This is a genomic window from Brevundimonas sp. A19_0 (assembly GCF_017744255.1).
Taxonomy (GTDB): domain Bacteria; phylum Pseudomonadota; class Alphaproteobacteria; order Caulobacterales; family Caulobacteraceae; genus Brevundimonas.
This window is the reverse complement of the sequence record NZ_JAGHQP010000001.1, coordinates 222949-280619: the sequence shown is the minus strand read 5'-3', so window position 1 is coordinate 280619 and position 57671 is coordinate 222949. Positions and strand designations below refer to the sequence as shown.

General features: G+C 67.1%; 48 protein-coding genes (2 of these 48 only partly in view). 24 read left to right on the top strand and 24 right to left on the bottom strand.

The window, feature by feature from the left end:
• A protein-coding gene (locus tag J7346_RS01335; RefSeq protein WP_209116987.1) for a YihY/virulence factor BrkB family protein crosses the window boundary here: on the bottom strand, positions 1–781 show its 5' portion. The gene continues 458 nt to the left of window position 1, outside the view; 781 of the gene's 1239 nt are visible here — the first part of the coding sequence; its start codon is at positions 779–781; its stop codon lies beyond the left edge, outside the window.
• A gap of 71 nt (positions 782–852) precedes the next feature.
• On the opposite strand from J7346_RS01335, the gene prmC reads away from it, so the two are divergent.
• The 4 genes from prmC (at position 853) to J7346_RS01315 (ending at position 4157) form a co-directional block, all read left to right on the top strand.
• Entirely contained in the window at positions 853–1746 is an 894-nt protein-coding gene (gene prmC, locus J7346_RS01330; RefSeq protein ID WP_209116985.1) for a peptide chain release factor N(5)-glutamine methyltransferase, read from the top strand.
• Positions 1747–2043: 297 nt separating this feature from the next.
• Complete coding sequence (locus J7346_RS01325) at positions 2044–2934, top strand: DUF4167 domain-containing protein (RefSeq protein WP_245157538.1); 891 nt, start codon at positions 2044–2046, stop codon at positions 2932–2934.
• A gap of 69 nt (positions 2935–3003) precedes the next feature.
• A complete protein-coding gene (locus tag J7346_RS01320; RefSeq protein WP_209116982.1) occupies positions 3004–3690 on the top strand; it encodes a DUF4893 domain-containing protein in 687 nt (228 codons plus the stop codon).
• Between the two features lie 65 nt (positions 3691–3755).
• Positions 3756–4157 carry a hypothetical protein gene (locus J7346_RS01315; protein ID WP_209116980.1) on the top strand — a complete coding sequence of 134 codons (402 nt, stop codon included), beginning with the start codon at positions 3756–3758 and terminating at the stop codon, positions 4155–4157.
• A 9-nt stretch (positions 4158–4166) separates the two neighbouring features.
• Here J7346_RS01315 and J7346_RS01310 read toward each other — a convergent pair whose 3' ends face one another.
• Positions 4167–5456, bottom strand: a complete 1290-nt coding sequence (locus J7346_RS01310) for a dicarboxylate/amino acid:cation symporter (protein WP_209116978.1) — start codon at positions 5454–5456, stop codon at positions 4167–4169.
• 113 nt (positions 5457–5569) lie between these two features.
• Between J7346_RS01310 and J7346_RS01305 the strand changes: the two genes are divergently transcribed.
• On the top strand, positions 5570–6589 hold the full coding sequence (locus J7346_RS01305) for a mechanosensitive ion channel domain-containing protein (RefSeq protein ID WP_209116976.1): 1020 nt from the start codon (positions 5570–5572) through the stop codon (positions 6587–6589).
• On the opposite strand, the gene folP is transcribed toward J7346_RS01305, so the two are convergent.
• The 7 genes from folP to J7346_RS01270 all read right to left on the bottom strand — a co-directional run bounded on the left by folP (position 6576) and on the right by J7346_RS01270 (position 12765).
• The gene (folP, locus tag J7346_RS01300; protein ID WP_245157537.1) at positions 6576–7382 is read right to left on the bottom strand and encodes a dihydropteroate synthase; all 807 of its coding nucleotides are present in this window, start codon (positions 7380–7382) and stop codon (positions 6576–6578) included. The genes J7346_RS01305 and folP overlap by 14 nt on opposite strands.
• Positions 7379–7978: a YdeI/OmpD-associated family protein gene (locus tag J7346_RS01295; RefSeq protein WP_209116974.1), complete on the bottom strand. Its 600-nt coding sequence runs from the start codon at positions 7976–7978 to the stop codon at positions 7379–7381. The genes folP and J7346_RS01295 overlap by 4 nt, the downstream gene beginning before the upstream one ends.
• Positions 7978–8280 carry a transcriptional regulator gene (locus tag J7346_RS01290; RefSeq protein WP_209116972.1) on the bottom strand — a complete coding sequence of 101 codons (303 nt, stop codon included), beginning with the start codon at positions 8278–8280 and terminating at the stop codon, positions 7978–7980. Before J7346_RS01290 ends, J7346_RS01295 begins: the two co-directional genes overlap by 1 nt.
• A gap of 3 nt (positions 8281–8283) precedes the next feature.
• Positions 8284–8928, bottom strand: a complete 645-nt coding sequence (locus J7346_RS01285) for a hypothetical protein (RefSeq protein ID WP_209116970.1) — start codon at positions 8926–8928, stop codon at positions 8284–8286.
• A gap of 54 nt (positions 8929–8982) precedes the next feature.
• On the bottom strand, positions 8983–10203 hold the full coding sequence (locus tag J7346_RS01280; protein WP_209116968.1) for an acyltransferase family protein: 1221 nt from the start codon (positions 10201–10203) through the stop codon (positions 8983–8985).
• A gap of 106 nt (positions 10204–10309) precedes the next feature.
• A complete protein-coding gene (locus J7346_RS01275) occupies positions 10310–11755 on the bottom strand; it encodes a DEAD/DEAH box helicase (protein ID WP_245157536.1) in 1446 nt (481 codons plus the stop codon).
• Between the two features lie 260 nt (positions 11756–12015).
• Positions 12016–12765, bottom strand: a complete 750-nt coding sequence (locus tag J7346_RS01270; RefSeq protein ID WP_209116966.1) for an SDR family NAD(P)-dependent oxidoreductase — start codon at positions 12763–12765, stop codon at positions 12016–12018.
• A gap of 100 nt (positions 12766–12865) precedes the next feature.
• On the opposite strand from J7346_RS01270, the gene J7346_RS01265 reads away from it, so the two are divergent.
• Together J7346_RS01265 and J7346_RS01260 are read left to right on the top strand one after the other, a co-directional pair.
• The gene (locus J7346_RS01265; RefSeq protein ID WP_209116964.1) at positions 12866–13273 is read left to right on the top strand and encodes a helix-turn-helix domain-containing protein; all 408 of its coding nucleotides are present in this window, start codon (positions 12866–12868) and stop codon (positions 13271–13273) included.
• Positions 13274–13358: 85 nt separating this feature from the next.
• On the top strand, positions 13359–15458 hold the full coding sequence (locus J7346_RS01260; RefSeq protein WP_209116962.1) for a malate synthase G: 2100 nt from the start codon (positions 13359–13361) through the stop codon (positions 15456–15458).
• A 3-nt stretch (positions 15459–15461) separates the two neighbouring features.
• Here J7346_RS01260 and J7346_RS01255 read toward each other — a convergent pair whose 3' ends face one another.
• On the bottom strand, positions 15462–16817 hold the full coding sequence (locus J7346_RS01255) for an HlyD family type I secretion periplasmic adaptor subunit (protein ID WP_209116960.1): 1356 nt from the start codon (positions 16815–16817) through the stop codon (positions 15462–15464).
• Positions 16814–18568, bottom strand: coding sequence for a type I secretion system permease/ATPase (locus tag J7346_RS01250; protein WP_209116958.1), 1755 nt, complete (start codon positions 18566–18568; stop codon positions 16814–16816). Before J7346_RS01250 ends, J7346_RS01255 begins: the two co-directional genes overlap by 4 nt.
• Before the next feature lie 117 nt (positions 18569–18685).
• On the opposite strand from J7346_RS01250, the gene J7346_RS01245 reads away from it, so the two are divergent.
• Positions 18686–19123, top strand: a complete 438-nt coding sequence (locus J7346_RS01245; RefSeq protein WP_209116956.1) for an AprI/Inh family metalloprotease inhibitor — start codon at positions 18686–18688, stop codon at positions 19121–19123.
• Positions 19124–19133: 10 nt separating this feature from the next.
• On the opposite strand, the gene J7346_RS01240 is transcribed toward J7346_RS01245, so the two are convergent.
• Positions 19134–20381, bottom strand: coding sequence for an ammonium transporter (locus J7346_RS01240; protein ID WP_209116954.1), 1248 nt, complete (start codon positions 20379–20381; stop codon positions 19134–19136).
• Positions 20382–20699: 318 nt separating this feature from the next.
• On the opposite strand from J7346_RS01240, the gene J7346_RS01235 reads away from it, so the two are divergent.
• Entirely contained in the window at positions 20700–23537 is a 2838-nt protein-coding gene (locus J7346_RS01235; protein WP_209116952.1) for a pitrilysin family protein, read from the top strand.
• A 440-nt stretch (positions 23538–23977) separates the two neighbouring features.
• Here the strand turns inward: J7346_RS01235 and J7346_RS01230 are convergent, their stop codons facing one another.
• The 5 genes from J7346_RS01230 to J7346_RS01210 form a co-directional block, all read right to left on the bottom strand.
• Positions 23978–26629, bottom strand: a complete 2652-nt coding sequence (locus J7346_RS01230; RefSeq protein ID WP_209116950.1) for a TonB-dependent receptor — start codon at positions 26627–26629, stop codon at positions 23978–23980.
• Positions 26630–26712: 83 nt separating this feature from the next.
• Positions 26713–28164: a hypothetical protein gene (locus J7346_RS01225; protein WP_209116948.1), complete on the bottom strand. Its 1452-nt coding sequence runs from the start codon at positions 28162–28164 to the stop codon at positions 26713–26715.
• 195 nt (positions 28165–28359) lie between these two features.
• Positions 28360–29160 (bottom strand): type II secretion system protein N, encoded by an 801-nt coding sequence (locus tag J7346_RS01220; protein ID WP_209116946.1) that lies wholly within the window; start codon positions 29158–29160, stop codon positions 28360–28362.
• 59 nt (positions 29161–29219) lie between these two features.
• Positions 29220–30818 carry an alpha-amylase family glycosyl hydrolase gene (locus tag J7346_RS01215; protein ID WP_209116944.1) on the bottom strand — a complete coding sequence of 533 codons (1599 nt, stop codon included), beginning with the start codon at positions 30816–30818 and terminating at the stop codon, positions 29220–29222.
• An 11-nt stretch (positions 30819–30829) separates the two neighbouring features.
• Positions 30830–31987 (bottom strand): AGE family epimerase/isomerase, encoded by a 1158-nt coding sequence (locus J7346_RS01210; protein WP_209116942.1) that lies wholly within the window; start codon positions 31985–31987, stop codon positions 30830–30832.
• 210 nt (positions 31988–32197) lie between these two features.
• On the opposite strand from J7346_RS01210, the gene J7346_RS01205 reads away from it, so the two are divergent.
• Entirely contained in the window at positions 32198–33208 is a 1011-nt protein-coding gene (locus tag J7346_RS01205; RefSeq protein WP_209116939.1) for an NAD-dependent 4,6-dehydratase LegB, read from the top strand.
• Between the two features lie 4 nt (positions 33209–33212).
• On the opposite strand, the gene J7346_RS01200 is transcribed toward J7346_RS01205, so the two are convergent.
• Complete coding sequence (locus tag J7346_RS01200; RefSeq protein ID WP_209116937.1) at positions 33213–33860, bottom strand: NeuD/PglB/VioB family sugar acetyltransferase; 648 nt, start codon at positions 33858–33860, stop codon at positions 33213–33215.
• A gap of 85 nt (positions 33861–33945) precedes the next feature.
• On the opposite strand from J7346_RS01200, the gene neuC reads away from it, so the two are divergent.
• The 3 genes from neuC to J7346_RS01185 are packed head-to-tail and all read left to right on the top strand — an operon-like array spanning position 33946 to position 37218.
• Positions 33946–35100 (top strand): UDP-N-acetylglucosamine 2-epimerase, encoded by a 1155-nt coding sequence (gene neuC / locus J7346_RS01195; protein ID WP_209116935.1) that lies wholly within the window; start codon positions 33946–33948, stop codon positions 35098–35100.
• Entirely contained in the window at positions 35093–36169 is a 1077-nt protein-coding gene (neuB, locus tag J7346_RS01190; protein WP_209116934.1) for an N-acetylneuraminate synthase, read from the top strand. The genes neuC and neuB overlap by 8 nt, the downstream gene beginning before the upstream one ends.
• Positions 36166–37218 carry a nucleotidyltransferase family protein gene (locus J7346_RS01185; RefSeq protein WP_209116932.1) on the top strand — a complete coding sequence of 351 codons (1053 nt, stop codon included), beginning with the start codon at positions 36166–36168 and terminating at the stop codon, positions 37216–37218. Before neuB ends, J7346_RS01185 begins: the two co-directional genes overlap by 4 nt.
• Positions 37219–37231: 13 nt before the next feature.
• On the opposite strand, the gene J7346_RS15180 is transcribed toward J7346_RS01185, so the two are convergent.
• The 6 genes from J7346_RS15180 to J7346_RS01155 all read right to left on the bottom strand — a co-directional run bounded on the left by J7346_RS15180 (position 37232) and on the right by J7346_RS01155 (position 44411).
• On the bottom strand, positions 37232–38617 hold the full coding sequence (locus J7346_RS15180) for an O-antigen ligase family protein (RefSeq protein ID WP_209116930.1): 1386 nt from the start codon (positions 38615–38617) through the stop codon (positions 37232–37234).
• Positions 38618–38651: 34 nt separating this feature from the next.
• On the bottom strand, positions 38652–38882 hold the full coding sequence (locus J7346_RS01175) for a hypothetical protein (RefSeq protein WP_209116929.1): 231 nt from the start codon (positions 38880–38882) through the stop codon (positions 38652–38654).
• A gap of 149 nt (positions 38883–39031) precedes the next feature.
• Positions 39032–40270, bottom strand: a complete 1239-nt coding sequence (locus J7346_RS01170; RefSeq protein ID WP_209116927.1) for a hypothetical protein — start codon at positions 40268–40270, stop codon at positions 39032–39034.
• Positions 40270–42483 (bottom strand): polysaccharide biosynthesis tyrosine autokinase, encoded by a 2214-nt coding sequence (locus tag J7346_RS01165; protein ID WP_209116925.1) that lies wholly within the window; start codon positions 42481–42483, stop codon positions 40270–40272. Before J7346_RS01165 ends, J7346_RS01170 begins: the two co-directional genes overlap by 1 nt.
• A gap of 191 nt (positions 42484–42674) precedes the next feature.
• Entirely contained in the window at positions 42675–43700 is a 1026-nt protein-coding gene (locus tag J7346_RS01160) for a M48 family metallopeptidase (protein ID WP_209116923.1), read from the bottom strand.
• 6 nt (positions 43701–43706) lie between these two features.
• On the bottom strand, positions 43707–44411 hold the full coding sequence (locus J7346_RS01155) for a polysaccharide biosynthesis/export family protein (protein ID WP_209116921.1): 705 nt from the start codon (positions 44409–44411) through the stop codon (positions 43707–43709).
• Between the two features lie 401 nt (positions 44412–44812).
• Between J7346_RS01155 and J7346_RS01150 the strand changes: the two genes are divergently transcribed.
• The 11 genes from J7346_RS01150 to wecB form a co-directional block, all read left to right on the top strand.
• A complete protein-coding gene (locus J7346_RS01150; protein ID WP_209116919.1) occupies positions 44813–46711 on the top strand; it encodes a nucleoside-diphosphate sugar epimerase/dehydratase in 1899 nt (632 codons plus the stop codon).
• A 40-nt stretch (positions 46712–46751) separates the two neighbouring features.
• The gene (locus J7346_RS15175) at positions 46752–48101 is read left to right on the top strand and encodes an O-antigen ligase family protein (protein WP_209116917.1); all 1350 of its coding nucleotides are present in this window, start codon (positions 46752–46754) and stop codon (positions 48099–48101) included.
• Positions 48094–49287 (top strand): glycosyltransferase, encoded by a 1194-nt coding sequence (locus J7346_RS15170; protein ID WP_209116915.1) that lies wholly within the window; start codon positions 48094–48096, stop codon positions 49285–49287. The genes J7346_RS15175 and J7346_RS15170 overlap by 8 nt, the downstream gene beginning before the upstream one ends.
• On the top strand, positions 49284–50576 hold the full coding sequence (locus J7346_RS01135) for a glycosyltransferase family 4 protein (RefSeq protein WP_209116913.1): 1293 nt from the start codon (positions 49284–49286) through the stop codon (positions 50574–50576). The genes J7346_RS15170 and J7346_RS01135 overlap by 4 nt, the downstream gene beginning before the upstream one ends.
• Positions 50573–51475, top strand: a complete 903-nt coding sequence (locus J7346_RS01130; RefSeq protein ID WP_209116911.1) for a glycosyltransferase — start codon at positions 50573–50575, stop codon at positions 51473–51475. Before J7346_RS01135 ends, J7346_RS01130 begins: the two co-directional genes overlap by 4 nt.
• A gap of 4 nt (positions 51476–51479) precedes the next feature.
• A complete protein-coding gene (locus J7346_RS01125) occupies positions 51480–52655 on the top strand; it encodes a glycosyltransferase (RefSeq protein WP_348521432.1) in 1176 nt (391 codons plus the stop codon).
• The gene (locus J7346_RS01120; protein ID WP_209116908.1) at positions 52652–54169 is read left to right on the top strand and encodes an oligosaccharide flippase family protein; all 1518 of its coding nucleotides are present in this window, start codon (positions 52652–52654) and stop codon (positions 54167–54169) included. Before J7346_RS01125 ends, J7346_RS01120 begins: the two co-directional genes overlap by 4 nt.
• Positions 54166–55383, top strand: a complete 1218-nt coding sequence (locus tag J7346_RS01115; protein ID WP_209116906.1) for a glycosyltransferase — start codon at positions 54166–54168, stop codon at positions 55381–55383. The genes J7346_RS01120 and J7346_RS01115 overlap by 4 nt, the downstream gene beginning before the upstream one ends.
• 81 nt (positions 55384–55464) lie before the next feature.
• On the top strand, positions 55465–56499 hold the full coding sequence (locus J7346_RS01110; protein WP_348521431.1) for a polysaccharide biosynthesis protein: 1035 nt from the start codon (positions 55465–55467) through the stop codon (positions 56497–56499).
• 1 nt (position 56500) lies between these two features.
• A complete protein-coding gene (locus tag J7346_RS01105; RefSeq protein WP_209116905.1) occupies positions 56501–57607 on the top strand; it encodes an NAD-dependent epimerase/dehydratase family protein in 1107 nt (368 codons plus the stop codon).
• Positions 57604–57671, top strand: partial view of a UDP-N-acetylglucosamine 2-epimerase (non-hydrolyzing) gene (wecB, locus tag J7346_RS01100; protein WP_209116903.1) — the beginning only. Its footprint extends 1060 nt past the window's final position; the window shows 68 of its 1128 coding nt (coding positions 1–68); the start codon lies at positions 57604–57606; the stop codon falls past the right edge of the window. The genes J7346_RS01105 and wecB overlap by 4 nt, the downstream gene beginning before the upstream one ends.

The window sequence follows — 57671 nt, the reverse complement described above, 5'->3', positions numbered from 1 at the left end:
CCACCCAGCGGAGGGGCGCCAGATACTGCAGGTCATTCATCAGACCGAGCGGGCCCAGAACGATGGGCACCCCGACCACAAGCCCGGCGGTCAGCAACACCGTACTGAGCCCGGCGATGGTGAAGCCCATGCACAGCAGATTGTACTTGATCAGGTTGCGGCGCTCGACCTCGTGATAGGCGATGTTGAGGCCATAGAAGAGGGTCTTGATACCGTTGTTCGCGACCCACAGCGACAGGGCCAGGGTGCCGATCAGGGTGAGGGTGAGACGGGGGCGTGAGTCCTCGGCCAGACGCTGCATCTCCCCGCCGATGAAGCCCGCCACATTGGACGGCAGGACCGAATACAGGAATTGGAGCCGGCTCCAGACGTCCTCGGGATTGGCGAACAGGCCGTAGACGGTGACGATCATGGCCAGGGTCGGGAACAGCGACAGCAGGACGAAGAAGGTCACGCCGCCCGAGACGAACCCCACCCGGTCGCCGAAATAGCTGGCCCCCGTACGCCACAGGATGTCGGTCCAGCCCTTGCGCGGAATCTGGTGGGGGCGCTGGGCAACGCGTCCGCGGCCGGGCTCTCGGGCCTCATAGTCCTCGGGAGAGGGCGGCTCGGGTTCGGCCGGTTCGGGTCGGTAGCGGCGCATGTCCAGCCCGACCTTGTGGCCGTTCCGGTGCAGCAGGTGGGCCGCGCCGGCTCCGGCGGCCAGTCCCCCGAACAGCGCCGCAGCCAGACCCGCGAGGGGCAGGGACGGGCCGTCGGATTTCCGGGGAGGTCTGGACATTCCGTGCAAACGGCCAAGCCTGTCGCGCCGTTCCGCTTGAATTTCGCCGCGCCGCCCCCCAATCACACCCCATGTCCGACACCTCCACGCTGCTGAAAACCTGGAAGACCGCCCAGGCCCGTCTCAAGGCCGGTCACATCGACAGCCCGTCGATCGATTCCCGCCTGCTGCTGGAGGCGGCCTGCAACGTCAGCCGTCTCGACATCCTGACGGACCCCTACCGGACGGTCACGCCCGATCAGGCCGCTGCCTATGAGGCCATGATCGACCGGCGCCTGAAGCGCGAGCCGGTGTCGCGGATCCTTGGCCGCAAGGGCTTCTGGAAGATCATGCTGAGCGTCACCCCCGACGTTCTCAGCCCGCGACCGGACACCGAGACCCTGCTGGATGTGGCGCTGGCCGCCTTCGGTCCGCATCAGGCCTTCCAGGTCGCTGATCTGGGTACGGGGTCGGGGGCCATCCTGCTGGCGGTGCTGGCCGAGCGGGCGGGCGCCACCGGCGTGGGCACCGACATCTCGACCGAGGCCCTCGCCGTGGCCCGGGACAATGCGGCGAACCTCGACCTCGAGGGGCGGGCTGCCTTCCTGCGCACCGAGTGGGCCACCGGGTTTGAGGACCACAGTTTCGATCTGGTCGTGTCGAACCCCCCCTACATCCCCACGGCCGACATCGCCGGTCTGGATCCCGAGGTGCGCGACCATGACCCGCATCTGGCGCTGGATGGCGGTCCGGACGGGCTGGAAGCCTATCGGCAGCTGGCGCCGGAAATCCGCCGTGTGCTGAAGCCCGGCGGCATCTTCGCGGTCGAGATCGGCTGGGATCAGGGCGAGCCGGTCAAGGCGCTGTTCGACGAGGCGGGCTTTGAGGATGTGAAGGTCGTGCTCGATCTCGGCAACCGCAATCGCGTCGTCACCAACGGCCCGGACCCGCGAACCCAGGCCCCGGACCGGTCCCTGCTGTCCTGAACACCCGACGGGCGTCACAAAAAGACCCCTTGGAATGCGGGGCGAGGCGCGCTAAGTCTTGGCTGTCTCCCACCAATCGCATCTCCGTACGCCCTCGCGGGCCAACTGACAGGCGAGCGGGATGCGTGACGACCCGATCCCCCTCCGGGCCCGGGTGGACCGCGGGGAGACAACGGCTTCCGATGACATTGATGGCGGGCACGTCCCGAGCCACGGACAGACGAAACACAACACGGCCTGAAACCTGTAGTCGGCCAACCTCCCGGAACGGTAGAGTCTATGAGAGATTTCAAGGGCATGAAGCGCCAGCGCGGTCGCAACAGGAAGCCCGGTGGGAATTCGGCGAACAGCGCCAACCCGAACCGGTCCTGGGATTCGCAAGGGCCCGAGAACATCAAGGTCCGGGGCAACGCCCAGACGGTCTATGAGCGTTATATGCAGCTGGCGCGCGATGCGTCCTCGGCCGGTGACCGCGTTCTGGCCGAAAACTACATGCAGCACGCCGAGCACTATTTCCGCGTGCTGAGGGCGCTCCAGCCGCAACGGCCCGTCTCGGAGATCGCCCAGCGCGAACTGTCCAACCAGGGTTTCGACATCGACTTCGAGGACGAGAGTGGCGCCCAGGCGGCCGCCTTCCTCGCCGCCCAGCAGGCACAACAGAACGCCCAGCAGAACGGGCAACAGAACAACGGCCAGAACAACGGTCAGAACACCGCCCAGGGCGGCCAGAACCCGCAGCAGGGCCGCGAGGGCCAGCCCTCCAGTGACCGCGACGGCGGTCAGGATTCCGAGGCTCGCGGCGACGGCGACAGCGGAAACCGCCGGGAATCGCGTCGTGAACGCTGGGAGCGCCGCAAGGACGAACAACGCAATCGGCGCGGCAGCCCGGAAGCGGAAGGCGAAGGCTCTTCGTCCGACGCGGACACCTCGTCGTCGGAAAGCACACCGGAGTCGGTGGCTGACGCCGGTGAAGCGCCGGAGCGTCCGGCCCGCCGTCCGCGTCGCCCGCGCGAAGAGGCTCCGGCCGTCGAGAGCTCGACCGCCGACGCCCTGCCGGGCTTCCTGACCCGTCCGACGCCGCGCGCCGTAGAGGCCGCCGAGGCTGCAGGTGATGCAGAGGCGCCGGCCCCCCGTCGTCGTGCCCCGCGCCGCAAGGTGCAGGCCGAGACCGCCGACAGCGGCGAATAGTCCGCCCGGCCAAACCCTTGACCTCTGCGCTCCGGGCGGGCCCACTGTCGGCCTGACAAAGGAGCCGCCATGTCGATGTCTCGACTTGCCCGCACGCTGGGCCTGACCGCCCTTGCGACCCTTATGCTCTCGGCCTGCGCCTCTGCAGGAGGCGGCTATGGGCCGGGTGCGGGTGGACCTCCGCCGCCGCCTCCGCCGCCGGACGGCTCGGGACCGGTCCTGCGCGACTGGCGCAGCATCATCACCTCCTATGACCGGGACCGGTACGGCCGCGTCGACGCCGCCTGGCGCCTCGCGCTGGAACAGGCGCGCCGGCAGGAAGGCTCGGGTGATCTCGGCTCGCTGGGCGCCCTGATTGACCCGGGTGCCGCTGTGGGCGGCGTCACGCCCCCCGAGGGCGACTATCGCTGTCGTACGGTCAAACTGGGCTCGCAGGGGGGAGAGAGCGGTCTGGGCTATGTCGTTTACGGCTGGTTCGACTGCCGGATCGAGCGCACCCCAGCCGGCCTGAAATTCTCCAAGCTGACCGGGTCGCAGCGGCCGTCCGGCCTGCTGTTCCCCGAATCGAACCGCGAGATGGTGATGTTGGGCTCGATGTCACTGGGCTCCGAGCCGGCGGCCAACTCCTACGGCCAGAATCCGGATCGCGACATGGTGGCTGTGCTGGAGCGGATCGGCTCGCGCCGCTGGCGGCTGGTGATCCCGTGGCCCCAGTACGAGTCCAATCTCGATATCATCGAACTGGTGCCGAACTGACGCCTGCGCCTTGACCTGATCGCCTCAGCCGCCCAGCCTCTGACCTCCATTGAGAGAGGTATGTCATGCGCGGTACGGGCTTCACCATCACGATCGCAGCGCTCATCGCACTGGTAGCGGGGGCGTTCCTGATCGGGATGCCCGCCTACAACGTCTACGCCAAGCGCATGGCGGGCAAGGCGGCCTATCAGGAAGCCCTCCAGAACCGGCAGATCCGCGTGCTGGAGGCCCAGGCCCTGCTGGACGCCGCCGAACTGACGGCCCAGGCCGAGGTGGCCCGCGCAAAGGGCACGAACGAGGCCAACCGCATCATGGCCGAGAGCCTCGGCGGGCCGGATAACTATCTGCGCTGGGCCTATATCAATATGCTGCAGGAGACGGCCGGGCAGGGTGACCGCCAGATCATCTATCTGCCGACCGAGGCCGGCATGCCGATCCTCGAGGCCGGGCGCCGACCGGGCAACTGACGGGCGACGTCAGCCGGCTTCCGGCAGCGCGCCCGCTTCATCCTCGACGATGCGGGCCACCGCCATGTCGGCGGTGACATTGCCGACCGTGCGGAAGATGTCGGGGATCACTTCGACCGCCAGCAGCAGCGGCAGGATCTGCAATGGCACGCCCATGGCGATACAGATGGGCGCGATCGAGACGAAGAAGCTGATCTGACCCGGCAGGCCGACCGAGCCGACGCTGACCAGAACGGCCGTGAGCCCCGCTGCAAACAGCTGCCCCATACTGGGCTCGATGCCGAACAGGTGGGCGCAATAAATGACGACGCCCAGATTGGCGACCGGGCTGGTGATGCGGAAGACGGCGACCGCCAGCGGAAGCACCAGACCCGCCGTGGGCCGGGACACGCCGAGGGCATCCACCGCCCGCTCGACCATGACGGGCAGACTGGCCAGCGACGACTGGGTTGAAAAGGCCACCACCTGGGCCGGGGCCACGGCGCGTGCGAACCCGGCCAGGCTGACCTTGGCGAACACCATGGCCAGCGGATAGCAGAGCAGTGTGATGCCGATAGTCGCCAGCGAGACCAGGGCGATGTAGTGGGCCAGGGTGCCCGCCGCGCCCACGCCGGCGGTCAGACCGACGCCCAGCGCCAGCGCAAACACGCCGATCGGCGCGGCCAGCAGCACCCAGCGGACGATCACGATCATCGTCTCGGACACCGCTTCGAAGAAGGTCACCAGCGGCAGACGCAAGCGGTCCGGCAGGCGGGTGGCGGCAAAGCCGAAGAAGACGGCAAACACCACGAGGCCGAGAATGGCGTCCTCGGCGGCGGCGCGGATCGGGTTGGCCGGGGCTAGGGTCTTCAGGAACTCTCCGAACGGCGCGCCGGGGCCGACGCCCTCGGGCGTGGCGGGGGCACCTGCGATCAGGCGCGCGCCGCCCTCAGGGTCGATGGGCCAGAGGGCGTGAAGACCGTACGAGGCCGCAATGGCATAGACGGTGGCCACGACGATCAGGATGCCGAACACCAGCAGCGCCCGCCCGGCCAGCAGGCCCGCCCGTCCGGGGCCATGCGCAGCTCCGGCAATCGAGGCGATCCCCGTCACGAGCAGGGAGAAGACCAGCGGCACAATGGTCATCTTGAGGGCGTTCAGCCACAGCTGACCCAGCGAGCCGATGAAGCCGGCCGTCTCGGCCCCGCCCGGCAGGCCCCGGGTCTGGGCGATCGCGCCCACTCCGAGGCCCAGTGCCAGCGCAGCCAGCACCTGCAGACTGAGGGAAGGAAGGAAACGGCGTCCCCGGGTGGTGGTCATGCTATCGGCCCCTTGTCGCGCCCCGGATGGGCCGATCCGACGATATAGGGGCGGGGCGGGCGTTTCGCCAAGCATGACGGGAACGTCACGGCCAAGCTGGGCATTAGCATTCCATGTTCCAGGAAATCGAAACCCTGCAGGAGGCTGCGGTCCTGCGGCTGGGCGGCATATCCCTGACGCTGGGGGGTCTGGTCAGCGGGGCCATCGTGATCGGCCTTGCCGTGGTGCTGTCCTGGGGGGCGACCCGAGGCATACGACGGCTGCGGCAGAAAGCGTCCCGTACGACCCAGGCGCTCTATCTGCTGGAGAAGCTGGTTGGCTACGGAATCCTGGTCGCCGGGGTGATCATGGGGCTGTCCGCGGCGGGGCTGAACCTCTCATCGCTGGCCGTGTTCGCCGGCGCCATCGGCATCGGTGTGGGTCTGGGTCTTCAGGGCGTGGTCAAGGAGTTCGTCTCCGGCCTGTTCCTGATCTTCGACCGCATGGTGTCGGTGGGCGATTATGTCGAGCTGGATGACGCCCGCGGGGCCATCGTCGAGATCGGGCCGCGCGCCACCCGCATCCGCACCAATGACAACATCAACATCATCGTGCCCAACTCGAACCTGATCGAGGGGAAGGTCACCAACTGGACGCTGAAGGGCGATACCCGCCGTATCCACGTACCCTTCTCGGTGGCCTATGGTGCCAACCGGGGCGAAGTCCGCGATGTGGTGCTGAAGGCGGCGCGCGCGATTCCCTTCACCCTGCCCGAGACGGACGCCCGCAAATGCCAGGTCTGGCTGGTCGGCTTCGGCGAGTCCGGTCTCGACTTCGAACTGCTGGTCTGGCCCACCCAGGAGGCCGTGAAGCGCCCGGCGGCGATGCATGCCGCCTACACCTGGGCCATCGCCGAGGCGCTGGACGAGGCCGGGATCGAGATTCCCTTTCCGCAGACCGACCTGCGGATCCGCAGCATCTTCGGCCGGGAGGGCGACGACGCGCTCGACGTTCTGGGCAAGTCGCCCAGGGGCCGCACCCCGCCGCAGCCCGAGCCCAGGGAGCCCGCCCCCAAGGCCTCGGCCAACGACGCCGCCGAGGATCTGCTTCGACCCAGCCCCGAGCCGGTCGACCGGGAGGTCAGGGACCGCTGATCGCCGCCTGTACGGCCAGGGCCTGAACCGTCTCGCGCACATCATGGACGCGGATGAGTTCGGCGCCGCGCCGCGCGGCCTCCAGCGCCAGGGCCAGCGAACCCCCCAGCCGGTCGAGGGGATCGTGGGCTGAGGGATCCACCGCCTGGATCATCCGCTTCCGGCTGGCCCCGAAGAGGACCGGAAAGCCGGTGGCCGTGAGCACGTCGAGATGTCGTGTGAGCGCCAGATTGTGATCCAGCGTCTTGCCGAAGCCGATGCCCGGGTCCAGCCAGATGCGTTCACGGGCGACACCTGCCGCCATGGCCGCTGCGGCACGCTCCACCAGCCTGTCGCGGACCTCGACCACCACATCGTCATAGCGGGGCGCGGCTTGCATGGTGCGCGGCTCGCCCTGCATGTGCATCAGCACGACGTCGCACCCGAGTTCGGCCGCCACTGCGGGGCTGGCGGATCTTCCTCCGAGGGCGGTGACATCGTTCCACATCGTGGCGCCGGCCTTCACCGCCGCGCGGGCCACGGCGGGCTTGAGCGTGTCGATGCTGATCGGCCCGTCCCATTGCCGGCGGAGCGCCTCGATGACGGGGAGGACGCGCGCCAGTTCGTCGCCTTCGCTGACCGGATCGGCGCCGGGCCGCGTGCTCTCGCCGCCGATGTCCAGAATGTCCGCGCCCTGCGTGACCAGTGCCAGGCCATGCGTCACCGCAGCCTCGAGCGTCGACAGCCGCCCGCCGTCGGAAAAGCTGTCCGGAGTCACATTGACGATGCCCATGACGCGGGGGCGTCTGATCATGTCTTTCGCCCCTGCGGATAGATCGTCTCGCCGCGTGCGAGCATGTCGACGAACTGCGCGATCCGGTTCTTCCGCCCCGCCTCGGTCTTCAACGACTCCGTTCGGTGGATCAGGGCGAAGCGATTATTGGCGGTGAGCGTGCCGAACATCGCCAGCGCTTGCGAGTTGGCCTGTATGGCGGCCATCAGATCTTCCGGAACCTCGGCGTTCTTGACGCGATAGGCCTTCGCCCAGCGCCCGTCCGCCCGGGCCGCCTCGACCTGCCTCAGCCCCGACGGCTGCATGGCGCCCTCGGCAATCAGCCGCTCGGCGTGGGCGACATTGATCTCGCTCCACACGCTTTTCGGGCCGCGCGGCGTGAAGCGCTGCAGAAAGCTGGCGTCGTCGAGGCTTTTCCGGATGCCGTCGATCCAGCCCCACGCCAGGGCCACCGGCACCGCCTCGGCCCAGGTTACACTGGTGTATCCCGAGCGCACCTTGAATATCCGGATCCAGACCTCGGGCTCCTGGGCGTGGTGCCCGTCCAGCCATGCGTTGAACGCCCCGGCGTCCTCGAAGGCATGGACGCGATCCGGATCAACAACCACGGGCGCCATCAGTCGCGTCCTCCGATCAGTCCGCTCAGGGCATCCAGATAGGCCGCAAAGGCGCGTCGCCCGGTCTCGGTGATCGCAACTTCGGTCAGGGGCTTGTTGTCCTTGAACCGCTTGGTGATGGCCACATAATCCGCCTCGGCCAGCTTCTTCAGGTGGACCGACAGATTGCCCTGGGTGGCCTCCAGCACGGTCTTCAGCTCGGTGAAATCGGCGCTCTCGACATCGGCCAGATAGACCATGATCCCCAGCCGCATGCGGCCGTGAATCACCTCATCGATCCGTCCGAGGTCGCCCAGTGCCATGGATCAGGTCGCGGTCCGGACCTGCATCGCGCCGCGCACCATGATCCAGCCGGGCAGGGCGAACAGCAGGAACAGGGCCGCGGTGCAGACATAGAGGTAGATGTCGCCATGGCGGACCAGCAGGCCGAGGCCCACCGCCGTCACCCACCCCCCGGCTGCGGTGGCCAGCATCCAGGCGCGTCGCTTCAGGCTCCAGGCGACGTACCAGGCCGCGGCCTGGGCGGCGAACACGATGGCCGGGTAGTAGAGCCAGGTGGCAAAGTCGTGATCCCGCGCAGAGCCCACACCGAAGATCAGGATGACCGCCAGATTGACCATGCCCGTGGCGCTGAAGGCCGCGTTCATGGTGCGTGTGGCGAGCGGGCCCTGTGACACTTTGAGTTTTCGATCCTCGCGCACGGCCCAGCCCAGGACGAGGCAGAAGGCAGCTGTGAAGCCAATCAGCACGAGAAGAGTCGGCAGGGGCGCCAGGACCACCCACCCCTTCATCTGGGCGATGTGGAACAGGCACTGCAGGCCATAGAGGATGCCGCCCGCCATATAGGCGACGCCCATGGTCAGCATGCCCCGGCCGCTCATACCGCCCTCGATGACGGAGCGCAGGAAGGCCAGATCCGCTTCCGGTGTGCTGCGGGAATGATCGGTCATGTGAGTCTCCGGAGCCGGTATCCTGAGGTGAACGACCGGGCAGGGCTTGGCAAGCTATTCGGCGGGAACGGGGATGGCATCGACAGGACGTTTCCAGGGAATGCGACGCCCGTTCAGCCAGCGGCCCATGAAGGTGTGGCGGACCAGCAGCTCATAGGTGACCAGGCAAATGGCCAGCACGCCCAGAGAGACGCCGCCCAGCTTGATCCACCACGGGGTGGGCCAGTCCTGGATCCACACCTGGGCCAGCATGACCAGCGGCAGGTGAAGGATGTAGACCCAGTAGGACGAGTCAGACAGGTAACGGCGCCACGTCGCGGCCGACGACAGGAATTTCAGGCACAGGCCCATGGCTGCCAGCGCGGAGGCATGCACTGCGATTGCCATGACGACGGCAAGCACCGCCTTGTCACTCGTCTGCTCGGCCATCGGTACGAGCACGGGCCCTCCGGCCAGCATGTAGCCGGTGATCCCGGTCCCGACCGCGAGGCCGAGGAAGACCGGCGACCAGCCGGCGATCCGCTGCAGCAGGTCGCGGCGACGATCCAGCAGGAAGCCCATCCCAAAGGCTGTACCAAAGCCGACCAGCGCTGCGGTATTGGGGATCAGGCCCGCGTCCGGCGTGGGCACGGCGAAGAAGGCAATCCAGGTCGGGTCGCTCCAGAGGGCCCAGGCCAATGGCAGGGCCAGGACGACTGGTGTCCAGGGCCCGATCAATGCGCCCGTCAGGCGGTCCATCGTCCGTCCCCAGCCGCTGTTCCGGTCCAGCAGGGCGAACGGCGCCCTCAGCACCAACATGGCGACGTAAAAGATCAGCAGCACCCACAGGAACCATAGATGGGTCAGGGGGAAGTTGGTCCAGTCATAGGTGGGGTTGGGTGCCGGTTCGGCACCGGGCGTGATCAGGCCGGTAGCATAGGCATTCCAGACCAGGGCGGTGATGATCCCCGCCATGACCGGCAGCCAGAAGACCGCGAAAGGGCCTGCGATGCGGATCAGCCGATCCTTTGCAAACCCGATCCAGCCCCGCCTGCCCAGCATCATATGGGCGAACAGGCCGGCGATCAGGAAGAAGGCCGTCATACGGAACAGGTGGATCGCGAAGAACAGCCAGGCCGCCCCGATCGAGGTGCTGGAGTCGTGAACGATCCAGGTCTGCTCCGGGAAGAAGGACAGGCTGGCGTGAAGCACCACGCCGAGCAGCAGCGCGAATCCGCGCAGGGCATCCAGTCCATGCAGGCGCTGGTCGGCGGGCGGGGAAGGGGTCAGGGACATAGGGCGGCCTCCAGTGAAGTCGGCTGGATACCATAGACCAGTTTAAAATGCAAACAGGTCCATATGAACAATACCCCCTCCGTTGCCGAAGGGGGTCTGTCGAGGCCTAGCTGGTGGCGGTCGCGGGCTTGCGGGCCGGACGCCGCCGGCGCTTCAGCTTTGCCACCGGAGGCGGCGAGCCGGCGCCACCCTGTTCCGTGGCCATGGGGTTGTAGGACGACCGCTCGGGGCGGGGGCCACGCTGACCTTCGCCCTTCGGCCCGTTTCCACGCGGAGCATTGCCGCGCGGCGCGCGCCGGTTGCGACGACGGCCTTCGCCGTCTCCGTCGCGGCCCGGGCGATCCTCACGATCGGGCAGGGTCGGCTTCTTGGCGACACCGGCGGCGCTGATGGCGGCATCCAGGGCGCCCAGCGCCTTGTCGTTGCGACGGTCGATCGCCGGGATCTTCTGGCGGGTGACCTTTTCGATGTCCTTCAGCAGCTTCATCTCGTCACCGGCGACAAAGCTGATGGCGGTGCCGTCGGCGCCGGCCCGCGCCGTCCGGCCGATGCGGTGCACATAGGCTTCGGGCACGAAGGGCAGTTCAAAGTTCACGACGTGCGACACGCCATCGACATCAATACCGCGCGCGGCGATGTCGGTGGCGACCAGTACCCGGAGCTTGCCCTTCTTGAAGGCCTCGAGGGTGCGCTCGCGCTGGGGCTGGCTCTTGTTGCCGTGGATGGCACCGGCCTCGACGCCGCCCGCTTCCAGATAGGCCGCGACCTTGTCCGCGCCGTGCTTGGTCTTGGTGAAGACCAGGCAGCGGGTATAGCCGGGATCGCTGAACATTTCGGTCAGCAGGGCGCGCTTGCGGCCCTGTTCGATCCAGACGACCGACTGTTTGATGCGCTGCACGGTGGTGGCCTGGGGCGTCACCTGGACCCGCTTGGGATCCTTGAGCAGTTCGCCGGCCAGCTTGCCGATCTCCGACGGCATGGTGGCCGAGAAGAACAGGTTCTGGCGCTTGGCCGGAATGCGGCTGACGATCTGGCGGATCGGCTTGATGAAGCCGAGGTCGAGCATCTGGTCGGCCTCGTCCAGCACGAAGATTTCGGTGGCGCTCAGGTCCAGGTTCTTTTGCTGGATGTGGTCCAGCAGACGCCCGGGGGCGGCGACCAGAACGTCCAGTCCCTGCTGCAGGGCACGCTCCTGGGCGCCGTACTTCACGCCGCCGAAGATCACGGCCACGCGGAAGCCCAGGTGCTTGCCATAGGCCTTGAAGCTTTCGGCGATCTGGGTGGCCAGTTCGCGCGTCGGCGAAAGCACCAGACACCGGGTGGTGCGGGGCAGGGGGGCGACGCGGTTGGCCGCCAGCCGGTGCAGGATCGGCAGGGCAAAGGCCGCCGTCTTGCCGGTGCCGGTCTGGGCGATGCCCAGCAGGTCACGGCCGGTCATTACATCGGGGATGGACTGGGCCTGGATCGGGGTGGGGGTGGTGTAACCCTCGGACGCAAGCGCCTGAAGGAGGGCCGGGTTAAGGCCCATGGAGTCAAAAGTGGTGTGGCTCATGGCGGATGATCTTTCGCATGCGGCACGACCCATGGGCGCACCGCCTGTCCGGCCCCTGTCTTCAGGAACCGGCTTGAACGGGCGCCACCCCGCGTGTCCGGGCAGCGAATGAGATGTGAGGGCCGGTCGCTTCTACAGTCAGGTCCCGGTATCAGGGACCCACACGCGCTGGAGCGCACCGGGCATCGCGATTGTGCGATGCAGCGCAAGTGGGCCTCCATTGCGGCCAAGTCAAGGCCGGCCCTCATTCTTTCCGGCGATCAGCCGCCGTTCAGATGCGCGTAGACCGCCTGATAGCCGTCACGTTCGGCAAAGCGGAGCGGTTTGACACGTTCGACCAGAATCTCGCCGGCCGGGGTATTGCCCGAGCGGATCAGGTCCATGACCTCGGCGATATAGGCATCGAGCGGCATGGAGGCGGGGTTCTCGGCATGGCCCGGCATCAGGTCGGTGGCGACGCCCGGCGGGGCCAGTTCCAGCACTTCGATGGGGGTGTCCTTCAGCTGGCTGCGCAGGGCCTGGGTCCAGGAGTGGATGGCCGCCTTGGTCGCCGAATAGATCGGTGTTGCAGCCAACGGCACAAAGGCCAGTCCTGACGACACGGTCATGACACTCGCCATCGGCTGCTGCTTCAGATGGCCGATCAGGCCGGCGGTCAGCCGGATCGGGCCGAGCAGGTTGGTATCCAGGGTGCGGTCGACGCGGTCGAGGTCCCAGGCGTCGGCCGTCAGGTCCTCGACCTCCATGATGCCGGCGTTGTGGATGACGGCATTGAGGGCCGGGTGGTCGCGGGTGACCTGGGCGGCAAAGGCGGCGATGGCGGCGGCATCGGTCATGTCCAGCACGGCCCAGTCCATGCCCGGGTTGGCCTCGGCGACCGAGCGCAGGGCATCCTCGCGGCGACCGGTGATGATGACCTTCGCTCCGTCACGGTGCATGGCCTCGGCAAGGGCGCGGCCGATGCCGGCGCTGCCGCCGGTGATGAGAATAGTGTCGTTGGCGATTTGCATGGGGGGTCTCCTTTTCGCGAGCCCCAAACTGGGCATGCCGCGCACTTGTGGTAAGAAGGCACCGAAAAGATTTGTACTTACCTGAAGGAGAGTGACGGCCATGACGGCGCTTCCGCCCGCCCGCATTAAGGATCCTGTGACCGACATGCCCGCCGACCCGCGCGTCGAGGCCCTGGTCAAGGAGGTGATCGGGCGCGTGGCGGACAAGTGGACCCTGCTGATCCTCGAGGTCCTGGAAGAGCACGGTCCGACCCGCTTTACCCAGGTCGGCCGGCACGTGGGTGACATCAGCCAGAAGATGCTGACCCAGACCCTGCGCCAGATGGAGCGCGACGGTTTGGTCACGCGCACTGTCCACCCGGTCATTCCGCCGCGCGTCGACTATGCCCTGACGGATATGGGCCGGACGCTGGCCGAGGCCTTCTGCGGTGTCTGGGGCTGGGCGGAGGCCAACCTGGAGAAAATCGAGGCTGCCCGGGCGGACTTCGACGCCCGGGCCCGGCCCTGATCCGCTGCGCTGCAAAATCGGGCCTCGACTTACGCCGGGTCATCACGGAATGTTACAGCTCCCCGGAACAGGAGACTGACTGCCCATGCCCGTCCGTGCCGATCTGACCGTTGCCCCCATCCTTGCGGCCTTTGTCGAGGACGAGGTTCTGCCGGGGCTGGGGATCGACGGAGGGGAATTCTGGTCGGGCGTGCGGGCGCTGCTCGACTGGGCCGAGCCCGAGAACCGGCGCCTGCTGGCTGTGCGCGACGATCTTCAGGCCCGCATCGACGCCTGGCACAGGGACCGCAAGGGCCAGCCGTACGACGTGGCCGCCCAGCGCGACTTCCTGAAGCAGATCGGCTGGCTGGCCGAGGCGCCCGCGCCTTTCACCGTCGGCACGCAGAATGTCGATGCCGAAATCGCCACCCTGGCCGGTCCGCAACTGGTCGTGCCGGTGCTGAACGCCCGCTTTGTCCTGAACGCCGCCAACGCCCGCTGGGGCAGTCTGTACGATGCCTTCTACGGCACGGACGCGCTGGGCGACCTGCCGCCCGCGGGTGGCTATGACGCGGACCGCGGTGCCCGCGTCGTCGCCCGGGCCAAGGCGTTTCTGGACGAGGCCCTGCCGCTGGTCGAAGGCTCGTGGGCCGAGCTCAGCCACCCGCATCAGGGCATCGCCCTGCGCGACACCGGACAGTATGTGGGCCAGACCGAACGGGGCCGCCTGTTCCGCCACAATGGCCTGCATATCGAGGTGGTGTTCGACCCGGACCACCCGATCGGCCGCACCGATCCGGCGGGCATCGCCGATGTCCTGCTGGAGTCGGCGCTGACCACCATCGTCGATCTGGAGGACTCGGTCGCCTGCGTGGACGCCGAGGACAAGGTCGCGGCCTACCGCAACTGGCTGGGCCTGATGAAGGGCGATCTGGCCGAGACCTTCGACAAGGGTGGCAAGACCCTGACCCGCCGCCTCGCACCCGATCTCACCTATGTCACGACCGAGGGCGCAGAACTGACCCTTCCCGGGCGCGCCCTCCTGTTCGTGCGGAACGTCGGCCACCTGATGACCACCCCGGCGGTGCTGATGCCCGATGGCTCGGAAGCCCCCGAAGGCATCCTCGATGCCATTCTCACCAGCCTGATCGGCCTCTACGATCTGCGCGGGCTGGGGCACTACCGGAATAGCCGCGCGGGCTCGATCTACATCGTCAAACCCAAGATGCACGGGCCGGACGAGTGCGCCTTCACCAACCGCCTGTTCGACGCGGTCGAGGACCTGCTGGGGCTGGAGCGCCACACGATCAAGGTCGGCGTGATGGACGAGGAGCGCCGCACCTCGGCCAATCTGGCCGCCTGTATCCATGCGGTGAAGGACCGGATCGTCTTCATCAACACGGGCTTCCTCGACCGCACGGGCGACGAGATCCACACCCTGATGCAGGCCGGGCCGGTGGTGCGAAAGGGCGAGATCAAGACCAGCACCTGGATCGCCGCCTATGAGCAGCGCAATGTGGCGATCGGCCTCCAGTGCGGCCTGTCGGGCCGGGCCCAGATCGGCAAGGGCATGTGGGCCGCGCCGGACCGCATGGCGCAGATGCTGGACGAAAAGGCGGGCCATCCCAAGACGGGGGCCAACACCGCCTGGGTGCCCTCACCGACGGCCGCCACCCTCCATGCGCTGCACTATCACCAGACCGACGTCTTTGAAGTGCGAAAGGCAATGGGCGCCGCCGGGCCGCGCCCGCTCGAGGACCTGCTGACCCCGCCTTTGGCCGAGGGCCGCAACTGGAGTGCCGAAGAGATCGAGCAGGAGCTGGACAACAATGCCCAGGGCATCCTCGGCTATGTGGTGCGCTGGATCGATCAGGGCGTGGGCTGTTCCAAGGTGCCCGACATTCATGACGTCGGCTTGATGGAGGACCGCGCGACACTCCGGATCAGCAGCCAGCACATGGCCAACTGGCTTCTGCACGGCGTCTGCACGGCCGAGCAGGTCGACGGCGCCCTCCGACGCATGGCGGCCAAGGTCGATGCCCAGAATGCGGGCGATCCGCTGTATCGCCCCATGGCGCCCGCTTTCGACGACAGCCTCGCCTTCCAGGCGGCGCGGGCGCTGGTGTTCGAAGGCGTCGAGCAGCCGAACGGCTACACCGAACCCCTGCTCCACCGTTTCCGCCAGCAGGTGAAGGCGGCGGGATAGGCGCTAGATTTCGCTTCCCGTCCGCCACAGGCCCCGCGCGAGGGGCTCGATCATGTACTGCAGCAGGGTCCGGCGCCGCAGTACGATCACCACCTCGACCGGCGAGCCTGTCCGGATGGAATCGGCGCCCCGGCCCAGCTTGGCCAGCTCTTCCGGGGGCACGACGATCTCGGCCCGGAAGTAGCGGGCGTTCGAGCCCTCTTCGGTGAAGCTGTCGGCGGAAATGCGTTCGACGCGCCCCTTGAGGATCGGTGGGTTGGATGAGCGCAGGCCCGGGAATTTCACCTCGGTCAGCAGACCCACCCGCAGATTGTCGACGTCGTTCGGCTGAACCCGGGCCACGATGATCTGCGACGCGTTCGACGGCACGATCTCCATGAGCGTCTGCCCGGCCTGGATCACGCCGCCGGGCGTGAAGACGGTCAGGCCGACGACCTGGCCGGAGACGGGCGCCCGCACCCGGTTGCGCTCGATCTGGGCGCGCACCTCTGACAGGCGAGGCTGAAGTTCGTTCAACTGAACTTCGACCGCGCGGAGCTGTTCGGTCACGTCCTCGTCCATGTCGGTGCCGACGCCGGACATCTGCAGCCGCGCCTCGCCCATGGCCTCATTGGCCCGCGCGATCTCGGCACGCAACGACCCGGCCTCGCCGTCGAGAGCCGCCGCCTGTCGCTCCAGCGCGCGCACCCGGCTGATGGGCGCATAGCCCTGCTCGGCCAGTCGGCGGACGTCGGCCAATTCCTCCGCGATCAGACGCCTCTGTTCGGCATTGGCTTCCAGCTGCCGCTCATAGCCGGAGACCTGTTGCTGAAGCTGGTTGACCCGTTGGCCCAGTACGCCGCGTTGGGTCGAGCGACCCGTGCGTCGGGCGGTAAATTGCTGGCGCTGCAGGGCCATGGCTTCATTGGCCAGGGCCTGATCCTCGGGGGACATGGCGGCGAACTCGGGCGGGACGGGAATCGCGCCCAGTCCATCCCGCTCGGCCGCCAGCCGGGCGCGCTGTGCCAGCAGGGCCACGACCTGTCCGGTCAGGCCCCGCTCGGTCGCCGCCAGTTCTCCGCCTGCGACCTCGATCAGGATCTGGCCCGCCTCGACCGTGTCCCCCTCCGCGACGTGAAGCGCACTGACGACGCCGCCGTCGCGATGCTGGACGGCCTGGCGATTTCCCGAGACGGCGACCTGTCCGGTCGCAAAGGCGCCGGCATCCAGCGGGGCAAAGGCGGCCCATCCCAGAAACAGGATGAAGAACAGGCCGATAATGGCCAGCCCGACCCGCAGCTCACCGCGTGGGGAGTCTTCTACCGTGTCGTCGAGAACGTTCGCACGGGGCTGGCCGGATGATGCCGGGGTTTCGCTCACGCCGACCGGGCTCCCGGCGGGGGCACGACGGTCGGGCGGGTCCGGCCCGGATTCAGTCGGGCCAGAACCTCGTCACGAGCGCCCTCCATCTGCGGCACCCCGTCCTTCAGCATCAGCAAACGATCCGCAATGCCGAGCACGCCGGCACGGTGGGCGACCATGATGACGGTGGTGCCGCGCGCGGTCGCAGTGCGGATTGCCTGGACCAACGCGGTCTCGCCTTCCTGGTCCAGATTGGCGTTCGGCTCATCCAGAACCAGAACGACCGGATTGCGATAGAGGGCGCGGGCGAGGGCGACCCGCTGGGACTGCCCGACCGACAGGCCGGCGCCGTTGGGGCCGAGGCGGGTGTCATAGCCCTCGGGCAGGCGCAGGATCATCTCATGCACGCCTGCGGCCTGCGCCGCAGCAATGGCTTCCCGGTCGACCTCCTCGGCGGGCGCGCCCAGCGCCGACTGGAAGCGCGAGATATTGTCCTTCACGGTACCGGCAAACAGGCCCGGCACCTGGGGCAGATAGCCGATATATTCCGCCAGCCGGTCGCCTTCACGGGCGTCATAGTCGGCCCCGTCCAGCCGGACCGAGCCGGAGGTGGGGGTAATCGCGCCGGCCACCACCCGCGCCAGCGTCGTCTTGCCGGACCCGCTCGGGCCGATCACGCCCAGCACCTGCCCCGGCTCAAGCGTCAGGGTAACACCCTTCAGTTGCGTCGTCTGGGCGCCGGGCAGACGCACCGTGACCTGCTCCAGGGACAGCCGGCCTTCCGGCGGGGGCAGGGTCGTCAGTTCCCGGTCCACCCGGGCGGTGGAGGCAAAGATCTGCAGCAGGGATTTCCATGAGGACCTGGCCTGCATCAGGGTAGGCCAGGCACCGACCATCTGTTCGATCGGCTGCACGGCCCGGGTCAGCAGGACCGAGGCGGCAATGATCGACCCCGCCGAAATCTCGCCATTGACCGTCAGATAGGCAGCCAGCCCCAGGGCCGCAGACTGCAGCATCAGGCGCAGGAATTTGATGATGCCGGTATAGCGACCGCCAGTGAACTGGGCCTCGGCCTGCCGCTGGGTCGCGATCTGGCGCTGGCGGACCTGCAGGGCGATCCCGGCCTGCCGCATGCCCAGCGCCCGGACAACCTCGCTCTGGGCCGCCATGCTTTCCTGGGCGGCATAGGCAGCCTGCCCTTCCTTCATGGCATCGGTCAGGCGCGGACGACTGTCCCGCTCATTCAGCACCGCCAGCACGAACAGCACTATTCCGCCCGCCAGGGTCAGGGCGCCGAGCGCGGGGTGCAGCAGAAAACAGCAGCCGATGTAGATGGGCGTCCACGGCACATCGAACAGGGCCAGGGTGCCCTGTCCCGACACGGCGCTTCGGACGTGGTCGAACTCTCGCAGCGCCTGACTGCCAGGAGAATGGGCCTGCAGGTCTACAACCCGGCCCAGCAGCCGGGAGACCAGAAGGCGGTCCAGCCTCAGCCCCGCCCGCACCAGCAGCCGGGTGCGCAGCCAGTCCAGCAGGGCCAGAGTCGCCAGGGCAAACACGGCGATGGCGCTGACCAGCAGCAATGTCGGCACGCCCCCGGTCGGTACGACCCGGTCATACACCTGCATCATGTACAGGGTGGGCGTGAGATACAGCAGGTTCACGAGCGCGCTGAACACGGCCGCCCAACCAAAGTGCGGGCGACACGCCTTGATCGCCTCGGCAAGAGGCTCGGTTCCGGGTTTTCCGGGGATCAGGTCGTTGAACACGCGCAACTCAGGGGTTCGGCCGACGTTCGACCGGGGGATGTCTTACTCTAGCCACCGATTGGTGACCGAGATAGTACCATGTCGGCAAACGGCCGTCGCCACAGGGAGTTTCCTGCCATGGACGGACTCCGTCCCGGTCTCGCCGGCCTGCTCGCGCTGGCCTTCGCGGCCGGAGCCTGCACGGCGGCCGAACCCCAGGCATCGCCCGCCACCGGAGCTCCCGAGATGACCGACGCCCCCCAGGATGCCCTTCCGGTTGGCCCCGAAGAGGTCAGCGGGCTCTGGGCGCTGTATGCATCAGACCGTCCGGACGACAGGGAGTGCCGCATTGCGCTCCAGACGACGCCACAGGGCCAGGGCTTCGGCGTCTATCTGGAGGGCTGCGAGAAGACGGCCATCGCCCGGGTGGCGGGGTGGCGTGTCATCGGCGGTCTGGTCGCCCTGACGGATGCCGGTGGCGAGCCGGTACTCCGCTTCCGGCGCACCGGGCTGAACCGCATGGAGGCTGAAACCGGCGGCGTGACCTACCGGCTCGAACCCGCTGCCATGATGTAGGTCCGGGCGGTCAGTGAAGGCCCTCGCCATGCTGGGTGACGTCGAGGCCCTCGATCTCCTGTTCGCGGGTGACCTTCAGTCCGGTCGTGAAGCGGCAGATCATCAGGACCGCAAAGGTGCCGACCGCGCTCCAGGCGATGACCGCGACCAGACCCAAGGCCTGATTGAGGATCGAGGCGCCGTCCGCCGCAGGGTTGATGGCCGCAGACGCGAATACGCCCGTCAGCAGGGCGCCGACGATGCCGCCCATGCCATGCACGCCGAAGGCGTCCAGGCTGTCGTCGTACTTCAGGGCGCGCTTCAGCCAGACTGCGCCGAAGTAGCAGGCCGGGCCCGATATCGCGCCGATCAGGAACGCGCCCATCGGATCGACCAGACCGGCGGCCGGCGTCACCCCGACCAGACCGCCGACGATCCCGGACAGCAGGCCCAGAAGGGTCGGCTTCTTGTGGTCGAACCACTCGACGACCATCCAGCCCAGCGCCGCCGTGGCCGCCGCCAGGATGGTGTTGAGGGCCGCAACGGCGGCAATGCCGTCTGCTGCCCAGGCCGAACCGGCGTTGAAGCCCAGCCAGCCGACGAACAGCAGGCCCGTGCCGATGGCCGTCAGCGACAGGTTGTGGGGCGCCATATTGTCCCGGCCAAAGCCATGGCGCGGCCCGAGCACGAGAGCACAGACCAGACCCGCGACGCCGGCGTTGACGTGCACCACGGCACCACCGGCAAAGTCGAGCACGCCCATGCCGCCCAGATAGCCGCCGCCCCAGACCTGATGGCAGATCGGCGCATAGACGATCAGGTGCCACAGGCCGAAGAACAGCAGCGAGGCCGAGAACTTCATCCGCTCGGCAAAGGCTCCCGCGATCAGCGCCGGCGTGATGATGGCAAAGGTCAGCTGATAGGCGATCCAGAGGAACTCCGGCAGGCCCGGTGACAGGCTGTGGGCGGTGTCGATGCCGACGCCGCGCAGGAAGGCTGCATCCAGCCCGCCCACCAGACTGTTCAGGGCGGCGGGGCCCTGGCCGAAGGACAGGCTGTAGCCGGCCACGAACCACAGCACGGTCACGATCGACAGCGCGGCAGTCGACTGGGCGATGGTCGCCAGCAGGTTCTTGCGGCGCACCATGCCGCCGTAGAACAGTGCCAGTCCCGGCAGGGTCATCAGGAGCACCAGGGCCGTCGACGTCAGGATCCAGCCGGTCGCGGCGGCGTCAATCTCAAGGGCGGCCTGGTGGGCCATAAGCGGGGAAGGGGGCATGTCAGGGATCCGGGGCGGCTCAGGGGAGGAGGCGGCGAGGCCGACTCCGGCTGAACCCGACCCCCCGGAACCGCATAGGAACCTATTGCGCTGCGATAGGCAATTCCTTTCGTGTGCGGTGCAATATCGAGGGGATCATGCGGCGTGTGACGGGCGGGCTCTGGCTTCGTGCACGTTCCCGCCCTTCGGCTTCGCAGCTGCGTAACCCCTCCTCAAACCTTACGGATTCGCAATGTTCGCGCCCTTTGCGCGGCGTCGGTCCCGGTTTAGGACTTTCGGGAAGGCTCCGGTAGAGGAGCCGGAAACAGGGGTGTATCCATGAGACCGTCCACGCTTCGCAGCTATCTGATTGCGGGCGCCTGCCTGCCCGCCATCCTGGCGACTGCCGCCCAGGCCCAGTCGACCGATCTCCGTCCCGATCCGCAGGCCATGGTGCCGGCGACGGCCTCGGATGCCGATGCCCTGATCCAGGACTCGGCCCTGCCGCCGCTTCCCGACGTGGACATCCCCTTCACCCGCTATGTGCTGGACAACGGCCTGACCCTGATCGTGCACGAGGACCACAAGGCCCCGATCGTCGCCGTCAACATCTGGTACCACGTCGGCTCCAAGAACGAGCCGGAAGGCCGTTCGGGCTTCGCCCACCTGTTCGAGCACCTGATGTTCAACGGGTCGGAGAACTTCAACTCGGACTTCTTCAAGGCGACCGAGCTGCTGGGGGCCACCGACCAGAACGGCACGACCAACAACGACCGCACCAACTATTTCCAGAACGTCCCGACCAGCGGCCTCGACGCCATGCTGTGGCTGGAAAGCGACCGCATGGGTCACCTGCTGGGCGCGGTCGACCAGGCCCGTCTCGATGAGCAGCGCGGCGTCGTCCAGAACGAAAAGCGCCAGGGCGAGAACCAGCCCTATGGCCGCGCCTGGAACGCCATCACCTTCGCCACCTATCCGGATGACCACCCCTACGGCCACACCGTCATCGGCGAGATGGCTGACCTCGACGCCGCCGAACTGAGCGACGTGCAGGACTGGTTCCGCAGCTACTACGGCCCGGCCAATGCCGTGATCGTGCTGGCCGGCGACATCACGCCGGAAGAGGCGCTGGCCAAGGTCCAGCACTACTTCGGCGACATCCCGCCCGGACCGCCCGTCACCCAGCCCGCCCGCATGATCTCGCGCATGGAAGGCGAGCAGCGTGAGGTCATGTACGACCGCGTGGGCGAGCCGCGTCTGTACAAGGTCTGGAACGTGCCGCCGGCCGGCGAGGCCGACACTGACCACCTCGGCCTGCTGGCCCAGGTGCTGACCTCGGGCCGCAACTCGCGCCTCTACAAGCGTCTGGTGTTCGATGACCAGATCGCCACCAATGTCGGCGCCTTTGTCTCGGACGGCGAGATCGGCAGCCAGTTCATGATCATCGCGACCGCCAAGCCGGGTCAGGATCTGGCCGAGATCGAGGCGATCATCGATGAGGAACTCGCCCGCCTGCTGGCCGACGGCCCGACGCCGATCGAACTGGAGCGCGCCCGGACCTCGACCGGTTCGGCCTATGTGCGCGGTCTGGAGCGGATCGGCGGCTTCGGCGGCAAGTCCGACCTGCTGGCCGAAGGCGAGGTCTTCCACGACAACCCCGCCGCCTGGCGTGTCAGCTACCAGCGCATCCTCGACGCGCGTCCGGCCGATCTGGTCGCTGCGGGTCGTGAATGGCTGTCGGACGGTTCCTACAGCCTCGAGGTCCTGCCCTTCCCGGACTATCAGGCTGCGGCCACGGGGGCTGATCGCTCGCAGATGCCGCAGGCCGGCGAAATGCCGATGGCCAGCTTCCCCGACTTCGAGCGGGCGACGCTGTCCAACGGTCTGCAGGTCGTTCTGGCCCCCCGTTCAGGTGTGCCGACCGTCAGCATGAACCTGATCGTCAACGCCGGTGCTGCCGCCGAAACGGCAGACAAGAACGGCCTGGCCGTCCTGACGCCTGCGGTCATGACCAACGGCACCGAGACCCTCGATGCCCTCGAGATCAGCGACCGCCAGCAGCTGCTGGGCGCCACGCTCGGGGCCAACTCGGCCGTCGACTATACGGTCGTCAGCATGACCGCCATCGAATCGCGCCTGCGGCCGTCGCTGGACCTGTTCGCCGATGTGGTCATGAACCCCGCCTTCCGTGAGGAAGACTTCCAGCGGGCGCGGACCCAGCAGATCTCGGGCATCCAGCAGTCGAACCGTAACCCGGGCGCCATCGCCAACCGGGTTCTGGCCGACGCCCTCTATGGCGACAACAGCCCCTATGGCCGCGCGACCTCGGGCACCGAGGCCACGGTCCAGTCGCTGACCCCGGCGGATGCCCGGGCCTTCCACGACACCTGGTTCCGTCCTGACAACGCCACCCTGGTGGTCGTCGGCGACACGACCATGGCGGAACTGGTGCCCGAGCTGGAGCGCGCCTTCTCGGACTGGGATGCGCCCTCGACCCCGCTGCCCGAACGTGCGGGCGTCGGTACGCCGCCCAGCTACAGCCAGCCGCAGGTGCTCATCGTCAACCGGCCCGGTCCCCAGTCGATCATCATGGCCGGTCGCCTGATCGATCCGCTGAACCCGGAGACCGAACCCGCGATCACCGCCATGAACACGGCGCTGGGCGGGGCCTTCACCAGCCGCATCAACATGAACCTGCGTGAGGACAAGGGCTGGTCCTACGGCGCCGGCTCGGGCATCCGCCGCACGCCGGGCGAGCGTCTGTTCCTCGTCTCGACGGGTGTGCAGGCCGACCGCACGGCCGACAGCCTGGTCGAGATCGACCGCGAACTGACCGACATCGTCGACGGTCGTCCGGTCGCCGAGCAGGAACTGGCGGCGCACAAGGCCAATCTGATCCAGGGCATGGCCGGCGATTGGGAAACCAATGGCTCGGTGGCCGGTGATCTGGTCCAGATGGTCGTCTACGGCCTGCCGGACGACTACTATGATCGCAGCGCCGCCGGACTGGCCGCCACCACCCCCGTCTCGGTCTCGGCCGCAGCCCGGGACGTGCTGGGCGACGGTCCGACCGTCTGGGTGGTCGTCGGTGACCGCGAGGCCATCGAGCCCAAGATCCGCGAACTGGGTCTGGGTGAGGTTCGCGTGGTCGACATCAACGGCGATCCTGTCGAGTAGGGCTCACCCCACACGACACGACTGACAGGGGGCGGCGTCCATCGGGCGCCGCCCTTTTTCTTGCGCGCAGGGCAGGCGAGACGACGCCCTGACGCGGCCTCCAGAAAGACGGTCTGAATCGTCTGAATCGTCTGAAACCGGGGCCTCGTCTGGCCTGTGAGGCCGATGGTCAGACCCGCCCGCCGTCTGAAAAAGACCGTCTGAACCGTCTGAATGGTCTGAAAAGGGGTCGCTTCCTCCGGTGGCTGAAAAGGGCTGCACATCTTAGTGCGACTCTGGATCAGGGCGCGCAGGTCATCGCCGGGTGTCGTTAACCCCTTGGGGTGCGGCGCCTTTCACAAGCCGGGCATGCGTAGCTCGTCCGTCGGAGCGCCCAAAGAAAAAGGGCCGGCGCTTGCGAGCCGGCCCTTGCAGTCGTGGGGAGGAAGACTTCTGAAGGATCAGAAGCGGGTGGTCAGGCTGATCGAACCGCTCTGGCCCAGGTCATAGCCATTGGCGGTGATGCGGTTGCCCAGTTCCTGATACTCCAGATATTCCTCGTCCAGCAGGTTCCGCAGCTCGATGGCGAGGCCCATGTCGCGGCCACCCCATTCAAAGTCCTTGCGATAGACGAAGTCGAGCATCACGCCCGGCTCCTGGATCAGGTCGGGCTCGCCCGGGCGGCCGCGGGCCGAGCTGCGCTCGGACACCCAGGTCACCAGAATGGTCGCCTGCGAGCGGGCCATGTCGTCTTCCCAGCCGAGTTGCAGGTTGGCCAGGTGTTCCGACTGACCCTGCATGCGGCTGCCGTCGATGATGTAGTCCGACGCCGGACGCTCGGCCCCGCCGGCCGACAGCACGCGCACGGTGTCGCCCGCGTCCACATTCACCTCGGAGTCGGTGAAGGTGTAGTTGGCCTGCACCAGCCAGCGCTTGTTGGCGATGAAGGACCAGCTGTGGTCCGGCATCTCCCAGTACTTCTTGGCATCGACCTCGAAGCCCATCAGCGTGGCGTTCGGCGCATTCAGATAGGTCTGCTGGATGACGCTGCCGATGTCGTTGATCGTCGATTCGATCGGGTTCTCGATGTCCTTGTAGAAGACGCCGCCGGTCACATACTGGCCGCGGGCGAAATACCACTCGACGCGGGCGTCCAGGTTCACCAGCTCGGTATCCACCAGATAGGGGTTACCGAAGAACAGGCGATCGTTGTCGGGATCCAGATACTGCTGCGGGGCCAGCTCGCGGAACTGGGGACGGCCGATGGTCTTCGACGCGCCCAGACGCAGCTGCATGTCCTCGGCGAAGTTCCAGGTCAGGGTCGCCGACGGCAGCCAGTAGCTGTTCTGCAGCTCGGTCGGCTGGAACACCAAGGCGCCACCGAACAGGTCGATCGGGGTCACGAACTGGGTCGCGTCCTCATAGCGGACACCGGCTGAAACGCTGACCAGCGGCACGATCTCGGCTTCGACCTGCAGATAGGCGGCCTGGGTCTCGAGGCCGGCCTCATAGGCGGCCGCGCCGCCCGAGGGCGTGATTTCCTGCAGCTCGAGCAGGGCCGGGCCGAGGTTGAAGTCCGAGAACAGATAGTCGACGCGGCTGTCCTGAACGTCCAGCGGCAGACCGTTGGGCGCATAGAAGCGGAAGTCGCGACGCTCGGCGTTGCGGGTGTTGTCGCTATAGGCCACGCCGCCGCGCACGGTCATGTCGCGGACCGACGACAGGGCCGTGGTCCAGGCGAAGTCGGCGCCGCCGCTGACGATCTCGTCTTCCAGCTCCGAGAAACTGGTCGAGTTACGCTGGGCCTCGGTGTCGTGGCGATAGACACCATCCGGGTCCAGGCGATAGCGGATCACCTTCTCATAGGGAGCGTCGCGGTCGGTGCGGGCATAGGCCCCGCGCCAGCTCAGCTCCAGATCGCCATTCATCAGCCAGTGGGTGCCGGCCAGCTGGCTGGTGAACAGGCTGCGCTCGAACCATTCGGTATAGTCGTCGCGCACCTCGCCGGTGCCCGGCGCCGCAAAGTCCACGCCCTCGCGGGTGCGGGCTTCCTTGGTGACGTTGCGGACGTACAGATTGGTCCACTTCAGCTGGTGGTTCTCGTTGCCGAGGCTGAGGCCACCCAGGAAGTTCAGACCGATGTCGTTCTCGGTCGAGACGTAGTCATAGTTGGTCTGGACGACCAGCTGATCGACATCCAGGCGGCCTTCTTGCTGGATGCCGGTCCGGGTGCGCCAGTTGTTGTCATAGCCGGCCACGAACACCAGACCCAGCTCCAGACCGGCGCCCACGTCCCACGAGCGACCGCCTGCGATGTCGAGGCCGAAGTTCGGCTGAATGTAGTCCTGGGTCTGAAGCAGGTTCAGCGGGGCGTTGACGAAGTCGCGCCCGATGGCCTGGATGTCGGCCGAGGTGAAGTTGGCGCCGGTGGCGACCCGGTTGCCGGTGGCGATCGCGTCGCGCAGCAGGCCGGGCACGTCGCGCGTGCCGTCGTCAAAGCCGGTGAAGTCGGTGCGCGAGCCGTAATAGATGTAACCCTCGCGGCCCGTGGTCTCCAGATTGCCGCCGATGCTGGCCGAGATGGTCAGGAAGGGCTCACGCGGGGCGGTGATGGTCTGCAGGTCGATGACGCCGCCACCGAACTCGCCCGGATAGTTGGCCGAATAGGTCTTCTGGACCGTCACCCCGTCCAGCGCGGACGAGGGGAACAGGTCCAGCGGCACCACGCGTTGCAGGGGCTCGGGGCTGGGCAGCGGCGAGCCGTTCAGCAGGGCCGAGGAATAGCGTTCACCCAGACCGCGCACATAGACAAAGCGGCCTTCGACGACCGACAGGCCGGTGACGCGGGTCAGGGCGGCGGCGGCATCGTCATCGCCGGTGCGCTGCAGGTCCTCGCGCGTGACGAAGGAGGCAACCTCCGAGGTTTCGCGCAGGGGCTCGGGGATATAGCGGCCGAGGACGACGATCTCGTCGACCTGGGCTTCTTGTTGCGGGTCCTGGGCGTCGGACTGGGCCGGGACCGGGTCCTGCTGCTGGGCCAGGGCCACGCCGGGCGCGATCAGCGCCGTGCTGGCGAGCAGCAGGCCGCTCAGTGTCAGGGAAAGCGTCTTCATGATCAGCGCCTCGAATGGGAAATATCGGGAAACGACGAATCGGGGCGGCGGCGTCAGAACCGCCGCCCCGACAGGCGCAGGTATCAGCAGGTCGAGCCGGCCGAGATGCCGCAGGTCCAGCCGGCGTACCAGGTGTCGCTCGAGTCACGGACGGCACCGATGTAGGTCGTGTTCGACAGGAAGCCGTTCACGCCATTGACCGGGGTCGGGGTGATCGCGGCTTCATTGGTGCCGTTGACCACACCGTTCAGGGTCGTGCCGCCGGCGCTGTTGTTGGAGCCGGTGGCGAAGATGCCCGAGGTCGCCGCGTCCTGGTTGCCGTCAGCGCGGAAGGTGGTGCCGCACGACAGATAGACCGAGTTGAAGGTCGGCCCGTTGGTCACGGTGGCCGCGTCGTCCAGGTCGAAGCAGGTGCCCGAGGGCTTGGACACGACCGAGTTGTACAGCTGCAGGGCGTGGCCGGTGTTCAGGACGATGCCGTCGCCGCCGGCGCCGTCGGTGCGGCCGATGATGGTCGCGTTCGAGATGACCGGACGGGTGAACAGGGCCTGGTTACCGGCCGAGCTGAACTCGAAGCCACGATCGCCGCGGGTCGGAGCCTGACGGACAATGGCGAACTGCACGGCGCCGCGCCAGCCGGTGTCGGTGTCCAGCGAGTCGTCGTCGTTGCCGGTCAGCACGACGTACTTCAGGTTGGCCGTGCCGCCGAACAGCTCGATGCCGTCGTCCGAGCTGTTGTGCACCTGGATGTACTCCAGGGTGGTGCCCGAGCCGACGCCGGCCAGGGTGATGCCGTTCAGCTCGTTGCCGGGCAGGATCTGGAAGCCCGAGTGCATCAGGCGGAAGTAGCGCAGGCGGCCCGAGTTATCGGCGCCGGTGTTGCCACCGTAGAAGGCGTTGGTGCCCTCGACCTGGGCGACGCAGCCCACGTTCGGCGGGGTCACGCCGGCCGGGCAGACGGCGGTCGGCGCGCGGCCCAGGATGACCAGGCCACCCCATTGGCCGATCGAGTCGACACCGGTGGTGCCTTCAACCGACTGGCGGCTGGTGAAGACGACCGGGCTGGTCGAGGTGCCTTCGGCAAAGATCTGCGAGCCACGGTTGACGACGATGTAGTCCAGGCCGCCGGAACCGAAGACGGTCACGCCCGGCTCGACGGTCAGGATGCCCTGCTGGGCGCCGGCGATCGGGGCGGCCGGGTCAGCGCCGCGGTCCTGGCCGACGTCGGTGCGGCCCGAGACCGAATAGATGGTGCCCGCGCGCTGGGCGACGACCAGATTGCCGAGGATCAGGGCCGGCAGCTGGCAGTTGCGCAGGGTCGCGCCCGCACCGGTCGTGATGGTGCCGACATTGGCAAAGCCGGTCGGGCAGTCCGCGGCCGCGCCGCCGGTGCCACCACCGGTGCCACCGCCGCCGGTGCCACCACCGGTGCCGCCACCGAAATCGCCTTCGCCGGGCGAGGCCACCTCGGCCGAACCGCACGAGGCCAGGGCCAGGGCAGTCGCGCTGGCGAGCAGAATCTTGGAAAGACGCATTGGGGAACCCCTCGGAATGAATGTCTGGGTTACCCGCACCCCGTGTGACGCACCCGGCAACCCCGGGTCCAGTCCTCTAGGCGGTCATTGCAATATTAAGATGACGCAAATGTTATGCGATGTGACGGATAGTCAGTTATCAGATCAATATCGCGCAAGATGACAATTATACTGCAAGTATAGAATTTGCGTCATCTAGTCCGAAGGCGGATTGATTGTCACATTCAGGGTCTGGCCCCCGCGGCGCACCGTCAGGGTCACGGGGGTGCCGGTGCCCAGGATCTGGCCCAGTTCCTGGACGCGTTCGTCCCGGCTGAGCGCCTCGCCGTTCACGGCCGTCACCACATCGCCTTCGCGCAGCCCGGCGGCCGACAGGGCCGGGATTTGCGCCCCGCGCCGCCAGACATAGCCTTCGATCTGCCCGTCCCGGGACAGGGGGCGCAGACCGGCGACATAGGCGTCTGCGGGGGGCGGCGTCAGACCCATTTCGGCCGCGGCCATGGCGGCGTCCCCCGAGAGATTGGACGGGACGCCCTCCGGCGGAGGAGGGGGGGCGGGGATGGAGATGTCACTGAACTCCAGCCGCAGGGTATGGCCACCCCGGCTCAGTATGACGTGGTCGGGCGCCACCGCGGCGAGCACCAGATCGGGCGCGACTGTGTCACCGATGCCATAGGCGGCCTGGGTGCCGTCCGGCCCTTGCAGGATGGCGGTGCCGTTTGCCCCGGTACGGGTGCCGAACAGCAGCCAGCCCTCGGCCGTCAGGTCCAGAAGGGCTGGCGCCTCGCCCTGCCGGAAGAAGGGGTCGAAGCGGTCGAACACCGCAGGGTCGCTCAGGGGGCGCTGGGCGCTGCCCGGGGCCTGAAGCGACCGTCCGTCCGCGCTCATGCCAAGGATGCCGGCCACCACGACCACACCGAGCCCGACCGCCAGGGCGATCTCGGCCCCCCGTCGCGGGCTCAGGCTGTGGAACGACAGGGCGGATGGAAATGGCACGCGGCGCATATCCGGCCTGTAGCGGCTGGATGTGACATGGTGCCGACATTCATGCGCAGTCAGGACGACAGGGCGACGATCTGGCCCGACCAGGCCGGCAACTGCCCCGCCGTGCCCTCGGCACCGTTTACGCTGGCCATCAGGCTCGCCCCGTCGGGCACGTCGATCCGGATCGGCGAATCGCCCAGATTGAACAGGCACAGCAGGGCCTGCCCGTCCGCGTCCCGACGGAAGACCAGGCGCGGCCCGTCGGCCTCGACGATGGTCATCCGGCCCGTGGTCAGGGCCGGACGGGTCTTCCGCAGTGCGATCAAATGCCGGGTCAGGGTCAGCATGGAGTGCTCACCCCCGGTTTGCGCCGCGACGGCCAGGTCCAGGTGGCGCGGATCCATGGGCAGCCAGGGCTCGACCTCTGAAAAGCCGCCCCATGGGCCGTCGGAGGTCCAGGGCATGGGGGTGCGGGCGCCGTCCCGGCCCAGTGTCATAGGCCAGTTGGCGATGGCCTCCGGGTCCACCAGCCGCTCGAACGGCACTTCGGCCTGTGGCAGGCCCAGTTCCTCGCCCTGGTACAGGAAGACATTCCCGCGCAGGGTCATCAGCAACAGCATGGCCAGCCGGGCCGTCGTGCCGGTGTCGTGCGTGCCGGCCCAGCGGCTGGCGACCCGCGGCGTGTCGTGGTTGGAAAAAGTCCAGGCGGGCCAACCCTCGCCGTCCGCGCCCGGCCAGCGTCCGGTAGTCTCGGCCACGCGCCCGGCCGTCAGGGCGCGGGCATAGAGATAGTTGAAGCCGTAGGCACTGTGCAGGCGGTCGCCTCCCCGGGTGAAGGCGTGCATTTCGGCCTCGGCCGCATCGCCCACGACCTCGGCGACGAAGAATCGGTCGCCATAGCTTTCACCGAGGTCCCGCAGGCGCTCGAGGAAGGCCGGGATCTCGGGCTGGGACTGATTGTACAGGTGGAGCTGGAAGTCGAACGGACGGGTGCGCGGGCCGGGCCGGGGATCGGCCGGATTGTCGGTCAGGGCCGCGTCGTGAATGGCAAAGTTGATCGCGTCGAGGCGGAAGCCGTCGACCCCGCGATCCAGCCAGAACCGCGTGACGTCCAGCAGGGCATCCTGGACGACGGGGTTGCGCACATTCAGCTGCGGCTGGCTGCCCAGGAAATTGTGCATGTAGTACTGGCCGCGCCGCGCATCCCAGGTCCAGGCGGGGCCTCCAAAAACCGACTGCCAATTGTTGGGGGGCGACCCGTCGGCCTTCGCATCGGCCCAGACATACCAGTCGGCCCGGTCGTTGGTGCGATCCTGCCGGCTGGCCCGGAACCAGTCATGGGCGTCGGATGTATGGGCATACACCTGGTCGATGATCAGCTTCAGCCCGCGCGCATGGACCTCCGCGACAAGGGCATCGAAGTCGTCCAGCGTCCCGAACAGAGGGTCGATGGCGCAATAGTCCGAGACGTCATAGCCGAAGTCCTTCATCGGCGAGGCAAACACCGGCGATAGCCAGATGCCGTCGACGCCCAGGTCGGCGATGTGATCCAGCCGCCGGATCAGGCCCTGGAGGTCGCCGACACCGTCGCCGTCACTGTCCTGAAAGCTGCGCGGATAGACCTGATAGAGGACCGCGCCCCGCCACCATTCGTTCGACGCGCTGCGCATGGGGTCCGTCCTCAGATCGATGGATCGTCCGGGCGAGTATGGGCCAGTTCCTCGGCCGCCGTCATCAGGTGATACAGACTGCTGGCGGGGGCCGGTTCGTCGATGAAGCGGCCGTCGGCCGTCATCCGGTCATGGAACAGGCCGGGACGATCCACGCGCAGATAGGGGACCAGACCCGCGAGGGCGGCCTCCAGCCGCTGCTCGGCATGCGACCGCTCGGCATCGGTCGCCGCCATGTCCCGCCGCTGGACCCACGCCTTGATCCGCTCGGTCTGGGGCCACAGGCGCGCAACCGGATCGCAGGGCGAGAGGGCGGGGGTCAGGCCGCCGAAGGCCACCCCGCGCGCCGCATCAATGCCGTGCGCCTCGCCGAGGTCGACCAGCCGCCGTCCGGCCTCCAGCGCCCGCGCATCGCCCTGTGCCACACCCCAGCGGGTCAACAGCCATCCCCATTCGAACTGATGGCCCGGCTCGATCTGGGCGTCGTCGCCGGCCGGCAGGGCCCGCCAGTCCGCGTCGTAATACTCGCGAACAGCCCCGGTTTCGGGATCGACGAACCGGTTGAGGGCCAGGGTCACCAGCTCTTCGGCTATCCGGGTCCAGGGCGCTGCCTCGTCGTCCGGCAGGACGGCGGCCCAGGCCAGGGCCGCCTCCAGCATGTGCATGTGGGGGTTGGCCTTGAGGGGAACGGTCGCCGGCCGGTCCTCGTCAAATCCGCCGCCCGGATGGGCGCGAACCTCATTGAGCGCCTGCCGAAGGCTGGTGGCGACATCGATCACCGCAGCCCTGTCCTGAGCCAGGGGAAGAGCATGGGCCAGGCCGAACAGGATGAAGGCCTGATCATAAAGGTCGGGCCGGGCGTCCAGAGGCTGCCCCGCTTCGTCGAGGCGGTAGTGGAACAGGCCGTCCTCGCGCCGGAAACGCGGAAGGGCGTCGAGGCCGTGGTTCACCAGGTCCGCCGCCGGTCCGTCCCAGCCCATCAGGGATGCGCGCGAAAACACATAAATCTGCCGGCCCAGTACCCGGGCACGACGGGGCAGGGGCTCGGGCGTGCCGTCCGCCTGCAGCTTTTCGAAGAAGCCCCCCGAGAGCCGGTCGACGCCCCGCTCGCTCCACAGCGGCAGGGCATCGTCCCTCAGCCAGGCCAGATAGGCATCGCCGACGCTCATCCGCGAAATCCGGGAGGCACGGAAAACCCCCGGGCGCGGGTGCATACGGGATACATGAACAACGACCAGACCATTGAAGTGGCGGGCATATAAGCGGCTGTCCAGCAGCCATGCAACCTCGGGACGCGGCCCTTCTGATCCCGCTGCCTTTGCGCCATGCTGGGTCCCGGGCGCCGAATCGGGGGCCGGACAGCAGGGGTCGAGCGGCTCATGAACCTCAGCGGAAAACGCATTCTGGTGACGGGCGCCGACGGCTTCATCGGCTCGCATCTGGTCGAGCGGCTGGTTCGCGACGGTCACAGGGTGCGCGCCTTCGTCCAGTACAACAGCTTCGGCCACCGGGGCTGGCTGGATCAGTCACCCGAGGACATCCAGGACGCTCTGGACGTCTTCGCCGGCGACGTCCGCGATCCTTACGGCGTGAAGACCGCCATGACCGGCTGTGATGTGGTGCTGCACCTGGCCGCCCTGATCGCCATTCCCTACAGCTATCATTCGCCCGGCGCCTATGTGGACACCAATGTCACGGGCACGCTCAACATCGTGCAGGCCGCGCGCGATCTGGGGGTCGAGCGCGTCGTGCCCACCTCGACCAGCGAGGTCTATGGCACCGCCCGCTTCGTGCCGATGACCGAGGACCACCCCCTTCAGGGCCAGTCCCCCTATTCAGCCTCCAAGATCGGCGCCGACCAGATCGCCCTCAGCTTCCACGCCGCCTTTGGCACCCCGGTGTCGCTGGTGCGCCCGTTCAACACCTATGGCCCGCGCCAGTCGGCCCGCGCGGTCATTCCGACCGTCATCACCCAGCTGGCGACCGGCGCCCGTCAGGTGAAGCTGGGCGCGCTCTCACCTACCCGCGACTTCAGCCATGTGTCCGACACCGTGGCCGGCATCATGGCCGTGGCGGAATGCGATGCGGCCATCGGCGGGGTGACCAATCTGGGCAGCGGTTTCGAGGTCTCGATCGGCGACACCGCCCGCCTGATCGCCGAGCGGATGGGGGTCGACATCGACATCGTCAGCGAGGCCGAACGCCTGCGCCCCGATGCCAGCGAGGTTGAACGCCTGTTCGCCGACACCAGCCGGGTCCAGGCCCTGACCGGCTGGCGCCCGGCCCATGCCGGACTGGACGGATTTGCGCGCGGTCTGGACGACACCATCGCCTGGTTCCGCGAGCCCGCAAATCTGGCCCGCTACCGCCCCGGCACCTACGCCATCTAGCCGTTCAGGGTCGTTCCAGCGGCCGCGCCGGATTGCCGACCACGGTCTCGCCCGGGGCGACATCCTTGGTCACCACAGCCCCCATGCCGATCACCGCCCCCTTGCCGATGCGGAGAGGCTTGTCCGGGGTTCCCTGCCGCAGGATAGCGCCCGTCCCGACATAGACGTCGTCCTCGATCACCGTATTGCCGTTGATGCACACACGCGGCGCCAGGGTGACGAAGTCGCCGATCACGCACTCATGCGCGACGTAGGAATAGATGTTGGCGTGAAACTGCCGACCGATCCGCACATCGGCGGTCAGGATCGTGTGGTCGCACAGCAGAGCCCCTTCGCCGATCTCGCACGGCCCGCGCCCGAGGGCGGTGGGCGCGATCAGAGAGACGAGAGGCCGGCCCAGCGCCCGCATCTCGGCATCGACCCGGCGGCGGATGGTGGCTTCGGCAATGGCGACGACAATGCCGTAGTCCATGGGCAGCTCGGCCAGCGGGATCACGGGATGCCCGTTCACCGATGGCTCGTAGGCCTCGCCGTCTTTCGGCACGAAACAGACGGCATCGGGGCTGCGGGCTCCGGCTGCGCGGACCATTTCCCACGCCAGGGGCGCGACTTCGCGGCTGAATCCGCCCGTTCCGCAGATGGCAATCTTCATCGGATGGCGCTCCCCTCCGGGAATCGGACAAGACTGCTACCCTGACACCCTGACCGACTCTGGCAAGGCAGACTGTAGCAGGCGCATGGCGGAACGCGTGACCATCTGTGTGGTGAGCAGTGGCCGGGCCGACTATGGCCTGATCCGCCCCATCGTCGACGCCCTGCGCGCCGATCCGCGCACGAGGGGACAGCTGCTGCTGACCGGTACCCATGCCGACCCGCGGTTCGGCTCGGACGCCGACGGCCTGATCGAGGCCGATGCCCTGGTGCCGATGCCGCTGGAAGGCGACGATGCCGCTGCCGCCGCGCGAGGGAGCGCCGCCGTCCTGACCGGCGTGGTCGAGGCGCTGGGCCGGCTGAAGCCCGATGCCGTGCTGATTGTCGGCGACCGCTACGAGATCCTGGCGGTGGCCCAGGCCGCCATGCTGCTGCGCCTGCCGCTGATCCATCTGGGTGGCGGCGATGTGACCGAAGGCGCGATCGACGAGGGCATCCGCCATGCGGTCAGCAAACTGGCCCAGCTTCATCTGGTCACCCATACAGAGGCCGCGCGCCGCCTGCGCCAGCTGGGAGAGGAGGACTGGCGCATCCATAGGGTCGGCAATCCCTCGCTGGACAGTCTGACCGCTGCTGCGTCCGTTCCCGATGCGGAACTGGAACGCCTGCTGGGCTGTCCGCTGGCTGCGGACAATCTGCTGGTCTGCTTCCACCCGGTCACCCTGCTGTCGGATGGCGGGCTGGTCGAGTTCGAGGCCCTGCTCGCGGCTCTGGAAGCGCAGCCGGCCTCGACCCGGCTCTGGATCACCCGGCCCAATGCCGACCCGGGGCATGAGGCGCTGAACAGGCGTCTGGATGAGTGGGCGAAGGGGCGGGCCAATGTCTCGGTCCATGCGGCCCTCGGCGCCGCCTATCTGCCCCTGATGGCGCGCTGTCGGGCGGTGGTGGGCAACTCCTCCAGCGGCCTGACCGAGGCCCCCTCGCTCGGCATTCCGACTGTCGACGTCGGCGTGCGGCAGCAGGGCCGGCTGGCCGGGGAGACTGTCTTCCACTGTCCCGGCGAGGTTGAGGCCATCCGCGCGGCACTGGACGAGGCTTTCTCGGCCGACCTGTCCGGCGCGCTCAATCCTTATGGAGATGGAAAGACTGTCCCGCGCATCCTGTCGGTCCTGACGTCCCTGCCCGAGCGCGAAGCCCTGATGCACAAGCGGTTCATCGATATCGAGGTCGCCGGTGGCTGACCGGGTCTTCATCATCGCCGAAGCGGGGGTGAACCACGACGGCTCGCTGGCGGATGCGCTCGCCATGATCGACGTCGCTGCCGAAGCCGGGGCCGACGCCGTCAAATTCCAGACCTTCCGAGCCGAGGCCGCCCTGACTGCCCGCGCGCTCAAGGCCGAGTATCAGGTGACCAATACGGGCGAGGGCGGCACCCAGCTGGACATGGTGCGGCGGCTGGAGCTGAAGCCAGAGGATCACCCGGCGCTGGTCGAGCGCTGCCGGGCGCGCGGCATCGCCTTCATGTCCACGGCCTTCGACATGGACAGTCTGGCGCTGGTCGCGGGGCTGGGCATGCCGTGGATCAAGATTCCGTCCGGCGATCTGACCTGGGGCGAAATGCTGATCGCCGCCGCCCGCGTAGGCCCGCCGCTGGCGGTCTCGACCGGCATGGCGACGCTGGATGAGGTGCGTCAGGCGCTGGCCCTGATCGCCTGGGGCCGGATGCGGAGCGACCTGCCGCCTGATCTGGAGACGGCGCTGGCCGCTTTCGACACCGAGGCTGCGCGGGCGGCGCTCAAGGGTCAGGTGGTGCTGCTGCACTGCACGACCCAGTATCCGGCGCCGCTGTCGGCCGTGAACCTCAGGGCCATGGACACGCTGAGAGAGACGTTCGGCCTGCCTGTCGGCTATTCCGACCATACGCTGGGTATCACCGTTCCCATCGCTGCCGTGGCGCGGGGCGCGGTGATGATCGAGAAGCATTTCACCCTCAGCCGTGACCGCCAGGGGCCCGACCACGCGGCCTCATTGGAGCCGGACGAGCTGGCGGCCATGGTCCGCGCCATCCGGGAGGTCGAACAGGCGTTGGGCCATGCCGAAAAGGGTCCTGCGTTCGAGGAAATGGCCAACCGGATTGTCGCGCGCCGGTCGCTGGTCGCTACGCGCAAGGTCCGGGCCGGAGAGGTCTGGGCACCCGACATGCTGACGGCCAAGCGCCCGGCGGATGGCCTTGAGCCCCATCAGGCCTTTGCCCTCTACGGCCGACCGGCAGGCCGCGACTATCAGCCGGATGAGGCGATCGAGCCATGAAGCACTGGCAACGCACCCTGGTCGGCCCGGACGCCCCCTTGCGGCAGGTGCTGAAGGCCATCGATGCGGCGGGTGTCGGCATTGCTCTCGTCGTGGATGAGGGCGGTGTGCTGATCGGCACCCTGTCGGACGGTGACGTACGCCGGGCCCTGATCAATGGCGCTGCTCTGGAGCAGGCCTGCCGTCCGTTCGTGCACACCACGCCGGTGGTGGCCCCGGACGGCCTGGATGAGGGCGCGGCCCTGACCATGCTGCGGGCCCGTAAACTGCGCCAGCTGCCCCGCGTGGATGCAGACGGGCGGGTGACCGGTCTGTCGACCGTCGGCGACCTGCTGGATGTGCCCGAGCGGCCCGAGCCGGTGGTGATCATGGCAGGGGGGCGGGGCGAGCGTCTGGCCGAGCTGACCCGTACCACGCCCAAGCCCATGCTCAACGTCGGGCCGCGCCCGATACTCGAGACCATCATCTCCGGCCTCGCGGTTCAGGGTTTCCGGCGGATCTTCCTGTCGGTGAACTATATGGCCGACCAGATCGAGGCCCACTTCGGCGACGGGTCGGATCGCGGGCTCAACATCGGCTATCTGCGCGAGGACCGGCCGCTGGGCACCTGCGGCGCCCTGTCCTTGCTGCCGCCCGAGGTCGAGGGGCCGGTGCTGGTCACCAATGGCGATGTCCTGACCCGCGTCGACTATGGTCAGGTGATGGAGGCCCACATCCGCGATGGCGCGGCCGCCACCGTGGTCGTGCGCGACTATGAGATGCAGGTGCCCTTCGGGGTTATCCGCGCCGCCGACGGTCGCATCAGCGGCATCGAGGAAAAGCCCAGCCAGGTCTTCAACATCAATGCCGGGGTCTATGTGCTGTCGCGCCCGGCGCTGGAGCGGATTCCGCGGGGCCAGGCCTATGACATGCCGACCCTGATCCAGGCCCTGATCGACGCTGACCTGGCCGTGCGTCCGCACCGGGCGGAGGGCTACTGGCTGGATATCGGCCGTCCGCCCGACTACGACCGCGCCAACGCCGAGTTCGGCGCCGTCTTCGGCGGTTAGAACGGCTGTCGGTTCAGGGGGCCCGCGACGGCGCGGGGCGCCCGGCGGCCAGACGCGAGGCATGCACGGCGCCATCGAGAATCGCGCAGGCGAGGGCGAAGATCACCGCCATGGTCTCGGTCCGCAGGGGATAATCGGCCGCAGAGTGCGCGGCGATCAGCAACAGGGCGACCGAAGCCGCTCTTTGCAGGTCGCGGTTCAGGCTGGCCCCTGCGCGCCATGCACTCCAGGACCGGCGTCCCCACCAGACGAAGGCGGCGATGATCAGGGCGACGCCCATCCAGCCTGTCGTCAGCCAGAGCTGCAGATAGTCGTTGTGCGCCTGGTTGAAATAGGCCGCCTTCAGGGTCTCGACCGGCTCATAGGACCGGTAGACCGGGTCGAAAGAGCCCAGCCCCGAACCGAGGGGCAGGAAATCCTGGGCGGCCCGAACGACCACGGGCCAATTCTCGAACCGGATGTCGTTGGCGGGGTCGTTGTCGAATCGCTCCAGCGCGGGGCCAAGGGCGAAGATCGCGACAATGCCGAAGGCGACAGCGGCGGCTGCGGTGGCTCCCAGGACCAGGGGGCCGGGACGGCCGCGCCCGGACGAAATCCAGGCGACCAGCAGACTGCCGATGAGGGCCGGCCCGATCAGAATGACGCCGAATCGCGAGCGGATGGCGCCGAGCGCCACGATCACAAGGCCAATCACCAGCAGGCCGACCCAGACGCGCAGACCCGAGTCGCGGCCTCTGCCGTTCAGGCCACTGCCGGCAAGAGCGGCGGCAAAGGGCACGGCGATCAGGCACAGGGTGGCCATGTGGTTGCGGTTGGCAAAGAAGCCGACCAGCGAGCCGAAATTGGTTGTCGCCCAAGGATAGAAGGTGCGGCTGTCCAGGGTGATCTGCAGAGTGCCCAGAACGATGCTCAGGGCCACGAATGCCAGGATCGCCCATACCATCCAGCTGACGGTGGGCCGATCCAGCGTGAGCGCGGCGAGCAGCATGGCAACCGGAGGAAGGAGGGCCAGGAAGGCTTGCCAGGTCTGGTCGGGGGCCAGTGAGATGGGCAGCCAGGCGGGGCTGATTCCGGCCAGCTCCAGGGCCTGCACGGCGCCTTCACGCCCGGGCAGCGACGCCCAGATCTGATAGGGCAGCGGGATAAGCTGGAGAAGCGGAAGCGCCATGGCCGCACCCGCCAGCGCCAGAAGGAAGCGGTGGTCCTTCCACGCTCCGGACCGGATCATCCGGACGAGGGCCAGTCCAAGGACCGGCAGGGCGGCCAGTTCGACGAGAGCGAGCGGCACGGCGTGGGCGCGGCTGGCGCCGCCCAGAAACAACGAAAAAGCCAGCAGGACACCGGCCGCAATGGCCAAAGCATCCCACTGGCTTAATCGTTTCAGAAACGACCCGCTCACTTACGCACTCGTACCCTGAGCGGGATCGAAACTCTTACGGGCTGGTCGGAGCGTCGTCGTCCGAGAACACCGAGACCACACCGACGAACACGGCGGTGCCGATCAGGATGACGGGAAGCGGGATGCCAGCGAACTGGTTGCCAGCTTCGGCAGTGGCGCCGACACGATCACCGACGCGGGTCACGGCGCTGTTGTTGTTAGCGGCGACCGCTTGGCCTGCAATCAGCAGCAGACCAACCGAGGCTGCGGCGATGGTCTTACGCATGCAAATCCCCTTTAATCAAAATCAATGCGCGGGTTTCCCCGCTCCTGTGAGAATGTCTTTAGGTCGGACCGGTTGCACATGGCAAGAAAAAAAGCCGGTTTCGCCTCGGCAATGCAGACTCCGAGTGCATCTGTTGCCCCGGTGCATCCCTAACGCGCGGTTACCAGCGAGAGTTGCGAGAACCAGACGACAATGGCGGTCCGCCGCCCGGTGTTTCTCGGGACCAGACGCAGGGTCTGGGCCTCACAGCCCGATCCGGGCACCGTGAAGCGCACATCAAAGGATGACCATTCGGCCTGGGCGGCCATATCCAGGTCGAATCGCCTTTCTCCCAGAATATCAGTCGCTCCGACGCACTGGACTTCCCACGCGAACTGGGTACGCCCGCTCCCGTTCTCCAGTCTCTGCTGGCCCGTCAGGCGATAGGTTCCGGGGCCGAGCGTCAGGGTCTGGGTCGCGAGGGGTTGCTGGTTGCGACCGTCGTGAATCACCCTGAGCGCTGTCAGTTCAGGCTTTCGATCGTCGTTGAGCATGGCGACCGCAATGCCGGGACCCACGCCAAGGTCCCAGCCGAACGGCCTGACCGCAGGCTCGTCCGCAAAGGCTCCATTGACGAGCAAGGCATCGGCTGCCGGCCGGTCCAGCGCCGCACGGACAGTCTTCAGTCCGGCAATCTGGCGACCTTCGTACAGCGCCGTGTACAGCGCCTCGAGTTCGGAATCGGAGAAGGGCGCCGAGGTCTTTTCCAGACCGACGGCCAGGCTGGCCAGCAGCTGGATGCCGTTCGGTCGTTTGTAAAGGCTGCGAAGGTATTCGCCCCGCCACGGCGGGGATTCGGCCAGTTCGCCCAGCAGATAGGCGCCGGCGGCCGGGTCCATCTCCGCCGCCGTCGAAAACAGGTTGAAGACCTGGGGCCGGAGATCGGCACGGCGGCGGATCAGTGTATCGGCATGAGCGAAGGCCGAGGCGTAGTTGCCCTGACGCAGCCGGCTTTCGACCAGCCAGCCGTGGGCCACATTGTCCCGCAGACTCCAGTTGCCCGCGAGGGTCATCAACTGGTCGGCCTGGTCCTCGCGCCCGGCATCGGACTCGGCCAGAGCCAGCACCCGTAGCGCCTCGACATCAAACGGCGCCCGGGACAGGGCCAGACGCGCCAGATAGGCGGCATCCTCCATGTCGCCCGCCATCGCTTCGGCCTCGGCCGCGTGGGACAGGACATCCGCCGATCCGGGTGCCAGACGGACGGCATGCTCGGGCGGGGCGAAGGTCGAAATCGGCACCAGCATAACCTGCCAGCCCAGCCAGATCAGGCCTGCGGCCAGGGCGACAGGCCACAGACCGGTCAGGCCCGACGGCTTCCCGGACCCGGGAGCGTCAGATTCCGCCATCACACCTTGCGGCCGGCCTTGTCGCCGGCTTCAGCCCCGTAATTATAGTCATAGGTGTAATCATAGCCCTGATGGCGGGTCCGACCGGCCTGGAACTTGGTCAGGACGGCGCCCAGCACGCGGCCATGGCCCATCATCAGGCGGCGCAGTGCGCCGCGCGCCTGACGGCGGCCGGTGATCCGCGACTCCAGCACGAACAGCGTACCCTCCACCGACGAGGCCAGCACCGGGGCATCGGCAAAGCCGAGAACCGGCGGCCCGTCGATCACCACATGGTCATAGACCGCAAAGGCCTGATCCAGCAGGTCCTGCAGGCGCGAACCGCCCCACAGCTCGGCCGGGTTCGGCGGCAGCGGACCGCACGGAATGAAGTCCAGGGTGGAGTAGGGGGTCTTGCGCACCACGCCGGTCAGCTCTGACAGGCCCGACAGGAAGTTGCTCATGCCCTGACTGTTCTCGATCTCGAGGACCCGGTGCATGGAGGGATTGCGAAGGTCTCCGTCCACCAGAAGCACCCGCTTGCCGATACGCGACAGATTGAGCGCGGTGGCGAAGGCCGTCGTCGATTTGCCTTCACCCGGACGGGTACTGGTCACCAGCAGGGAGCGTGGGGCGCCGTGCGAGGTCGAGAACTGCAGCGCGGTTCGCAACGAATAATAGGCTTCGGAGAAGGGCGAGCGAATGTCGCGCAGGGCCTCGTCGGGCGTCTTCTCGCGGTCCAGCATGGGAATGACGCCAAGAGCCGGAACGCCCAGCTTGGCCTCCACATCGTCGGGCGTCGTCAGCCGGTCATCCAGGGCCTCGATCAACAGGGCAGCGACGACACCGATTGTCAGGCCCATGGTCAGGGCCAGCATGAGGTTGAGCGGCAGGTTCGGGCTGGAGGGGCTACCGGGCGGGTTCGCGCGGTCCACCATGGAGACATTGTTGCTCGTCACACCACCGGTCACGCCGATTTCCTTGTAGCGCTGGAGCAGCCCGTCATAGAGCTGACGACTGGTGTCCAGTTCGCGCGCCAGGATGTTGTACTGGACGCTGCGATCGCCAAGGTCCAGAACCTCACCCTTCAGGGCATTGACCTGGTTCTGGAGCGAGCGCTCCTGATTGAGGGCAATCTGGTACTGGGCGCGAATGCCATCGCGAATGGACACGGCCGTGCGCTGAATCTGGGTCGTCAGCTCATCGATGCGGGCCTTCAGCTCGACCATCTCCGGATAGTCTGCCTGGTAGACCGAAAGCTTCTGCTGGTACTCGGACTCGAGTTCGATCTTCTGCTGCACCAGCGCCTGGTAGGCCGGATTGGCGAGTACTTCGGGAATGCTCGACACAGGAGCATTCTGGGCCTGGCGCCAGCGCTCCTCGGCCGCGATGCGATCCACCCGGGCGCTTCCCAGGGCAATGTTCAGGGTCCCCAGGCTGGTGGACACAAGCGATTGCCCCGAACCGGTCTCGGAATCGGACAGGCTGATGATTTCCTGTTCGCCCGCATACTGAACCAGCTGGCGTTCGGTATCTTCCAGCCGGGCCTTGGTCTCGGCAATCTGCTCCTCGAGGAAGTCCCGAACATAGAGCGAGGAATCGAACTTCCGGGCCAGGTTCGCCTCGATGAAGTTCTCCGCGATGGCATTGGCCATCCGGGCGGAAATGGCGGGGCTCGGACTGGAGAAGGTGATGCGGACCAGTCGGGATCCCCGCTCCGGCGAGACGCCGAGATTGCCGGCGATCAGGCCGATGATTTTGGCCCGACGGCGGGCCGCCTGCTGGGTGGCCGTTTCGCCCTCCCGCGCCTCGAACTCGCCGCCCATGCCGATGATGAAGTCGTTGGAATTCGCCAGCCCCTCGCTGTCGACGACCCGCTCGACAAGTGAGCGGCTGCGCAGCAGCCCGTACTGGGTCTGAAAGAACTCATCGCCGACCGGCAGCTCGCGCGGCATGCCGTCATCGGTGTTCAGGACGCGCGCCGCTTCGCGGTCGATCTGGATCGTGGTCACGGCCGTGTAGGTCGGCGGTGTCATGAGGGTCACGACGACCGCGATCACCACCGCAGCGATGACGCAGCCCGCGATCAGCAGTCGGTGCTTCAGGGCCAGCGCCCAGTATTTGGCCAGGTCGATCTCGCCCGAACGGTCCGCGTCCGGAAAGGCGCCAAAGCCGGTCACACCCTCACGTGCCGGGCCCTGCCCCGCGCCATTGCCCATGCGGTCTCCGACCATAGTCCAGTCCTAAATCGTTATCCTGACGAAACAGATCGCCCCTTTTGGGCTGATAGCGCATCGATCCTTATCGGGCGAGCCGCAAATGCCAAGTCGGGACAGACAGTCCGCCTCCACAGGGGGTTGAGGGGATCCGCATGGAGGACGACGGCCAAGGCTTTCCGGCATCCCGACGAAAAAAGGGACCGGATCTAGAAGGGCGTCGGAACCTGATCCGAAGCCTGCTGCGACCGGATTTCGTCGAGGGCGGCCTCGAAGGTGCGCCTGCGCGTTCCGGTACCCGGGTGTCCCCAGGAGCCGAGGCGCAGGTCGGGGTTCCGCTGGACCAGCGCCTCCCAGAACACGAGCCCCCGCGTCGGATCGTAGCCCGCGCGCGCCATCAGAAACAGGCCGACCCGGTCCGCGTCATTCTCTGCTGCGCGCAACTCCCAGGGGGCGTTACCGAAATTGCCGAGCAGGGATCGGGCGACGCCCCGTTGATCAAAAAACTGGCGATGCTTCAGCACATTGTGCGCCATCTCATGACCGAGAACCACCGCGAGGTCATCGTCGATTTCGGCGAAGGCGACCAGCGCCGACGAGATGTAGACACGATGGCCGTCGGCCAGGGCGTTCAGGTCGGTCGAGGGGTCGACCTGAAAGACATAGGCGCAGGCGGTTATCGGGGAGACCACGACCTCCCGCTCGGTACCGGCTCGCCGAACGGCAAGGCGGACCGGTCCGTCGGCCAGCGCCGCGTCGAGACGATCGATGTTGGCCGCCAGTCCGTCGAAGGCGGCAGGTTCGTCGACATGTCCGAGATCGAAGGGCTGTCCGTTGACGGAAAGCAGGAGGTCGCCGGCTTTCAACCCTGCGCGGGCGGCCGGACTGTCCGGCGCCACGGCGGCCACGCCCGGCAGATCGCCGTCGAGCGACCAGCGCTCGCGAGCCGCCGTGCGAAGATAGTCCGAGTACTGGCTTTCCGCGTGCAGGAGCAGGCCCGTGGCCGGCCCGGTCTCCGGGCAGAGCTCTACATTGGCCGTCACCAGCCGGTAGCCGATCGCGTTTACACGGCTGTCGAGGAGGCTCAGCGCCGCCAGCCTCTGCCCGGGCGTGTCGACGAGCGCCTCATCGCCATAGGCCGTCGCGGGGACCGATGATCCGCACGCCGAGAGGGCAGCCGTCAGGACAAGGCAGGGGACCAGACACCATCTCGCCCAGGGGCGGGGGGCGGACATGGGATCCTAGAAGAGCCGGAACAGGGTCAGGACCGGAGCGGCGCTGATCGCGGCTTGCAGGGCACTGTTCAGGACCGAGGTGTCCACCACGATCACGTCCTCGCCCAGGACGACCGGATCCTCGGCCTGGCCGTTGCGGATCTGACCGAGATCGAACACGGCCACCATCCGCTGCCCGTCGATGGTCCGGAAGATGGCGACGCTGGACAGATCGGCGCTGCGCGACGGGCCCCGCGCCATGGCCACCGCCTGCATCAGGGTCGTCCGTCCGCGCATCACATAGACGCCTGGCTGCGCGACGGCGCCGTCGACCGTGATCTTCTGGCTGGCGGCTTCGACGATGGTCACAGTGACCTGGGGGTCACGCAGGTACCGCTCCCCCAGCTGGCGGGTCAGGGACGCCGACAGCTCGGACGAGGTCAGGCCCGCCGCCCGGACACTGCCGATCAGCGGCATCTGGATGTTGCCAGAGGAATCCACCCGCAGCTGGTCGAACGAGAGCTCGGGAACCCGGAAGACCGACACCTTCAGCACATCGGTTTCGCCTATCCTGTAGTCCTCGGGCGGCGTGAATTCCGCTCCGACCGGCAAGGCATAGGAATCCACGGCGGTGGCAGCGGTGACGCTGCCGCTATCACGGCCTGATGATCCGCAGGCCGAAAGGGCGAGGACAGCGAACAAAAGCGATATCAGGCGCATGGCGGTATTCATGGAAACTCCTCGCCGGTCTGGCTCCGGCACGACCGGATACCCCATGAGGGCTATGACCGCCAGTCTGATTGCCTTCAGCGCGACGTCATCCCCACACGGGCTCCCTCAGGGGATTCACCGTTTTTGGGGTGGACCTGCCGGAAATAGCTAGGCAAAGCCTGCCAGGCATATGCGGGCTATTTGGCGAAGGACGTCGGGACCGGACCGTTGCATTGCGTGTTGCGTGTCCTCATTCCGCGAGAGGGCGGAATCCGTGGCCATCACCGGGGGACAGGACAGGTGCTGATGATTTCGTGTGCCTTCGGGGATATCCTGTCAGGGTGCGATCCTTCTACGGACCAGCGTCCCGCACGCCTGGCTCGTCATTGTCGTTTGATGATCTGTCGATATTGGGCCGAGGCATGCGTACCCCGCTGACATTCTCCTGGACGGCCAAGTACCTGCTCCACATAGCGGCCCTCTTCCTCGGGTTCATCCTTGCCTATGAACTTCGCCGGGCCTTGCCGCTGCAGTGGTGGTTCGTCGCGCCGGACGCCGTCCGTGTGCTCGGCTGGGCCAGCCTGTTCGCCCTGATCGGTGCGGGAGTGGAGGCGATCTTCCAGACCGAGCGGGCCGCCTGGCGCTTTTCATCGGCCCGGGACGTTGTGGCGCTGGCCCGGAACGTCACCCTGACCATGGCCCTGTTCATCCTGGCCATCTTCTTCATGGACCGGGGCCTGCAACTGCCGCGCTCTGTCCTGCCGCTGGCCTGGCTGCTCAGCCTCGGGTTTCTGGTCGGCGCCCGGGTGGCCTGGCGGCTTCCGCGCGAGACCCGACTCTCGGACCACCTGCTGCCGGCCTGGTGGCGAAAGACGGCCTCGGGGCGCAAGCCGTTGCTGCTGGTCGGGACCATGGAAGATGCGGATCGCCAGATCCGCCATCTGATGGCGGATCCTACCCAGCCGTACCAGCCTGTCGGCGTGGTGACCCCGCGATCCGAAGAGGTGGGCATGCGCTTGCATGGCGTGCCGTTCGTGGCGGAACTGGCGGATTGGCGGACCGGGCGGATGCCCACACCACTCCGGGGCGAGAAGGCATCGGCCATCCTGTTCCTCGAGGATCCGGTCAAGGTGTTCGGCCTGACTCCCCAACGGATCGGCGAGCTCAAGAATGCCGGCCACACCCTGTTGCGGCCCCATGTGCTGACCGAGGTGGGAGAGCCGCGGATCAATGCCGATCTGCTGACCGAAATTCCGCTGGAAGAATTTCTGCCCCGCCAGCCTATCGCCCTGCCGTCCGGTCCCGTGGAGAACCTGATAAGGGGCAAGCGCATCCTGGTAACGGGTGCGGGGGGCAGTATCGGGTCCGAGATCGCCCGGCAGATGGTCCAGTTCGGCTGCGGGCACCTGACCCTGCTGGATCACTCCGAATTCGCGCTGTTCGAGATCGACCGGGAACTGGGGGGAGTGAGTACGGGCATCGGTCGCCGCGCCGTCCTGGCCAATGTGCGAGACGAGGCGCGAATCCGCGAGGTCTTCGAAGAGGAACGGCCCGACATCGTCTTTCACGCCGCCGCGCTGAAACACGTCGCGCTGGTCGAGAACAACCCGGCGGAAGGCGTGCTGACGAATGTACAGGGCACCTGGAATGTGATCCGGGCGGCGATCAACGCCCGGGCCGGGCAGTTCGTGCTGATCTCGACCGACAAGGCCGTCGACCCGTCCAACGTCATGGGGGCGACCAAGCGGATTGCAGAAACGCTGCTGGAACTGGTCCCCGACAGCGAGACCCGTCTTTCCGCCGTGCGCTTCGGCAATGTGCTGGGCTCCGCCGGCTCGGTGGTGCCGATCTTCCGGGACCAGATCGCCCGGGGCGGTCCTGTGACCGTGACACACCCGGACGTGAACCGCTATTTCATGACGATCCCCGAGGCGGTGCAGCTGGTCCTGCACAGTACGGCGGTCAAGGCAGCGAGGGCCGACGAGGGGCCGTCGAAATTCCTTCTTGAGATGGGTGAGCCGGTCCGCATCGCAGACCTTGCCCGCCAGATGATCGAGCTGAGCGGCAAGAAGCCGGACGTCGACATCAGGATCGAGTTCACCGGCCTGAAGAAGGGGGAGAAGATCGCGGAAACCCTCTCCGACGACGGCGAGGCGCCCCGCCCCTGTGTGGAAGGGATCCTTGAGGTCATGGGCCGGCGCAGTGCCGGGCGGCTGGATACGGCGCGTCTGCAGACCCTGGTCCTTGCGGCCTTGGGAGGGCGCGGGCACGAGGTTACCATGCTGGTCGCCGAAATCATCCGGGACATCCGCAGACCATGAATCGCCTCCTGAAGACGGCCCCGGCCGGGAAGGGTCGACCGTGAAGTTCAAGATTCTAGACGTCCAGAATCTGGCGGTCGGCTATCTGTGCCTGTGGGCCACGTCGCCCCTGCTGGCCTACGGGACGATCTACCGCATCGCGGCGGTCGGGGCGGTTGCACTGTGGGCGCTTCTGGAGCTGGTCCGGCCAGGAGGTATTCTGACACGCCCCACCCTGCCGGTGATCCTGACACTCTTTTTCATCGGCTACACGGCGCTGATCGAGGCCTTCCTCGGGGAGTACAGGCAGTACGGCTGGCACATCCAGATGTGGATTATGCTGTTCTTCGTGATCTTCTACGAGAGCCGCAGGCACAATGTGCGCAGCATGGCCCCGATCTTCTGGTTCATGGTGATCACGCTCCCCATCTGGTATTTCACGACCTACACGGCGTTCGACCAGTACGGGACCCATACGGCGCGCCTTCTGACGCGGTCGTCGGAGTATGCGCAGGAGGTGTCATCGGAAGGCGTCGGCGGCTATCCCCTCGTCTATGGGGCCGTCGTCATCCTGCCTGCCCTGATGCTTGCGCTGATCAACGTCCGCAGGTTCACACCCCTGGAGACGCCGCGATGGATGGCGGCGGCCAGCCGGGTGCCCTTTCTCGTCCCGGCGTTGCTTTTCGCGAATGTCGTCCTTGGCATGGCGCTGGTTGTCAGGGCCGGCTTCTCGATCGCCATCATCCTGATGGTCTTCTCGCTGGGCCTGTCCCTTGTCTTCCGGCGGCGCAGCCCGCTCCTGCTGCTGATGATGCCGCTGATGATGATGGTGGCCTATATGTTCCTGCAGGTTGCCCTGGTGCCGTTGCTCCAGCTGCTTTACCCGCTGACCGAGGGGACGCCGTACTATCGCAAGGTGCGGGACGTCATCGAGACCCTCCAGAATGACCAGAGCGAGGGGACACTGGATGACCGCGTCAGCCGGTACATACGCAGCCTGAATCTCTTCCTCCAGAGCCCGGTGTTCGGTGTTCTGATCAACCGGGACGTGGGCAAGCACTCGGCCTATCTCGACACCTACGCCCGCTACGGCATCGCGGTTGGCTCGGTCTTCGTCTACCTGCTGACCTACCTGCCGGTGCGTATGATGCAGCGCATGCGCGACAATTTCGGCCTCGCCTTCTCGATCCTGGCGATCATGATCCTGCTGCCGCTGCTGAATGACACCTTCTCCAGCCTCGGCGTCGTGCTGTTCATCATGGTCCCCGTGGCCTGCGATCTTGTCGAGCGCTCACGGGCCGGGCCGGTGCCGCTGCCCCGCAAGCGGCTCAGGATACGGTGGTCGTCGCAGGCCGATCTGGTCCGCCCCGTGCCGGCGAGGCGAACCCCGCCAGGCGGCGACCGTGCCTGAGACTGTCATCCTTGTCGGTGGATACGGCCTTCCGGACCTGACCGCCTCGGCGACCCGCGCCGTGGGCATGGCCAGGCTGTACCGGTCGATCGGGCTGGATCCCATCATCATGGGCAAGATCAGCGCGGGCGAGCCACCGCCGTCCGGCCCGACCGAAACCGTGGTAGACGGGATTCGCTGCATCGATGTTCGTCGGCCGATGCCGGGGCAGAGCTTTGGACGATACGATGTTTCATCCGACTCCGTGGCCGCCGTCGTGGCGGCGATCGGTGTCCGGAACATCAGGGCCGTCATCCTCTACAACCATCCGGCGATAGGGGCCTTTCGCATCCTCCAGGCCATGAAGCGGCTCAAGGTCCCGGTCGTGATTGAAATGGCGGACTTCTACGGCTGGGAGGGTTCGAAGGTTCTGCGGAACCTCTACCGGCTGTTCGAAAGCGTGTTGAAAAAGGACGTCATCTGCCGGCTCGCCGACAATGCGATCGGCGTATCGGACTGGTCGGTGGCGCGGCTCCCGGCCCGCAACACGGCAAAGCTGACCTGGGTCGTGGATGCGACGGCCGCAAGGTGGACGCCCGTCCCGCCTCGCCTGGCCCGGTCGGACGGACGTCGCCGCTTCCTCTATGCCGGCAGTCCGGGTCTGGGCATGGTCAAGGACCGGCTTCCCGTGGCCATGGAGGGGTTCGACAGGCTCGCCACGTCGGGGGTGGGGTTCGAGTTCCGGGTCGTCGGCATCACACGGGACCAGTACCTCGCCGACAGGCCGGACCATGCGCCCTTGCTGGACCGACTGGGCGATAGCCTGACATTTCTGGGGCGTATCCCGCACGCCAAGGCCCTCGGCGAGCTGCGGAGCACCGACTACTCCCTGTTTTTCCGACGGAATGATCGCATCGCCAATACGGGCTTTCCGACGAAATACGTTGAGGCCGCGAGCCTCGGTATCCCCGTCGTCACCAATCCAACCAGCGACATCGCGCTTTACCTGACGGACGGGCAGAACGGATTTCTCGCTCCGGACCTTTCGGCACCGGCGATTGCGGAGACCCTGCGACGGGCTGCAACCCTGGACGACGCGGCGCTGCTGGACATGAAGGCGGTGTGCGCGGCATCCAATCCCTTCGACATCCCGCACTGGCAGGCTCCGGCGCGCGCCTTCCTTGAGCATTTGAGGCCTGTCCGATGAGCGCTGCCCGCCGTCGCCCGACCCGCGTCCTGTGGATCGTGAACATCGTCCTTCCGGCCGTGGCCCCCGACCTTGGTCTGCAGCCCACGCCGTTCGGCGGCTGGCTGACCCTGATGACCGAACGGCTGGCGGCGCGCGACGATATGCAGATCGGCGTGGCCATGCGGGCCCCGGTGAAGACGCTGACCCGCATCGAAAAAGGCGGCGTCGTCTACTACGCCATGCCCCAGTCGGCGTCGGACCCCTTCGATGTCGACCCGGCCACGGTATCAGAGGTGTTGGCCGATTTCGCGCCGGACATGCTGCATGCCGAGGGGTCGGAAATGGCCTATACGCGGCGGTTCTTCGGTGCCTGGTCAGGCCCCGGCCTGCTGTCGCTTCAGGGCGTGATCAACGGCAACCGGAACTATGATCTCGGCCGCCTGCCGCTGCTGTCGATGCTCAACCCGCTGCGACCGAAGACGGCCCTGACGGCGATCGCTCTGATGGCCAACTTCGCCTTCCGGTTCGTGCCGCGGCTGAAGGCCGAACGCGAGACCATCCGTCTGGCCGATCACATCATGGGGCGCACAACCTGGGACCGGGCGCACGCCTGGGCGATCAATCCGCGCGCGACCTACCATCACTGCAGTCGCATCCTCAGGGATGCCTTCTACAAGACGACCTGGGAGGCGCAGGACCATGAGGTTCACAGCCTGTTCGTCGGCAATGCCGCCTCTCCGCGCAAGGGTACGCATATTGTCCTCGAAGCGGTCCGGTTGCTGCGGCCCGCCTATCCCGGACTCAAACTGTATATCGCCGGCGAGAGCCCGGACTCCGTGAAGGCCGGTTCGCTGCGGCGGCATCTGGGCTATCCGGCCTATGTCAGCGGCCTGATCCGTCGATACGGGCTGGAGGACTGCGTGACGTTTACGGGGCTGCTGGGGGCCGAGGGCATGGCTGACCGTATGCGGCGTTCCCACGTGTTCGTGATGTCGTCGATCATCGAGAACAGTCCGAATACGCTGGGCGAGGCGATGATGGTCGGCACGCCGTCCGTCAGCGCCTTCACCGGCGGTGTGCCCTCCATGGCCTCGGACGAGGTCGATGTGCTGATGTACAGGGCCGACGATCCGGCCATGCTGGCCATGCAGATCAAGCGACTGTTCGACGATCCGGCGCTCTGTGACCGGCTGTCCGGCGCGGCGCGCGAGCGGGCCCGACGGACCCACGATCCCGAGGCCAATGTCCAGGCGCTCGTCGATGCCTATCGACGAATTGTGCCCGGAGACGGGGAGGCGCTGCGATGACCGGATCCCTCGCCCCCGTCGTGGTGTTCGCCTACAACCGGCCGGACCATCTTCGCCAGACCCTGGACGCCCTGGCCGAGGCCAGCCTTGCGGGCGACAGCCACGTCAGGGTCTATGCCGACGGCCCGCGCAACGCGGCGGCCCGGGAAGGGGTGGAGGCTGTCCGTAAGGTTCTGGCGGACCGCGTATGGCATCATCGTTTCCGCGTCTTCGAGGTCGTGGCGTCAGAGGCCAACAACGGCCTGGCCAAGGCGATCATCACCGGCGTGACTGACGTGCTGACCCTCACGGGAAAGGCCATTGTGCTGGAGGATGACCTGATCGTGTCGCGCGATTTCCTGCGGTTCATGAACGATGCCCTCGACTTCTATGCATCGGACAAGAGCGTCGGCTCGATCTCGGGCTTCTGTCCCCTGCAGGCGCCCCCCCGCGGCTATCCTCACGACGTGATGAGGGTCCCCCGCAATTGCAGCACCGGCTGGGCGACCTGGGCCGACCGTTGGCAGGAGGTCGACTGGAGCGCAGCCGACGCCGCCCGTCTCTATCGCGACCCCGATTTCCGCAGACGCTTCAATGCGGCGGGCTCGGATCGCCTGGACCGGCTGCGGCGCCAGATGAAAGGGACGGTCAGCTCGTGGTCGATCCGGTTCGGCCTGTGGCAGACGGCGACAGGCCGCGACACGATCTTTTCCAGCGTCAACCGGCTGATCAACAGCGGTTATGACGGCAGCGGCGTGAACACAAAGGCGGGTGAGGCCATCAACCAGTCCTTTCAGGCCGAGGGCAGCCCCTATGTCCTGGCGCAGGTCGAGACGTCGGCGGACGTGCTCGCAGGTTTCCGGCGGGTCTATTCCGGCTCCCCCCAGGCGCGGCTGCGTCGGTTTCTGAGGAATCTCTAGGCCCATGGGTTCGTCCGGCCGCCGGGTCCTTTTCCACTATCCTGTCCTGAATATGGGCGGGGCAGAGATGTCGTCCCTGCGCCTGATGAAGGCGCTCCTGGATCGTGGCTGGGAGGTGACGCTGGTGGTCACCACCGGTGGCGGCAATCTTGAAGCGCGGCTGGACCCGCGCATCCGGCTGGTTGCCCTTCGCCCCCGGGCCCGGGGCGCGAAATTCCATCAGGCCTCCGGCGTCGCCGCGCGGCTCAAGGCGCTGCCGGACCTTGTCGCCTATCTGGCCACGGTGATGGTCGGGGAGCTTCGGGCGCTCGCCTTTCTGGCGCGCCGGTATGATGCGGCCGGGACCTTGCTGCACGGAACCTCGACGGCCTTTCTGCGCCGCAGGGTCAGGGCGAGACGTCGCCTGCATTTCATCCGCAACGACCTCAGTCGTGTCGATCCGGACGGTTGGGTCGCCAGAGCCATCGCGGAGGCCGAACCCCGGATCGACGCCTATGTCTGTGTTTCCGAAGTGGCCCGCAAATCCCTGGTCGAGGCGGTGCCGGCGACCGCTCCGAAGGCCCATGTGATCCACAACATCCTCGACCCCGAGACCATGCGGCGCCGGATGACCGAGGACGCCGCGCCCTTTCCGGTCGACCCGGCCGGTCCGGTCCGGCTTCTGACCGTCTGCCGGTTGTCGGAGACGTCCAAGGCGCTGGTGCGACTGACCCGGGTTGCGAGACGACTGGTCGACGCGGGTCATGATTTCCGGTGGTATGTGGCGGGTGAGGGGCCGGACCGCGCGCTGTTCGAGGCCGCCATCCGTGATCGCAATCTCCAGGATACCGTCATCCTGCTGGGGCGACTGGACAACCCCTTCCCCGCCTATGCCGCGGCTGACGTGGTGGTGCTGGCCTCCTGGTTCGAGGGCCTGTGCGGCATGGTTAACGAGGGCAAGGTCGCCGGACGTCCGGTGGTGGCCGTCACTGTATCGGGCATTGAGGAACAGCTGGTCGATGGCAGGAACGGGCTGATCGTCGCCAACGACGAGGATGCCCTGTTCGACGGCCTGGATCGCATCCTGTCCGATCCCGCGCTGAGGGCCCGTCTGACCAATGACTGGCTGCCCCCGGCCCTGCTGGACGACGCAGCCAAGCTGGACCGGCTTGAGGCCCTGCTTCTGGGGGACGCCGCATGAGCCGTCGCCTGAACGCCGCCATCCTGTCCTACACCCAGGTCGCGGTGCGGATCGCCACCACGCTTGTCTACACGCCGATCCTGGTCGGGGCCCTCGGTCAGGACGGCTACGGCCTGTTCAGCATCGTCGGGGCGCTGGCGGCCTATTTCTACATGATCGATTTCGGGATGAACGACGGGGTGCTGCGCTTCTTCGTCCGTCACGAGAAGGCACCCGATGAAAGACGGCAGTTCCTCAGGGAGATGCTCGGCTTCTACGCCGGGCTCGGCCTGCTGGTGTGCCTGGCGACCGCTGCCATTCATGGTCTGGTGCCCCACCTTTTCGGTGCCAGCCTGACCGCCCCACAGATTGACCTGCTCCGGGACATGGTCCTGGTGGTCGGCGCCGGCGCTGCCGTCATGGTCGCTTTCAATCCCCTCGGCGCGCTCATTTCGGCCATGGAGCGCTTCGTGTTCCTGCGGACGCTGGAGATATTCACCGCCCTCGCCTCGACCGGACTGACGGTCATCCTGTTGTGGCAGGGCTACGGCGCCCTGATGGTCGTCGCGGTGATGTCGGGCGCCCTGGCTTTCCAGGTCGCTGCACGTCTTCTGTTCGTCGTCCTTGTCCTGAAAATCGCGGTTGGATGGGCCTGGCCGGGCTGGGGGCGTCTCAGGCCGGTGGCCTTCTATGCGGCCCCGATCTTCGTCTCCCTGCTGGTCGAGCAGATTTACTGGAAGCTGGACAATCTGATCATCGGCGCCGTGCTGGGGGCGGCACCTGTGGCCATCTATGCGATCGGCACGACCTTCAACAAACATCTGATGAGCTTTGGCACCGCGATTTCCCGGGTCATGACGCCGGAAATCATTCGTCAGGCCGACTCCGGCGCTGATCCGGCGGCGCTCAACACTCTGCTGATCCGGGTGTCACGGCTCCAGGCCCTGTTCCTGCTCCTGGTGATTTCCGGCCTCGGTCTGTTCGGGGCCCGGTTCATCCAGCTCTGGCTCGGCCCTGACTACGGGCTGGCCTATACCATTCTGCTGATCGTGCTTATTCCGTACACGTTCGAACTGATCGGCAATGCCCGCAACATCCTGCTGCAGGTCAAGGGACTCTACTGGCACCGGTCGCTGATGATTCTCGCAATCGCCACCCTGAATATTCCCCTCACCGTCCTGCTGCTCAACCAGTGGGGGGTGGTCGGAGCGGCCGCCAGTACGGCGATCGGTCTCGCCGCCGGCTATGTGGCGGTGGCGTTCCTTCTGCAGCTGCGCGTGGGCCTCGACATGGGCCACTACTTCATGGGTCTGGGGCGGGGGCTGGCGCCCGTCCTCTGCGCCTGCATTCCGGTCGGCCTGGCGCTCAACCACTGGCTCATGGGCGGATGGCAAGGCCTCATCCTCTGTGTCGTCCTGTACAGCATGGTCTATGCGATCCTCATGCTGATGTTCGGCATGAACACCTACGAGCGAGGACTGGTGCGGCGCATTCTGGGCAAGCTGGTGCCGGGTCTGGCGGCGAGATGGGCATGACCGAACCCCGTGCCTTTGATCCCGGGCAGCCCTTCGTCGTCTATGTCGGGCCGTTTTCCTTTCCGGAGGGCGGGGCCGCCGCCCGCCGCATCCTCGGCAATGCCCAGAGTCTGGCGAAGGCCGGCTACCAGGTGCTGGTGCTGTCGGGCCAGCAGGCAGCGGATGACTCCATCCGGAGGATCGCGGACGGCGTCTATCTGGCCTCGACGTCCGAGCGGAACGCCGAACATCTGCCGAACCTTCTTCGCCTCGCCCGCTATGTCACCATGGGGTCGAAATCCCGGGAGTGGCTGGATCGTCTGCCGGGCCGGCCGTCCGCAGTGATCCTCTACAGCGGCTACACCCCCTATATCCTGCAACTGCGGGACTGGTGCCGCCGGGCAGGAGTCCCGCTGATCTTCGATGCGGTGGAATGGTACACGGCCGCCTCGCCGATCGGGTTCGCCGCCTCGCCTTATCTCTGGCAGACGGAAATCGCGATGCGGTTTCTGATCCCCCGGCTCGACGGGGCGATCGCCATCAGCCGCTGGCTGGAAGACTATTATGTGCGCACGGGCCTGCCCGTCGTGCGGGTCCCGCCGACCCTCGATGTGGATGCCACGCCGGTCGGGCAGGGGGGAGACGGGGAGCGGCTGGGCCTGGTCTACGCGGGAAGCCCGGGCCGAAAGGACCTTCTGGGCGTCTTGCTGAGGGCCGTCACTGCGGTCGACCCGGCGGGCGAACGCCTGCGGCTCGACATCTACGGGCCTGGCCCCCGGGATCTGGATGTCTATGGCGTGCCAGACCTGCCGACGTCGGTCACGGCCCATGGCTCCGTTCCGCAACGGGAGGCCATGGCCGGCGTGGCCGCCGCGGATTTCTCGGTCCTCCTGCGGCGTCCGGACAAGGTGGCCACGGCCGGCTTTCCGACCAAGTTCGTGGAGAGCCTGGCCGTAGGAACCCCGGTCATCGCCACCCTCACCAGCGACCTGGCGGATCATCTGGTCGACGGACGGAACGGGCTTATCTGTGACGACGCATCGCCCGAGACCGTGGCGCGGGTGCTTGAACGCGCCCTGACCCTGACCGGACCCCAGCAGGCGGCCATGCGGGCGGCAGCCCGTCACACGGCTGAGACGGGATTCGACTATCGGCGGCACACTGACGGGTTGCGGCGTCTGGTCGGGTCGGTGACCTGTGCTAAGGACGCCTCCACGAAGAGGACGGGGACATGACGACATGCGTAAGGGCGACTTCGTCCTGTCGACGGTCCGATCCCCCCGGCCCGCCCTGCAATTCGAGGAAGGCTGATTCCTGTGCTTGACGACGTTTGCCTGATGATCACCGGCGGCACCGGCTCCTTCGGGAACGCCGTGCTGAGGCGCTTCCTCGAGACGAATGTGCGCGAGATCCGCATCTTCAGTCGCGACGAGAAGAAGCAGGACGACATGCGCAAGCAGTACGGCCAGGAGAAGCTGAAATTCTTCCTGGGCGACGTGCGCGACAAGGACAGCCTGCGGACCGCCATGGTCGGCGTCGACTATGTGTTCCACGCGGCGGCACTCAAGCAGGTGCCGTCCTGCGAATTCTTCCCGATGGAAGCGGTCAAGACCAATGTCATCGGCACGGCCAATGTCATCGATGCGGCGGCCGAGGCCGGCGTGCGGCGCATGATCGGCCTGTCCACCGACAAGGCCTGTCACCCCGTCAATGCCATGGGCATCTCCAAGGCGATGATGGAAAAGGTGCTGGTGGCCCGCTCGCGCACGCTGGATCCGGAAAGAATGACGCTGTGCGCGACGCGCTACGGCAATGTCATGGCCTCGCGCGGTTCGGTCATTCCGCTGTTCGTCCGCCAGATCGCCGCGGGTCAGCCGGTCACCGTCACCGACCCCGACATGACCCGCTTCATGATGACCCTGGATCACGCCGTCGATCTGGTGCTGTTCGGCTATGACAAGGGCCAGAACGGCGACATCCTGGTGCAGAAGGCCCCGGCCGCGACCTTGACCGTGCTGGCCCAGGCGCTGGTCGAACTGATGGGCAAGCCGGACCACCCGATCCATGTCATGGGCACCCGCCACGGCGAGAAGAAGCACGAGACCCTGCTCTCGCGTGAGGAAATGGTCCATGCCGAGGAGATCGGCGAATACTACCGCGTGCCGGCCGATATGCGCGACCTCAACTACGGCGCCTATGTCGAGGAGGGCGAGGCCCGCCTGTCGAACGCCGAGGACTACACCTCCGAGAACACCACCCGGCTGGACGTCGAGGGCATGAAGGAGCTGCTGCTGCAGCTCGACTTCATGCGCACCGTACTGGACGGCGGCCCGATCGAGGGGGGTGTCTGACATGAAGGTCGTGGTCACCGGCGCAAACGGCTTCATCGGGCGCAACCTGCGCCTGCGCCTGTCCGAGATCGAGGGCATGGAGACGCTCGCGGTCACGCGCGAGACCACCCCCGAACAGTTGCGTGCGGCTCTTGCCCAGGCGGATGCCATCGTGCACCTCGCGGGCGTCAATCGTCCCGAGGACCCGGCCGAATTCGCGACCGGCAATGCCGACCAGACGGCGGCGCTCGTCGAAGCGCTCGGGGACCGGGCCATTCCGGTGATCTATTCGTCCTCGACCCAGGCGGAGGCGGACAATCCCTATGGCGCGTCCAAACGGGCGGCCGAGGATCATCTGCGGGCCTATGGCCAGGCGACCGGGGCGCCCGTCGCCATCTACCGCCTGCCAAACGTTTTCGGGAAATGGGCGCGGCCCAACTACAACTCGGCCATCGCCACCTTCTGCCACAACATCGCCCGCGATCTTCCGATCACGGTCAATGATCCATCGGCACCGCTGACGCTGGTCTATGTGGACGATGTGATCGAGGCCTTCCTCGGCTGGCTGAAGGCGTCCGAAGCCATCGACGGTTTCGCCGAGGTGCCGGTGGTCTATCGCACCACGGTGGGCGAGGTTGCCGACCAGATCCGCGCCTTCCGCGCCATCCGCGACACCCACACCGCCGGGCCGGTCGGCGTCGGCCTGACCCGCGCCCTCTATGCCACCTATGTCAGCGCCCTGCCGGTCGAGGACTTCGCCTATCCGCTGGTCCAGCACGGCGATCCGCGCGGCGTGTTCGTCGAAATGCTCAAGACGGAACAGTCGGGCCAATTCTCCTATTTCACCGCCCATCCCGGCATCACCCGCGGCGGCCACTACCACCACACCAAGACCGAGAAATTCCTGGTGCTGAAGGGGCATGCCCGCTTCCGCTTCCGTCACATGGAAACGGGCGAGACCTATGCCGTCGAGACCGAGGGCGGCCAGCCCATGGTGGTCGAGACCATTCCCGGCTGGGCCCATGACATCACCAATGTCGGCGATGAGGAAATGATCGTCATGCTGTGGGCCAATGAGATCTTCGACCGGGCCCGCCCCGACACCATCGCCAACGGACTGACCGGATGAAAAAGCTCAAGGTTGTCACCATCGTCGGGACCCGGCCCGAGCTGATCCGCCTGTCGCGGGTCAT

Coding starts and splice junctions, on each gene's coding strand:
- J7346_RS01280 (WP_209116968.1), bottom strand. CDS start 10,203: ATGTCCCTGACCCCTTCCCCGCCCGCCGACCAGCGCCTGCATGGACTG.
- J7346_RS01295 (WP_209116974.1), bottom strand. CDS start 7,978: ATGGCGCCCGTGGTTGTTGATCCGGATCGCGTCCATGCCTTCGAGGAC.
- J7346_RS01120 (WP_209116908.1), top strand. CDS start 52,652: ATGAGCCGTCGCCTGAACGCCGCCATCCTGTCCTACACCCAGGTCGCG.
- J7346_RS01275 (WP_245157536.1), bottom strand. CDS start 11,755: ATGAGCCACACCACTTTTGACTCCATGGGCCTTAACCCGGCCCTCCTT.
- J7346_RS01315 (WP_209116980.1), top strand. CDS start 3,756: ATGCGCGGTACGGGCTTCACCATCACGATCGCAGCGCTCATCGCACTG.
- J7346_RS01310 (WP_209116978.1), bottom strand. CDS start 5,456: ATGACCACCACCCGGGGACGCCGTTTCCTTCCTTCCCTCAGTCTGCAG.
- J7346_RS01320 (WP_209116982.1), top strand. CDS start 3,004: ATGTCGATGTCTCGACTTGCCCGCACGCTGGGCCTGACCGCCCTTGCG.
- J7346_RS01165 (WP_209116925.1), bottom strand. CDS start 42,483: ATGGTCGGAGACCGCATGGGCAATGGCGCGGGGCAGGGCCCGGCACGT.
- J7346_RS01200 (WP_209116937.1), bottom strand. CDS start 33,860: ATGAAGATTGCCATCTGCGGAACGGGCGGATTCAGCCGCGAAGTCGCG.
- J7346_RS01260 (WP_209116962.1), top strand. CDS start 13,359: ATGCCCGTCCGTGCCGATCTGACCGTTGCCCCCATCCTTGCGGCCTTT.
- J7346_RS01290 (WP_209116972.1), bottom strand. CDS start 8,280: ATGGCACTGGGCGACCTCGGACGGATCGATGAGGTGATTCACGGCCGC.
- J7346_RS01265 (WP_209116964.1), top strand. CDS start 12,866: ATGACGGCGCTTCCGCCCGCCCGCATTAAGGATCCTGTGACCGACATG.
- J7346_RS01205 (WP_209116939.1), top strand. CDS start 32,198: ATGAACCTCAGCGGAAAACGCATTCTGGTGACGGGCGCCGACGGCTTC.
- J7346_RS01235 (WP_209116952.1), top strand. CDS start 20,700: ATGAGACCGTCCACGCTTCGCAGCTATCTGATTGCGGGCGCCTGCCTG.
- J7346_RS01150 (WP_209116919.1), top strand. CDS start 44,813: ATGCGTACCCCGCTGACATTCTCCTGGACGGCCAAGTACCTGCTCCAC.
- J7346_RS01245 (WP_209116956.1), top strand. CDS start 18,686: ATGGACGGACTCCGTCCCGGTCTCGCCGGCCTGCTCGCGCTGGCCTTC.
- J7346_RS01115 (WP_209116906.1), top strand. CDS start 54,166: ATGACCGAACCCCGTGCCTTTGATCCCGGGCAGCCCTTCGTCGTCTAT.
- neuC (WP_209116935.1), top strand. CDS start 33,946: ATGGCGGAACGCGTGACCATCTGTGTGGTGAGCAGTGGCCGGGCCGAC.
- J7346_RS01170 (WP_209116927.1), bottom strand. CDS start 40,270: ATGGCGGAATCTGACGCTCCCGGGTCCGGGAAGCCGTCGGGCCTGACC.
- J7346_RS01130 (WP_209116911.1), top strand. CDS start 50,573: ATGACCGGATCCCTCGCCCCCGTCGTGGTGTTCGCCTACAACCGGCCG.
- J7346_RS01105 (WP_209116905.1), top strand. CDS start 56,501: ATGAAGGTCGTGGTCACCGGCGCAAACGGCTTCATCGGGCGCAACCTG.
- prmC (WP_209116985.1), top strand. CDS start 853: ATGTCCGACACCTCCACGCTGCTGAAAACCTGGAAGACCGCCCAGGCC.
- J7346_RS01160 (WP_209116923.1), bottom strand. CDS start 43,700: ATGTCCGCCCCCCGCCCCTGGGCGAGATGGTGTCTGGTCCCCTGCCTT.
- J7346_RS01125 (WP_348521432.1), top strand. CDS start 51,480: ATGGGTTCGTCCGGCCGCCGGGTCCTTTTCCACTATCCTGTCCTGAAT.
- J7346_RS01230 (WP_209116950.1), bottom strand. CDS start 26,629: ATGAAGACGCTTTCCCTGACACTGAGCGGCCTGCTGCTCGCCAGCACG.
- J7346_RS01155 (WP_209116921.1), bottom strand. CDS start 44,411: ATGAATACCGCCATGCGCCTGATATCGCTTTTGTTCGCTGTCCTCGCC.
- J7346_RS01225 (WP_209116948.1), bottom strand. CDS start 28,164: ATGCGTCTTTCCAAGATTCTGCTCGCCAGCGCGACTGCCCTGGCCCTG.
- J7346_RS01175 (WP_209116929.1), bottom strand. CDS start 38,882: ATGCGTAAGACCATCGCCGCAGCCTCGGTTGGTCTGCTGCTGATTGCA.
- J7346_RS01135 (WP_209116913.1), top strand. CDS start 49,284: ATGAGCGCTGCCCGCCGTCGCCCGACCCGCGTCCTGTGGATCGTGAAC.
- J7346_RS01240 (WP_209116954.1), bottom strand. CDS start 20,381: ATGCCCCCTTCCCCGCTTATGGCCCACCAGGCCGCCCTTGAGATTGAC.
- J7346_RS01185 (WP_209116932.1), top strand. CDS start 36,166: ATGAAGCACTGGCAACGCACCCTGGTCGGCCCGGACGCCCCCTTGCGG.
- J7346_RS01305 (WP_209116976.1), top strand. CDS start 5,570: ATGTTCCAGGAAATCGAAACCCTGCAGGAGGCTGCGGTCCTGCGGCTG.
- J7346_RS01215 (WP_209116944.1), bottom strand. CDS start 30,818: ATGCGCAGCGCGTCGAACGAATGGTGGCGGGGCGCGGTCCTCTATCAG.
- J7346_RS01210 (WP_209116942.1), bottom strand. CDS start 31,987: ATGAGCGTCGGCGATGCCTATCTGGCCTGGCTGAGGGACGATGCCCTG.
- J7346_RS01270 (WP_209116966.1), bottom strand. CDS start 12,765: ATGCAAATCGCCAACGACACTATTCTCATCACCGGCGGCAGCGCCGGC.
- folP (WP_245157537.1), bottom strand. CDS start 7,382: ATGATCAGACGCCCCCGCGTCATGGGCATCGTCAATGTGACTCCGGAC.
- J7346_RS01325 (WP_245157538.1), top strand. CDS start 2,044: ATGAAGCGCCAGCGCGGTCGCAACAGGAAGCCCGGTGGGAATTCGGCG.
- J7346_RS01285 (WP_209116970.1), bottom strand. CDS start 8,928: ATGACCGATCATTCCCGCAGCACACCGGAAGCGGATCTGGCCTTCCTG.